Origin of the sequence: Streptomyces sp. NPDC094143, from assembly GCF_040303825.1 — a bacterium.
GTDB lineage: Bacteria > Actinomycetota > Actinomycetes > Streptomycetales > Streptomycetaceae > Streptomyces.
On sequence record NZ_JBEOTZ010000018.1, the window covers coordinates 1 to 53,902 of the forward strand.

The following is a 53,902-nucleotide window of genomic DNA, read 5'->3' on the forward strand; positions in this document are numbered from 1 at the left end:
GAACCGATGGACGGGGTATCAACATATCTGGCGTTGACTTTTGGCACGCTGTTGAGTTCTCAAGGAACGGTCGCTTCCTTTGTACTCACCCTCTCAGGCTTTCCTCCGGGCGCTTCCCTTCGGTCTTGCGTTTCCGACTCTATCAGATCCTTTTCTCGATCCGATTCCCTGTCGGCGGGATTGCCTTCCGGCCCGGACTTTCGCCCGTCGGCCTTTCGACATTCACTACGTTAGCCGATTCGCTGGCCAACTCATAATCGAGTCGTTCGGCGTCGAATTCAGACGTGCGGGCACGCCGAATTCGCCCCTGCTGAGGGGAGTCGCTAGGTAGTGGTTTGGCCGCTTCCGGCTGCTGGCGAACGCCATACCGGGTCAAGCGGCTCGGACTACCTTACGCATCCCGCTCGGGCGCGTCAACTTCGGCGCCGCCTGGGGACGTGGGCCCGATAGGGGCTCACCGTCGGGTCGTTGGCGACCCAGAAGCGCCAGGGGTGCTCGGCTCCTTCGCCGCCGACACCGGTGCGGGGGCCGCTGAGTACCTGGTCGGAGGGCACGGGTGTGCCGGTCAGCATGCGCAGGGGGGTCTGCCCGGGCGTGCACGCGTCCGTGCCGTCGAGGGAGCGGTCCACGCCCAGGGCCGTGGCCAGACGGGCCGGGCCTTTGGCCAGTTCCTTGTCATTGCGGGCCGAGAGCCGACGGGTGCGGGCCAGCTCGGCGCCCTCGATGATCTCGCCCGCGCGCAGCAGCACCGCGCTCGCCTTTCCCTCCGGGCCGCACACGAGGTTCATGCAGAACCACATCCCGTAGGTGAAGTAGACGTACACGTGTCCGGGCCGGCCGAACATCACCTCGTTGCGGGCCGTGCGGCCGCGGTAGGCGTGGGAGCCGGGGTCGTTCTCACCGTCGTAGGCCTCCACCTCGGTGAGGCGGAGGGCGATCGGACCGTCCGGGGTGGTGCGGACCAGGATGCGGCCGAGGAGGTCCGGGGCGACGTCGAGGACGGGCCGGTCGAAGAACTCCCTGGGCAGGGGCGTACGGTCGGGGGTCGCGATCATGCCGTCCGAGGGTACTGGAGACGCGTGGTGCGGCGGGGTGGCCTCCGGTCACCGGCCTTGCCAGGGTGAGGGAGTGGAACCGGCCACGGCCGGATCGCGTTTACAGGGATCAGGGATCCACCCGTAGTGGGCGAGAGGGAGAGACATGGCGTTCAAGAAGCTGCTCGCGAGCCTGGGGGCCGGCGGGGCTTCGGTCGAGACGGTGCTGCACGAGGTCAATGTCGTGCCGGGCGGTGTCGTCCAGGGTGAGGTGCGGATCCAGGGCGGGTCCGTGAACCAGCAGATCGAGGGGCTCTCGGTCGGGCTGCAGGCCAAGGTCGAGGTGGAGAGCGGCGACCAGGAGTACAAGCAGGACGTCGAGTTCACCAAGTCGCGGCTGGGCGGGGCGTTCGAGCTGCAGGCCAACGCGGTGCACGCGGTGCAGTTCGGGCTGGAGATCCCGTGGGAGACCCCGATCACGATGATCGACGGTCAGCCGCTGCGCGGTATGAACATCGGGGTGTCCACGGAGCTGGAGATCGCGCGCGCGGTGGACTCCGGTGACCTGGACCCGGTCAACGTGCATCCGCTGCCGGCGCAGAAGGCGATCCTCGACGCCTTCGTCCAGCTGGGCTTCCGCTTCAAGAACGCGGACATGGAGCGGGGCGTCATCCGGGGCACGCGGCAGAAGCTGCCGTTCTACCAGGAGATCGAGTTCTTCCCGCCGCAGCAGTACCGGGGGCTGCACCAGGTCGAGCTGAGCTTCGTGGCCGACGAGCACGCCATGGACGTCGTGCTGGAGATGGACAAGAAGCCGGGGCTCTTCAGCGAGGGCAGCGACACCTTCCGGTCGTTCCAGGTGGGGCTAAACGACTACCAGGGCACGGACTGGACGGCGTACCTCAACCAGTGGCTCTCCGAGGTCGGCAGCAGGCGCAACTGGTTCTAGCGAAGGGCCTAGGCTCGGAACCGAGTGCAAGAACCGATCAGGAGGTACCGAGGTGACCGAGCTCAAGCGGCGGCCGCTCCCCCACGACTTCCATCCGCCCGTGCCCTCGTTCACGGTGACGAGTGAGGACGTCGAGGAGGGGGCGACGCTCAAGGACGCTCAGGTCTACGCGGCCGGCAACACCTCTCCGCAGCTGCGGTGGGAGGGCTTCCCGCCCGAGACCAAGAGCTTCGCCGTGACCTGCTACGACCCCGACGCCCCCACGGGCAGCGGGTTCTGGCACTGGGTGCTGTTCGACATCCCGGCTTCGGTGACGGAGCTGCCGGCGGGTGCGGGCAGCGGCAAGTTCGAGGGGCTGCCTGAGGGCGCGGTCCACGCCCGTAACGACTACGGCAGCAGGGACTTCGGCGGGGCCGCGCCGCCGGCCGGGGACGGGCCGCACCGGTATGTGTTCACCGTGTACGCGGTGGACCAGGAGAAGCTCGGCCCGGACGCGGACGCCTCACCCGCGTTCGTGGGCTTCAACCTGCGGTTCCACACGATCGGGCGGGCCCAGCTGATCGGCGAGTACGAGGTGCCCGCCGAGGGCTGAGCCGGTCGCCCGCGCGATCCCGGAGTTCATGGAACGTTTGCCCGCTCCTGGTCTTGGAATTGATCAGGAGCGGGCATTTTTGTTGCCGGGGGTCGCGGGGGTCACCCCCCGTGGGAGCAGCAGATATTGCGTTGTCCATCTCGGCGTGCCCGGCCAGAGTTGATCCCAGCCCGCCAGGGGGTGGGCCGGTGCACACGGGAGGTGGGCTGGTATGCGGGACACGCTGGTACTCAACGCGAGCTTCGAGCCGCTGTCGACGGTGACGCTGAACCGAGCCGTCGTTCTGGTGCTTCAGGACAAGGCCGTCGTCGAGCAGGCCCACCCCGAACTGCGCATGCGGGGAGCCGCGGTGGACATACCCGCGCCCCGGGTGATCAGGCTCTGCCAGTACGTACGGGTGCCGTTCCGAAGACGAGCGCCGTGGTCGAGGCGGGGTGTGCTGGTCCGTGACCGGCACAGGTGCGCGTACTGCGGGAGGCGGGCGACGACCGTGGACCACGTGGTGCCGCGGTCGCAGGGCGGGCAGGACACATGGCTGAACACGGTGGCCTCGTGCGCGGAGGACAATCACCGCAAGGCGAACCGGACTCCGGAGGAGGCGGGCATGCCGCTGCTGCGGCAGCCGTTCGAGCCGACTCCGGCGGACGCGATGCTGCTGGCGCTGGGGCAGGACGACTTCGACGCGCTGCCGGAGTGGCTGGCCCAGCCGGCTGCCTAGCGGCCTCTCATGCGAAGGGGGCCCGCTTCCAGGGAAGCGGGCCCCCTTCGCATCGGCCGGTCAGTCGATGGACGGCTTCTCGCGGCGTTCCTGCGCGGGGACCTGGGCCCCGGAGGCGCCGCCGTTGCCGCCGGAACCTCCGCCGATGTTACCGAAGTTGCCCATGGCGCCGGACAGGCCCTTGAGGGCGTCGCCGATCTCGCTGGGGACGATCCAGAGCTTGTTGGCGTCGCCCTCGGCGATCTTCGGAAGCATCTGGAGGTACTGGTAGGAGAGGAGCTTCTGGTCCGGGTCGCCGGCGTGGATGGCCTCGAAGACCGTGCGGACGGCCTGGGCCTCGCCCTCGGCGCGCAGAGCGGCGGCCTTGGCCTCGCCTTCGGCGCGCAGGATCTGGGACTGCTTCTCGCCCTCGGCGCGCAGGATCTCGGACTGCCGGACACCTTCCGCCTGGAGGATCGCGGCGCGCTTGTCGCGGTCGGCGCGCATCTGCTTCTCCATCGAGTCCTGGATGGAGGTGGGCGGTTCGATCGCCTTGAGCTCGACGCGGTTGACGCGGATGCCCCACTTGCCGGTGGCCTCGTCGAGGACGCCGCGCAGGGCCGCGTTGATCTCCTCGCGGGAGGTCAGGGTCCGCTCCAGGTCCATGCCACCGATGATGTTGCGCAGCGTGGTGACGGTGAGCTGCTCGATCGCCTGGATGTAGCTGGCGACCTCGTAGGTGGCGGCCCGCGCGTCGGTCACCTGGTAGTAGATGACCGTGTCGATGTTGACGACCAGGTTGTCCTGGGTGATCACCGGCTGCGGCGGGAAGGGCACGACCTGTTCGCGCAGGTCGATGCGGTTGCGGATGGTGTCGATGAACGGGACGACGATGTTGAGGCCCGCGTTGAGCGTTCGTGTGTAGCGGCCGAACCGCTCGACGATGGCCGCGCTGGCCTGTGGGATGACTTGGATCGTCTTGATCAGGGCGATGAAGACCAACACCACCAGAATGATCAGGACGATGATGACCGGTTCCATCGTCGTTCCCCGTGTCCCTTCTCCGCTGCGGCGTCTTCGGCAGATCTTATGGTTGTCGAAGATCTTGCTGGTCGAGTCTGACAGACCGTCGCGTAGCTGGCGAGGAGTTCACTCCAGTTACGTCGTGCGAGGTCACATGACGATCGCGGTGGCTCCCTCGATGTCCACGACGTCCACTTCCTGGCCCACTTCGTAGGCGCGGTCGGTGTCGAGGGCGCGGGCCGACCAGACCTCCCCCGCCAGCTTGATCCGGCCGCCGGAGGCGTCGACGCGTTCCAGGACGACGGCTCGTCTGCCCTTCAACGCGTCCACGCCGCTGACGAGTTGGGGTCGCTGGGAGCGATGCCGGTTGGCGATGGGCCGTACGACGGCGATGCCCGCGGTCGAGATCACGGCGAAGACGGCGACCTGGGCGACGGCTCCGCCGCCGAAGACGCCGGTGACCACCGCCGCGGCGATGGCTCCCACCGCGAGCATGCCCAGTTCCGGCATCGCGGTGATCACGAGCGCGATGCCGAGCGCCGTCGCGCCGATCAGCCACCACAGCCATGCGTCGATGTCCACGTGGTCATGGTAGGTCCGACGCCCCTGTCGCCGACAGGGCGCCCGGCGTGTGAAATGCCGTTCGTACCCTGCGATTTGTGAGCTGCGGGCCGGGTCAGGACAGCGGGAGGCCCTGGGCGGTCCAGCGCTCGCCCATCTGTTCGACGACGAGCGGGAGGCCGAAGCAGAGGGAGAGGTTGCGGGAGGTCAGTTCGAGCTCCAGCGGGCCGGCGGCGAGGACCTTGCCCTGGCGGATCATGAGGACGTGGGTAAAGCCCGGCGGGATCTCCTCGACGTGGTGCGTGACCATCAGCATCGAGGGGGCGATGGGGTCGCGGGCGAGGCGGCCGAGGCGGCGGACGAGGTCCTCGCGGCCGCCCAGGTCGAGGCCGGCGGCGGGCTCGTCGAGCAGGAGCAGTTCGGGGTCGGTCATCAGGGCGCGGGCGATGAGGGTGCGCTTGCGCTCGCCCTCGGAGAGGGTGCCGAACCTGCGGTCCAGGTAGTCGCTCATGCCGAGGCGGTCGAGGAAGGCGCGGGCGCGCTGCTCGTCGATCTCCTCGTAGTCCTCGTGCCAGGTGGCGGTCATGCCGTACGCGGCGGTGAGGACCGTCTGCAGGACCGTCTGGCGCTTGGGGAGCTTCTCGGTCATGGCGATGCCGGCCATGCCGATGCGCGGGCGCAGTTCGAAGACGTCGGTGCCGGGGCGGCCGAGGGTCTCGCCGAGGATGGTGGTGGTGCCCGAGCTGGGGTGGAGGTAGGTGGAAGCGAGGTTGAGGAGGGTGGTCTTGCCGGCGCCGTTCGGGCCCAGGATGACCCAGCGCTCGCCCTCCTTGACCGACCAGGAGACCTGGTCCACCAGAGCCCGGCCCTCGCGGACCACGGATACGTCCTGAAGCTCCAGAACATCGCTCATGAGCGCGTTGTCTCCCCTTGCAGTGTGGCCGGTCTCGGCTGTCGCGTACGCCTGTGGCTCGGTCCGCCGCGCCGGTGGGCGCAGCCCTCCATGAAATCTACGCCACTGGTCGGCCGGGGCATTCCCTCGGTCCGGTCCTTGGAGGGTCCTAGGGTGGGAGCATGCTCACGGAACCGCGCGCTGGACGTCTCGCAGCTTGGGGAAATGCCCTTTTGGGCGGACTTGTCTCGCCGGATGACGCCGTGCTCGCCATCGTCGGCGAGGACGCGGTGCACCGGGTGGAGGGACTGCCGGGTGAGTCGGGCCAGGTCGGGCTGACGCTCGCGCTGGGGCGGCTGCGCACGCTCGGCGTGACCGGGCTGCGGGTGGCGCTGCCGGCGCCGGGGCATCCGCTGGGGCTGAGCGGGCCGCCGGAGTTCAACGCGCGGGCGCTGGAGGCCGAGGAGGCGGTGGTCTGTCACGGGGCCGCGCTCGGGCTGGTGCCGGACGTGTACGAGGCCGGGCCCGTGGGGGTGCAGGTAGAGGTGGTGTGGCATGTGCTGCCCGTGCGGGAGGCGCCGCCGGCGGACGTGCCGTCGCTGGGTGAGGCGGAGCGGGAACTCGCGGAGGCCCTCCGGGACGCGACCGAGGTGCTGACCCGGCTGGACGTGGCCGGGTCGGGGCCGGTGGCGGAGGCGGCGGTCGACGCCTACCGGGCCCGGGCCGAGCGGGGGCGGGAGGTGCTGGCGCCGGGGTATCCGCCGCGAGCGGTGCGGGTGCTGGAGCTGGCGCAGCGGGTGGGGGCGTTGATCGGGGTGGCCACGGAGAGCGGGCACGGGGGTGCGGTGAGTTCGGCGGAGATCGCCGCGCGGCGGGAGGCGTTGCGGCCGGTGGAGCGGACGGCTCGGCGGGCGCAGGTCGCGGCGTACAACTCCGTTGTGGAAAAGCGGGAGCGGGGGGTGCGGTGACCCGGCGTGGGGTTGTGCAGGTGCTCGGCGTCGAGGCTGGGGCCGGGGCATGGCGCAGCCCGGCGGAGCGGGGTGCGGCGGCGCCCACCCGTGCCGCCCCTGGCGGCACGCATGCCCGCAGCTGAGCGGGGCCGGTGCCCGCGGCTGACCGGACCGGGTGCCCGCGGTCGAGCAGGTCGGCCTCCCGGGTGGGTCCGGGAGGCCGGTGTCACCTTCGATTCGGAGACGGAGGTGGGGTGTCAGTGGTTGACGGCGAGGTTGCCGAAGGCCGGGTTCAGCACGCCCACGACGTTCACGCTGTTGCCGGAGACGTTGACCGGGACGTGCACCGGGGCCTGGACGACGTTGCCCGAACCGACGCCCGGGGAGCCCACGGCCTGGCCGTCGGCGTGCGCGCTGGTGGCGGAGGCCATGCCCGCGCCCGCGGCCAGCAGGCCACCGGTCACCATCGTCACGGCCGCGGCCTTCTTCAGGTTCTTCACTTTGGAGCCCTCCTTGCGATCACCGCGGCAGGCGCCGCGGCACGCACTGGAGAACGGCGGAGATCCACCGAGGATGCGCCATATGGGGGACGTTCCCACGACAGTATGAATCTCAGTCCGGAACGCAACCTTTCGCGTTGCCGTGGGGTGAGCGTGTCAGCCGGTCACGCCGTGGCGAACGGCCCACAGGGCGGCCTGGGTTCGGTCGGCCAGGTCGAGCTTCATCAGGATGTTCGAGACGTGGGTCTTCACGGTCTTCTCGGAGAGGACGAGCGCGCGGGCGATCTCGCGGTTGGAACGGCCGTCCGCTATCAGGCCGAGGACCTCGCGCTCCCGCTCGGTGAGTGAACCACCTCTGCCCGGGCCGGAGTTGGCCTCCTCCTGGGAGAGCAGGGCGCCGGCGACCTCCGGCTGGAGCAGGATGTGCCCGGCGTGCACCGAGCGGATGGCTCCGGCGAGGGCGTCGGGGTCGACGTCCTTGTAGACGTACCCGGCGGCGCCCGCGCGCAGGGCCGGGACCACCGTGCGCTGCTCGGTGAAGCTGGTGACGACCAGCACGCGCGCGGGGTTGTCCAGCTCGCGGAGTCTGCGCAGGGCGTCGACGCCGTCCATGCCCGGCATCTTGACGTCCATGAGGATGACGTCGGGCCGCAACTCCTCGGCCCGGTCGACTCCTTCGGCGCCGTCGGCCGCCTCGCCGACGACCTCGATGTCGTCCTGCACCTCCAGGAACGTGCGCAGACCCCGGCGGACGACCTGGTGGTCGTCGACGAGCAGGACCTTGATCGCGTCAGCCACCGGGGACCTCCATCTCGATCGTGGTGCCCTTCCCGGGCGCCGATTCCACCGTCAGCGAGCCGCCGACGCCGCTCGCCCGGTCCCGCATCGAGACCAGGCCGAGGTGGCGCCCCGCTCGGCGGACCGTCTGTGGGTCGAAGCCGCTGCCGTCGTCCGTGACCCGCAGGACGGCACCGCCGTCGCGGCGCTCCAGCGTCACGTCGACGTGCTCGGCGCCGGAGTGGCGCAGGGCATTGTGCAGGGCTTCCTGGGCGACGCGCAGGACGGCCTCCTCCTGGGAGGCGGGCAGGGCCTTGACGCCGTGGCCGGAGAAGGTCACCCGGGCGCTGTGGGCGCGGTCGAGGACCTGGATCTGCGTGCGCAGGGTGGCGACCAGGCCGTCCTCGTCGAGTGCGGCCGGGCGCAACTCGACCACCGCCGCGCGCAGTTCGTCGGCGGCTTCGGCGGCCAGGGCGGCCACCTGCTGCAGTTCGCCCTTGGCGCGGGAGGGGTCGCGGTCCACCAGCCGGGCCGCCGCCTGGGCCGTAAGGCGCAGCGAGAACAGCTTCTGGCTGACCGCGTCGTGCAGTTCGTGGGCCAGGCGCGAGCGCTCCTCGGCGATGGTCAGTTCGCGGCTGCGCTCGTACAGGCGGGCGTTGGTGAGGGCGATCGCGGCGTGCTGGGCGAGGATGCCGAGCAGTTCCTCGTCGTCCTGGGTGAAGCCGCAGCCGCCCTCGGACTTCCTGCAGTTCTTGTTCGCCAGGAACAGGGCCCCCAGCACCTCCTCGCCGTCCCGGATCGGCAGGCCCAGGAAGTCGATCAGGTCGGGATGGGCCTTGGGCCAGCCTTCGAAGCGGGGGTCCTTGCGGACGTCGGCGAGGCGCTCGGACCGGGCCTCGTGCAGCATCGCGGCGAGGATGCCGTGCTGGCGCGGGAGGGGGCCGATGGCCTTCCACTGCTCCTCGCTGACGCCGTCGACGACGAACTGGGCGAAGCCGCCGTGGTCGTCCGGGACGCCGAGCGCCGCGTACTGCGCGTCGAGCAGCTCGCGGGCCGAGGCCACGATCGTCTTGAGGACGTCGCGCACCTCGAGATGCCTGCTCATGGCCAGCAACGCGGAGCTCACCGCGGCGAGGCCGGACCGGGGACCGTGGCTCATGTCCTCACGGTACCGGCGAGCTGTGACAGCGCGGATCGGACCGGTGGCCGCGGGTGCCGGTCCGGTGGGCCTAGGTCGCGGGGCGGAGGCGCGGGCGGGGCGGCCTAGGTCCCGGGGCGGTGGGGCGGGGGCCGGGCCGGTGGCCGGCCTAGGCCCGGGGACGGTGGGCCGGTGGCGTAGGGCGAAGGGACCCGGCGGGTTGCGGCCCGCGGCGGAGGCGGTCGGGGCGGCCCTGTTCCTACGTTGAGGGCACTTCGATCACGAGGAGGGAGCTGATCATGCCGGTCGCGATCATCACCGGGGCCTCGAAGGGACTGGGCCGGGCGCTCGCCGGGGCGCTGGCCGGGCGGGGCTGGGATCTGGTGCTCGACGCGAGGGGGGCCAAGGCCCTGGCGGACACGGCCGAGGCCGTCTCCGCGCACGGCACGCGGGTGAGGGCCCTGCCGGGGGACGTCACGGACGCCGCCCACCGGTCGGCGCTGGTCGAGGCGGCGTGGCGGCTGGGCGGGCTCGATCTGCTGGTGCACAACGCGAGCGCGCTGGGTATCGAGCCGCTGGTCCGGCTGGAGGAGCTGCCCCTTCCGGGGCTGCGACGGGCGCTTGAGGTGAACCTGGTGGCCTGCCTGGGTCTGGTCCAGGAGGGACTGGCACTGCTGCGGGCCTCCGAGGCGGGCACGGTCGTCGTGGTCAGTTCGGACGCGGCGGCGGAGGCGTACGAGACGTGGGGTGGCTACGGGGCGTCGAAGGCGGCCCTGGACCAGCTGGTGGCGGTGCTCGCCGTGGAGGAGCCGGGGCTGCGGGTCTGGGCGGTGGATCCCGGGGACATGGCCACGGACCTCTATGCGGCGGCCGTACCGGAGGACCGGGAGCCGCGGCCCGCGCCGGAGACCGTGGTGCCGGGGTTCCTGCGGCTGCTGGACGAGCGTCCGGTGAGCGGGCGGTACGCGGCCGCGGCGCTGGTGGACGGCGTCGTATGACGCTCGCGGTGCGGGTGCCGGAGGAGCTGTCGGCCCGGGTGCCGGCCGAGCAGCGGGGGCCCGGGCTGGACCGGGACTCCGTACGGCTGCTGGTGTCGCGGGGTGCCGAGGTGGCCCACCACACGTTCGCGGAGCTGCCGCGGCTGCTGCGGGCCGGGGACCTGCTCGTGGTCAACACCTCGGCCACGCTGGCGGCGGCCGTCGACGGGTGGGTGGGGAACGCGCGCGTGGTGGTGCACTTCTCCACGCGCGGGGACGACGGCCGCTGGGCGGTGGAGCTGCGGGAGCCCGACGGGCGGGGCACCACGCGCGCGCGTGCGGGGGCGCCCGCGCGAACGGAGGTGTGCCTGCCCGGGGGTGTGCGGCTGGTGCTGGAGGAGCCGCTGAGCGGGCGGAGCGAGCGGCTGTGGTGGGCGCGGGTCCGCGGACCGGGGATACCGGGACTGCTGCGGGAGTACGGGCGGCCCATTCGCTACGCCTACACGGAGCGGGACCAGCCGCTGTCGGTCTACCAGACGGTGTTCGCGCTGCCGTCGGCCGACGGGGCGGGCAGTGCGGAGATGCCGAGCGCGGCCCGGCCCTTCACGGCGCGGCTCGTCACGGAGCTGGTGAGCCGGGGGGTGCAGTTCGCGCCGGTCACGCTGCACACGGGGGTGGCCTCGGCCGAGGCGCACGAGCCGCCGTATCCGGAGCGTTTCGCGGTGCCGCAGGGGTCGGCGCGGCTGATCGACGCCGCGCGGGCCGGCGGGGGCCGGGTGGTGGCGGTCGGGACGACGGCGGTGCGGGCGGTGGAGTCGGCGGTGGACGCCGAGGGGGCCGTACGCGCGCGTACGGGCTGGACGGATCTCGTCGTCACACCGGAGCGCGGGGTGCGGGTCGTGGACGGGCTGCTGACCGGGCTGCACGAGCCGGAGGCCTCGCATCTGCTGATGCTGGAGGCGGTCGCCGGGCGGGCGGCGATCGAGCGGGGCTACGAGGCGGCGCTGCGAGGCCGCTACCTGTGGCACGAGTTCGGGGACGTGCACCTCCTCCTGCCCTGAGAGGCCCTGAGAGCCCTTGTGGGACCCCTCACACAGAGCATCGCTCGTGCAACCTGTGGTGAGAACGCATGCTGCCCGATGTGAGCCCGGGCATAGGGCGCACGTCACGTACGAAAGTGCATAGGAGACAAAGTCGCCCCTATTGAGCGGCGCGGATAGCCCGGTCTGCCCCGATTCGCCCCTCCCTGATCCACTATCTTCCTTCGTACGTCACACCTTTGCCTCGCCATTTTGCGGCCGCTAAGAATGGCTCTCGTCGCTCAGCGCCGTGGGTTCTGCCCCCGCGGCGTTCGTGTCGGAAACACACCGAGTCCAACGCCGGACGCCGAGCGACTCCCGCGCTATTCGAAGAGGTCCACTCAGCATGCCCAAGAACATCTTCAGCCGTGTTCAGAGTCGTAGCCTGACCCGTCACCACAAGATCGCCATGGCGGGTGTCGCCACCCTCGGCGCCGCCGCCATCGGTTTCTCCGCGGTGCCGAGCGGGGCGTCGACCACGACCACGACCGAGGCCGCTCAGCCGGCTGCGGTGGCGTTCAGCACCGAGCAGATCAAGGACGTCAAGGCCAGCGTCACCGACCAGATGGCCGGTGCCAGCGTGAAGGCGGAGCAGATAGCGGCCAAGAAGAAGGCCGAGGCCGCTGCCGCCGCCAAGAAGAAGGCCGCCGCCGAGGCGGCGAAGAAGAAGGCCGAGGCCGAGCGCAACGCCAAGGAGGCCGCGAGCCGCGCCGCCAAGCGCGCCGCCGTCAAGAAGAGCTACCCGAACAACCTCGACGGCTGGATCCGCGAGTCCCTCGACGTCATGAAGAAGCACGGGATCCCCGGCTCCTACGAGGGCATCAAGCGCAACATCATCCGTGAGTCCTCGGGCAACCCGCGCGCCATCAACAACTGGGACATCAACGCGATCAACGGCATCCCGTCGAAGGGCCTGCTGCAGGTCATCCCGCCGACCTTCAAGCACTGGCACGTCCCCGGCACCTCCTGGGACATCTACGACCCGGTAGCCAACATCACCGCCGCCTGCAACTACGCGGCCGACAAGTACGGCTCGATGGACAACGTCGACAGCGCGTACTGAGGCCGGCGCGGGACCTCGCTGCTTCGCTGAACGAACGCCGAAGGGCGGCACCCTGGACGGGGTGCCGCCCTTCGGGCGCGGTGAGACGGTGACTACTTGCGCATGACCTCGGGCTCGTGGCGGCGCAGGAAGCGGGCCACGAAGAAGCCGCAGATCACACCGAGCGCCAGGAGCGCGCCCATGTCCATGACCCAGGCCCCGGCCGTGTGCTCCCACAGCGGGTCGGTGTCCCCGGCCGTCTCGGGCGGGCTGATCTTGTTGAAGTCGAGCGTGGCGCCGGAGGCGGCGACCGCCCAGCGCGACGGCATCAGGAACGAGAACTGGTTGACGCCGACCGAGCCGTGCAGCGTGAACAGGCAGCCGGTGAAGACGACCTGGATGATCGCGAACATCACCAGCAGCGGCATGGTCTTCTCGGCGGTCTTCACCAGCGAGGAGATGATCAGGCCGAACATCATCGACGTGAAGCCCAGCGCCATGATCGGCACGGACAGCTCCAGCAGCGTGGCGCTGCCGAAGATCAGGCCCTCCTCGGGGATCTCCCGGCTGGAGAAGCCGATGACGCCGACCAGCAGGCCCTGCAGCACGGTGATCATGCCGAGCACGAACACCTTCGACATCAGGTACGCCGAGCGGGACAGGCCGGTGGCGCGCTCCCGCTCGTAGATGACCCGTTCCTTGATCAGCTCGCGGACCGAGTTCGCCGCGCCGGCGAAGCAGGCGCCGACCGCGAGGATCAGCAGGACCGTGGTGGCCGTGCCGTTCGGGATGATCCGGCCGGTCTGCGGGTTGACCGGGTTCGGCAGCAGGCCCTTGTCCGCGTCGATGAGCAGGCTCACCGCGCCGAGCACGGCCGGCAGGATCACCATCAGGGCCAGGAAGCCCTTGTCGGACGCGATCACCGAGACATAACGCCGGACGAGCGTGACGAACTGGGACATCCAGCCCTGCGGTTTCGGCGGCTTCATCGCCTGCATGGGCGGAACCTGTACGGACTGCGGCGCCACGGCGTCCAGGTCCGCGGCGTACATCTGGTAGTGCTGTGAGCCCTTCCAGCGGCCCGCCCAGTCGTAGTCGCGGTAGTTCTCGAAGGCGGAGAAGACGTCGGCCCAGGTGTCGTAGCCGAAGAAGTTCAGCGCCTCCTCCGGCGGGCCGAAGTAGGCCACGGAGCCGCCGGGCGCCATCACCAGCAGCTTGTCGCACAGGGCCAGCTCGGCCACGGAGTGCGTGACGACGAGGACCGTGCGGCCGTCGTCCGCGAGACCGCGCAGCAGCTGCATGACGTCGCGGTCCATGCCCGGGTCGAGGCCGGAGGTCGGCTCGTCCAGGAAGATCAGCGACGGCTTGGTCAGCAGCTCCAGGGCGACCGAGACGCGCTTGCGCTGGCCGCCGGAGAGGGAGGTGACCTTCTTGTCCTTGTGGATGTCGAGCTTGAGCTCGCGCAGCACCTCGTCGATCCGGGCCTCGCGCTCGGCCGCCGTGGTGTCGGCGGGGAAGCGCAGCTTGGCCGCGTACTTGAGGGCCTTCTTGACGGTCAGCTCCTTGTGCAGGATGTCGTCCTGCGGGACCAGACCGATGCGCTGGCGCAGCTCGGCGAACTGCTTGTAGAGGTCCCGGTTGTCGTAGAGGACCTCGCCCTGGTTGGCGGGCCGGTAGCCGGTCAGCGCCTTGAGCAGGGTGGACTTGCCGGAGCCGGACGGGCCGATGACCGCGATCAGCGACTTCTCCGGGACGCCGAAGGAGACGTCCTTGAGGATCTGCTTGCCGCCGTCGACCGTGACGGTCAGGTGGCGGGCGGAGAAGGACACCTCGCCGGTGTCGACGAACTCCTCGAGACGGTCGCCGACGATCCGGAACGTCGAGTGGCCGACGCCGACGACGTCGGTCGGGCCGAGCAGCTGCGAGCCGCCCTTGGGGATCGGCTGGCCGTTGACGTACGTGCCGTTGTGCGAGCCGAGGTCGCGGATCTCCATGCGCCCGTCGGGCGTGGCGTGGAACTCGGCGTGGTTCCGCGAGACCTGCAGGTCGGAGACGACCAGTTCGTTCTCCAGGGCACGGCCGATGCGCATCACGCGGCCGAGGGAGAACTGGTGGAACGTGGTCGGGCTGCGGTCGCCGTAGACCGGCGGCGCCCCCGCGACACCGCCGGGGCCCTGCTGCTGCGGGATGTGCGCCGCGGGCTGCTGCGGCTGCTGCGGCTGCTGCCAGCCGGCCTGCGGGGCCTGCTGGTGCGGCTGCTGGTGCGGCGTCTGCGGGGCGGGGGCCTGCGGCGCCCAGCCCGGGTTCGCGCCCTGCGCCGCGTACGGCTGCCGCTGGGGCTGGGCCTGCGGCGTGGCGACGGAGGCCGCGGCGCCGGAGAGGTTCAGGCGCGGGCCGTCGGTCGCGTTGCCCAGGTTGACCGCCGAGCCGGGGCCGAGCTCCATCTGGTGGATGCGCTGCCCCTGCACGAACGTGCCGTTGGTGCTGCCGTGGTCCTCGATGACCCAACTGCGGCCGTTGAAGCTGACCGTGGCGTGACGCCAGGAGACCCTGGCGTCGTCGAAGACGACGTCCCCCTGCGGATCACGTCCGAGGGTGTAAGCCCTGGACGGATCGAGCGTCCAGGTACGTCCGTTTGATTCCAGTACGAGTTCCGGCACTCCATGCCCCACTGAGTTGTCCCCCGAGTTATCCCCCGACATGGGGAGTCTAGGGATGTCGAACATCGGGGGGAACTATTTCAGGAGCGGCCCCCTGACCGAAAGTCGGGCCTTGTGAAGAGCGCGCGCGGACGGGTCGGCCGTTTCCGTTGACGGGGTTGAAAACGGGCCGGAGAGTGGTATTTCGACGCGAGGGGGACATGCGCGGTGTTCCCGCCACGGAGCGGATCGGGGGGTCTGCCATGGGTGCTGCGACCGGTGTGGAGTCGGCGAGGGACGGTGCGCGCGTGCCGTGGGGGGACGTGCTGATGTCCGCCGTCGCCGCCGTGAGCTGGGCGTTGATCGGGATGGCGGGGACGGCGGCGCTGGGCCTGCGGCTGCTGGAGGCGGACGCGGCGGGCTCGCTGGGGCCGATGACCGCGGCGGTGGTGGCGCTCGCGGCGGGCGGGTCGGTCACGCCGTCCGGTGACGTGTCGGCGTTCGGCCTGTCGGGCGCGCAGGCGGACACGGCCATCGAGATCACGCCACTGGGGGTGAGCCTGGCCGGGGCGCTGCTGCTGTCGTGGTTCTTCCTGCGGTCCCTGCGCGCGGCGGGAGTTGTGATCCCACCGGCCGAACTCCTCGCGCGCGCGGGCGCGGTGGTGGCGCTGTTCGTGGCGATGCTGGGCGGGCTGGCATGGGCGGGACACGATGTGATCACGATCGACGGGGGATCGCTGGGCCTTGACGACGTGCCCGGCGGGGCCGGGGCTGTGGAAGTCCCGGGGCTAGGGGACGTCGGGGGGCTGCTGCCGGACCGGCTCGGCGAGCTGGTCGACGCGCAGGCGGCGGTCGGCTTCACGGTGGACACGGCGCCGACGCTGTTCGGCGGGCTCGGGTGGTCGGCCGGGATCCTCGTCATCGCTGCGCTGGCGTCCCGCCGTACGCCGCTGCCGCCGGGCTGGGAGGCCGTGCACCGTGTCGTGCGGCCGGCGGTGTCCGCGGTGGTGACGGTGCTGCTGGTGGCCGTGGCGGCGGGGCTCGCGGCGGCGGCGTACGCGGCGGTCGGCGACGACCATCCGCGCCGCATCGCCGGGGCGGCGCTGCTCGGGGCGCCGAACGGGGTGTGGCTGGGCGTGCCGCTGGGCCTGTTCGTGCCGTGGGACGGCCGGGCCACGGGCGAGCTGACCCGCTTCCTGCCGGACCCGCTGGACGACCTGCTCGGTACCGGTACGGACCAGCCGGTGACGCTGGGGCGGCTGGCGGAGCTGGACGGGCGGGTGTGGCTGCTTGCGGTGGCGGCGGCGCTGATGATGCTGCTGGCCGGGATGCTGACGGCGGTCCGGACGCCGGTCGTGCGTGACGCACCGGGGAGTCCGGGTGCGCTCGCCTTCGCGGGCCGGTGCGCGCTGCGGCTCGGGGCGGCGACCGCGCTCGCCCTGCCGTTGCTGGCCTGGCTCACGGACGTGTCCGTGACCGCGTCCCTGTCCGTCCTCGGCTTCGACGCGTTCGGCGCGGGCGTCGACCTGCACGGCCACCTCGCCATGGCCCTGCTGCTGGGCGCGGTGTGGGGCGCGGGGGCCGGGGGCGCGGGCGCGCTGACGGCGTGGGCGTGCGGGGCGGCGGGCCGGTCGGCCACGGCACGGGCGCTGGGCGCGGGTGGCTCCTACGGTGCGGGTGCCGGGCCGGAGACCGGCACGGGTGGCTTCGCCTGGGCGTACGACGGGGGCGGTGGAGGTGCCGGGCCGGGGGCGGGCCTCGGACCGAGGACGGGGGCGGGCGCCGGGCCAGGGGCGGGGGCGAGTACCGGGCCAGGGGCGGGGGCGAGTACCGGGCCGGAGACCGGGACGGGCGGCTCGTACGGAACGGGCGCCGAGCCGGAGGCCGGCACGGGTGGCTTCGCCGGGGCGTACGACGGGGGCGGTGGAGGTGCCGGGCAGGTGGGGAGAGGGGGTGGAGCGGCGTGGCCGGGACACGACGAGAACGCCGGGTGGCCCGGGCCAGGGGCGAGGCGGACGGCAGGTCCGGGGATGGGCGCCGGGCCCCCGGGATACGGCGGGGAGACCGGAGGGCCCGGGCCGGGAGCAGCTGGGGAGGGCGCGGGGTGGGCGGGGCCCGGGGCGGGCACGACGCCGCCGGGGTACGGCCATGGGCCGAGGGCCGCCGAGGAGGACGGCGGGTGGTCCGGGTGGCCGGAAACCGCAGCAGAGGGCGCCGGGCGGTCCCGGTCGCCGGGAACCACCGAAGAGGGCGCCGGGCGGTCCCGGTGGCCGAGAACCGCAGAGGGCGACACCAGGCGGTCCGAGTCGCCGGGAACCGCAAAGGGGGGCACCAGGCGCTGCCAGTCGCCGGGAACCACCGAAGAGGGCGCCGGGTGGTCCGGGCCAGGGGGCGCCGGTCACGGAGTCGGGCGGGCTGGGGCGGGGGCGGGCGCTGTACCTGCGGGGTATGACGCCGCCGGCGGGGGCGGCGGAGGCGCCGGCTCTTCCCGTGGCGAGGAGAAGGCGCGCGGCGAGGAAGCCGGGCCCTACGCGCCGGGTGTGCCGTACCGTCCGCCGAACCCGGCCACCAACCCGTACCTGCGGATCCCCGGCGAACTGCTGGAACCGCAGGACGCCCGGCCGGATGACGACTCCACCGCCCCGGGTGGCGGCGACATCCACGGCGCCCCGACGGTCGTCCGGCCCGTCGCGCCCCCTCCGCGCGGGCCCCGGCAGTCCCCCGGGCCCGGGAACGGGAACGGTCCGCCCGCCCGGCCGGACGACGGGCCACCGCCCCCGCCGCCTCCCCCACCGCCACGCAAACCGCGAGGCGGCCGGTGAAGCACCCCGACCTCCGACCGGCCCCTGCCCGGCCTCCGGCCACCCGGCGGGCCCCGTGCGCAAGATCCTCGCCACCCGCCCGACACCCACTGTTCCCTGTCCGCCAGGCGGACCTCGGGGGCGGTACGCGCCGCCTGCCGGATACGGTGGAACCACCATGAGCGCTTCGCAGACCTCGTCTTCCGATGTCCCTGCCGACGTCCCGGCCGACGTCCCCACCCTGCTGGTCAAGATCTTCGGCAAGGACAGGCCCGGCATCACGGCCGGCCTCTTCGACACCCTCGCCGCCTACTCCGTCGACGTCGTCGACATCGAGCAGGTCGTCACCCGTGGCCGAATGGTGCTGTGCGCGCTCGTGACCGAGCCGCCCCCGGGTCTGGAGGGAGACCTGCGGGCGACCGTCCACAGCTGGGCCGAGTCGATGAAGATGCAGGCGGAGATCATCTCCGGCCTCGGCGACAACCGGCCGCGCGGCCTGGGCCGCTCCCTGGTCACCGTCCTCGGGCACCCGCTCACCGCGGAGGCCACCGCGGCGATCGCCGCGCGGATCACCAAGGCCGGCGGCAACATCGACCGTATCTTCCGGCTCGCCAAGTACCCCGTGACCGCGGTCGAGTTCGCCGTCTCCGGCGTGGAGACCGAACCGCTGCGCACCGCCCTGGCCACCGACGCGGCGAAGCTCGGCATCGACGTGGCGGTGGTCGCCGCCGGCCTCTACCGGCGCGCTCAGCGCCTGGTCGTCATGGACGTCGACTCGACGCTCATCCAGGACGAGGTCATCGAGCTGTTCGCGGCGCACGCCGGCTGCGAGAACGAGGTCGCCGAGGTGACGGCGGCCGCGATGCGCGGGGAGCTGGACTTCGAGCAGTCCCTGCACGCGCGCGTGGCGCTGCTGGAGGGTCTGGACGCCTCCGTCGTGGACAAGGTGCGCAGTGAGGTCCGGCTGACGCCGGGCGCCCGCACCCTGATCCGCACGCTGAAGCGGCTGGGCTACCAAGTGGGCGTCGTCTCGGGCGGTTTCACGCAGGTCACGGATGATCTGAAGGAGCGGCTCGGGCTGGACTTCGCCCACGCCAACACGCTGGAGATCGTCGACGGCAGGCTGACCGGCAAGGTCACCGGCGAGATCGTCGACCGCGCGGGCAAAGCGCGGCTGCTGCGCCGGTTCGCCGCCGAGGCGGGGGTTCCGCTGTCGCAGACGGTGGCGATCGGTGACGGCGCGAACGACCTGGACATGCTGAACGCGGCCGGTCTGGGGGTGGCCTTCAACGCCAAGCCGGTGGTGCGCGAGGCCGCGCACGCCGCGGTGAACGTCCCGTTCCTGGACACGGTGCTGTACCTGCTGGGCATCACGCGCGAAGAGGTCGAGGCGGCGGACACCGTCGACACGGTCTGACCCGCCCGGAGGGGCCCGGCGCCGGTCAGGCGCCGGGCTTTCCTCACTTCAGCCGGGTCGGTCCGCTCACGGGGAGCGGGTCAGCGGGTCACTCGGCCGGTGCCCAGTAGTCCCGCAGCGTGGCCACGCCCGGCTCCAGGCTCTTCCACGAGCCCGTGAACGACAGCACGGCGAAGGCGGCGGCCGGGAACCCGCGGCGGGCCATCCGCTCCCGGGCGTCGCTCTCGGCCGAGCCCGCCAGAACGTCGGCGAGGCCCTGGATGCCCGGGTTGTGGCCGATCATGAGGAGGTTCTGCGCGTCGTCGGAGGTCTCGTTGAGCACGGCGATCAGCTCACCCGGCGACGCCTCGTAGATCCGCTCCTCGTAGACGGTTTTCGGCCGCTGCGGGAACTCCTGGACGGCGAGCTTCCAGGTCTCCCGGGTGCGGACCGCTGTGGAGCACAGGGCCAGGTCGAAGGGGACGCCGGTGTCGGCGAGCCTGCGCCCGGCCTCCGCCGCGTCCATTCGGCCCCGGTCGGCGAGCGGACGCTCGTGATCGGTCACCTGTGGCCAGTCGGCTTTCGCATGGCGGAAGAGGACAATCCTGCGCGGTTCTGCGACGCTCATGAGATCCAGCTTCGCATGAAACACGCCACAGGGCGCAGGGAGTTGACCACCGGCTCAAGCCGTGCTCAGCGGGTCGTCAGCTGCTCGATCCGCTCGAAGAGGTGGGTGATGGCGGGGTCGCCCCCGGCCGCGTGGGCGTCGGACGGGTGCAGGATCAGCAGGAGCAGGGCGGTGAAGGCGAGCGCGGGCAGGGCGAGGGCCCACCAGGGCAGGCGGCTGTCGGCACCGGCCCGGGTCGCCGGGTGGGGCGGGGTGTGCACAGGAGCCGACATGTCTGCCTCCGCTCTTCGAGTGGTCGGTGACCGCTCTGGCGTGGTCACACCTCGAAGCTACGGAATCCGCGGGCGCCAACCCATCCGGTGATCCACCCACTTGACCCTGACCCTCACCCCCTAGGGGACAGGGGGGCTAACCCCACCATGGGACGGGCGGGCGCCGGGTCAGGGCGAGGCGATGGTCGCGATGACGGCGATGACGATGAAGATCGCGAAGAAGGAGCCGAACACGAGCAGCATCTTCTTCTGACCGTGCTGGGGATCCGGGTCGAGCACTGGCATGGGACCAGTCTCGCACCCGCACGGCGCGCCGCGCTCCCCGGGGTCGGGCCCCGACGAGCCCGGCGCGCGAAGGCCGGCGGTGCTTGCCTGACGGCTCAGCGGCCCGCCTCGTCCTCCACCGTGCGGTCCCGGCCCGCCAGGACGCCGACCACCATCTGCGGGATCATCAGGGCGCTCATCAGCGCGATCGGCAGACCCCAGCCGCCGCTGTGCTGGTAGAGGACGCCGACCAGGAGCGGTCCGGGGATGGAGATGAGGTAGCCGGTGCTCTGGGCGAACGCGGACAGCTGGGCCACGCCGGGCCCCGTCTTCGCCCGCATGCCGACCAGGGTCAGGGCGAGCGGGAAGGCGCAGTTCGCGATGCCGAGCAGCACGGCCCACGCCCAGGCGCCGGCGGCGGGCGCGAGGTACAGCCCGGCGTACCCGGCGAGGCCGCAGACGCCGAGGGCGAGCACGATCGGGCCCTGGTGCGGCAGCCGCGTGGCCAGGCGGGGTATCACGAAGGCGAGGGGCACGCCCATGACCATGGTGACCGCCAGCAGCAGCCCGGCGGTGCCCGCGGGGACACCGGCGTCCCGGAAGATCTGCGCCATCCAGCCCATGGTGATGTAGGCGGCGGTGGCCTGGAGCCCGAAGAAGACGGCCAGGGCCCAGGCGGTGCGGCTGCGGGTGATCCGCAACGGCGGGGCCGCCTTGCGCGCGGGTTCCGGCGCGGCCGCGCCATGCGCCTCGCCGCCGTCGGCCCCGTCGGCCGTCCGAACCGACCCGGCACCATCCCGAACGGACCCGGCTCCACCCAGGACCGACCCGCCACCATCCCCAACCGACCCGGCACCGCCCCGGACCGACCCGGCGCCGCCCGCCCCCCGCTCCCCGGCCCTCTCCCCCGCCCCCGGTGCCGTCGCGCGGCCGCGGACGAACGGCAGCCACGGCAGGACCGCCGCCACGGCCGGCGCCGCCCACAGGGCCAGGCCCGACTGCCAGCTCCCGCCGAGCGCGTCGGTCAGGGGCACCGTGACCGCCGCCGCGAGGGCCGTGCCCAGGGCGAGGGCCATCGAGTACAGGCCGGTCATGGAACCGACCCGGGCGGGGAACCAGTGCTTGACGATGACCGGCATCAGCACGTTGCTGACCGCGATGCCCATGAGCGCGAGGGCGCTGCCGGCCAGGAAGCCGGCCGTGCTCCCGGTGTACGGCCGCACCAGCAGGCCGGTGGCGATGGCGGCCATGCCGGCGCACACCACCGCGCCGGCACCGAAGCGGCGGGCGAGCCGCGGGGCCATGACGCCGAAGACGGCGAAGCACAGCGGCGGCACGGAGGTGAGCAGTCCGGCCACGCTGCCGCTCATGCCGAGCCCGTTACGGACCTCCTCCAGGAGGGCGCCGAGGCTGGTGATGGCCGGGCGGAGGTTGAGCGCGGAGAGCACGATGCCCGCGACGAGCAGCCGCATCGTCCACGCGCGCGGGGACGCGCCGCCCGGGTCCCCGGCGCCCGGCGCGGCAGAGCCGCGCAGGGCCGGGGGTGCCGTGGTCCGGGGTGTCGTCCGCGTCTTCGTCCGGGTTTCCTCACGAGCCATGAGGCCCATCATAGAATCATGGGATGATTGACTGTCCACTCCGGTCCGGCCCCCGGACGCCCTCCGGGCCACCGTCCGTGCGAAGGTGAGTCATGCCCCTGAGCCATCCCCGACGTTCGGCCCTGTCCGAGCAGGTCATCGCCGCGCTGCGGGCCCAGATCACCGCGGGCGAGTGGCCGGTCGGCTCCCGCATCCCGACCGAGCCCGAGCTGGTCGAGCAGCTCGGTGTCGCCCGCAACACCGTCCGTGAGGCCGTCCGCGCCCTCGCGCACAACGGCCTGCTGGCCATCCGCCAGGGCTCCGGAACGTACGTCGTGGCGACGAGCGAGCTGGCGGGAGTGATGCAGCGGCGGTTCGCCGACGCCGACCCCCGGCACATCGCCGAGCTGCGCTCCACGCTGGAGTCCTCGGCCGCCCGGCTGGCCGCGGAGCGGCGCACGGAGAAGGACCTCAAGCAGCTCGACGCGCTGCTGCTGCGCCGCGAGGAGGCCTGGAAGTCGGGCGACGCGGAGGCGTTCGTGACCGCGGACGCCACCTTCCACCTGGCCGTGGTGTCCGCCTCGCACAACGACGTGATGACGGCCATGTACGCGGACCTGGGCGAGGTGCTGCGGGACTGGCTGCGCGAGGACGTCGGCGAGGAGCTGACGCCGGAGACGTACATGGATCACGGACGCCTGCTCGACGCGATCCGGGCGGGCGACGCGGAGCAGGCGGCGGCGGAGGCCGCCCGCTATCCGTTCCTGTGCCGCCTGGGCGGGATCAGTTCCCCCTCCGGTGGCTGATCCACACCTCGTCGACCTCCTTCCAGCAGCGCCCGGTCAGCCGCACGGTCTGTGCGGGCGCGGTCGCCACCGGCGCGCTGTCGGTGTCGAGGTCCCACCAGCGGGCGCACTCCACGTGCAGGCTCACGCGGTCGGTCTCCGGATAGGGGTTGTGGCAGTGCGCGGTCACGGTGGAGCCGGTGACCCGGATACGGCAGGCGGCGCCGAACGGGGCCGCCGGCTCCTGCTCTCCGGCCGGCACGCGCGCGCGGGGCACCGCCTCGTGGGCCAGGGTCAGCAGGAGAGCGACGGCGAGGGACAGTGAGGCCGTTCGGCGGGACAAGCGCACAAGGGGACCTCCTCGGCCGTGCTGGGGAGGGGCTCGCGTGGTGAACGCGTCTTCCAGACTGCCCAGGTGCGGCCCGCCGCGCCCGGCCGGCTGAGCCGAACGGGTGACGCCCCGTTCCCCGCACGCGGGCGGGGAACGGGGCGTCAAGGCGTCCGGGGCGTACGCGAGGTCAGGCGCCGATGGCGTGCAGACCGCCGTCCACGTGGATGATCTCGCCGGTGGTCTTCGGGAACCAGTCGCTCAGCAGCGCGACGACGCCGCGGCCGGCCGGCTCCGGATCCTTCAGGTCCCACTCCAGCGGGGAGCGGGAGTCCCACACGGACGCCAGCTCGCCGAAGCCCGGGATGGACTTGGCGGCCATGGAGCCGAGCGGGCCGGCCGAGACCAGGTTGCAGCGGATGTTCTGCTTGCCCAGGTCACGGGCCATGTAGCGGCTGGTGGCCTCCAGGGCGGCCTTGGCCGGGCCCATCCAGTCGTACTGCGGCCAGGCGAACTGCGCGTCGAAGGTGAGGCCGACGACCGAGCCGCCGTTCTGCATCAGCGGCAGGCAGGCCATGGTCAGCGACTTCAGGGAGTACGCCGAGACGTGCATGGCGGTGGCGACCGACTCGAACGGCGTGTTCAGGAAGTTGCCGCCGAGGGCGTCCTGGGGGGCGAAGCCGATGGAGTGCACGACACCGTCGAGGCCGCCGAGCTCCTCGCCGACGATGTCGGCCAGGCGCGCCAGGTGCTCGTCGTTGGTCACGTCGAGCTCGATGACCTTGACGGGCTTGGGCAGCTTCTTGGCGATGCGCTCGGTCAGCGTGGGCCGCGGGAACGCCGTGAGGATGACCTCGGCGCCCTGCTCCTGGGCCAGCTTGGCGGTGTGGAAGGCGATGGAGGCCTCCGTCAGCACACCGGTGATCAGGACGCGCTTGCCCTCGAGAATTCCGCTCATGGTGATCAGTGACCCATTCCCAGTCCGCCGTCAACGGGGATGACGGCTCCAGTGATGTACGAGGCGTCGTCCGAGGCGAGGAACCGCACGGCCGCGGCGATCTCCTCCGGCTGGGCGTACCGGCCGAGGGGCACCTGCGACACGATGCCGGAGCGCTGCTCGTCGGTGAGCACCTTGGTCATGTCGGTGTCGACGAAGCCGGGTGCGACGACGTTGAAGGTGATGTTGCGCGAGCCCAGCTCACGGGCGAGGGACCGCGCGAAGCCGACCAGGGCGGCCTTGGAGGCGGCGTAGTTCGCCTGCCCCGCGGAGCCGAGCAGCCCGACGACCGAGGAGATGAGGACGACGCGGCCCTTCTTGGCGCGCAGCATGGCGCGGTTGGCGCGCTTGACGACGCGGAAGGTGCCGGTGAGGTTCGTGTCGATGACCGAGGTGAAGTCCTCCTCGGACATGCGCATCAGGAGCTGGTCCTTGGTGATGCCGGCGTTGGCGACGAGGACCTCGACGGGGCCGTGGGCCTCCTCGATCTCCTTGTAGGCCTGCTCCACCTGCTCGGCGTCGGTGATGTCGCACTTGACAGCCAGGAAGCCGGCCGGCGGCTCACCCGAGCGGTACGTGATGGCGACCTTGTCGCCGGCATCGGCGAAAGCGCGGGCGATGGCGAGGCCGATGCCCCGGTTGCCTCCGGTGACGAGAACCGAGCGGCTCAACGGATCACCCTTTCGGTAGCGGTCTGATACCCCGCCCGGGCGCCTGGACGACAGGCGGCGATGACAGGCGGCTTCCTCGAAAACCTATCGGTCCCGGCACGCCCGCGGACAATCGGGCACCGACAGTGGCGTAGGGGACTCACTGTCGGGTCCCTACAGAAGCCCGCGCTCCTCGGCCCGGAAAGTCATGGCCCGCGCGCGGGATGGGCGACATGATCGGAGCAGTCACCAAGAACGGCAGCCACGGTCACCTCGACAGAAAGAGACGGCGGTGCCTCATACCATCGACGAGGCCTTCACGGCCCTCCCCCTACGCGCCCTCGCCGACGCGGCCCTCGCACGCGCGCGTGCCCTGGGCGCCGAGCATGCGGACTTCCGGTTCGAGCGGGTGCGCAGCGCCTCCTGGCGGTTCCGGGACGCCAAGCCCGCCGGGTCGTCGGACACCACCGACCTCGGCTACGCGGTGCGGGTCGTGCACGGCGGCACCTGGGGCTTCGCCTCCGGCGTCGACCTCACCATGGACGCCGCCGCCAGGGTCGCCGGGCAGGCGGTGGCCATGGCGAAGCTGTCCGCGCAAGTGATCAAGGCGGCCGGGTCGGACGAGCGGGTGGAGCTGGCCGACGAGCCGGTGCACGCCGACAAGACGTGGATCTCGTCGTACGAGGTCGACCCCTTCACCGTGCCGGACGAGGAGAAGGCCGGGCTGATCGCCGAGTGGAGCGCCCGGCTGCTGGCGGCGCGCGGGGTGGACCACGTCGACGCCTCGCTGCTCACCGTCCACGAGAACAAGTTCTACGCGGACACGGCCGGGACGGTCACCACGCAGCAGCGGGTCCGGCTGCACCCGGTGTTCAACGCCGTCGCGGTCGACGAGTCCAGCGGCGAGTTCGACTCGATGCGCACCCTCGCTCCGCCCGTCGGACGCGGCTGGGAGTACCTGCGGGGCACCGGCTGGGACTGGGAGGGCGAGCTGGAGCGGATCCCGGAGCTGCTCGCCGAGAAGATGCGCGCCCCGAGCGTGGAGCCGGGCCTGTACGACCTGGTCGTCGACCCGTCCAACCTGTGGCTGACCATCCACGAGTCCATCGGCCACGCCACCGAGCTCGACCGGGCGCTCGGCTACGAGGCCGCCTACGCCGGCACCTCCTTCGCCACCTTCGACCAGCTGGGCAGGTTGCGCTACGGCTCGGAGCTGATGAACGTCACCGGTGACCGCACCGCCGAGCACGGCCTGGCCACGATCGGCTACGACGACGAGGGCGTCGAGGCGCAGTCCTGGGACCTGGTGCGCGGCGGCACGCTCGTCGGCTACCAGCTGGACCGGCGCATCGCGCGGCTGACCGGCTTCGAGCGGTCCAACGGCTGCGCCTTCGCCGACTCCCCCGGCCATGTGCCGGTGCAGCGCATGGCCAACGTGTCGCTGCAGCCGGACCCGGCCGGGATGTCGACCGAGGACCTGATCGGGGGCGTGGAGCGCGGTATCTACGTGGTCGGGGACCGGTCCTGGTCGATCGACATGCAGCGCTACAACTTCCAGTTCACCGGGCAGCGCTTCTTCCGCATCGAGAACGGACGTCTGGCCGGGCAGCTGCGCGACGTGGCCTACCAGGCGACCACCACCGACTTCTGGGGCTCGATGGCCGCGGTGGGCGGGCCGCAGACCTACGTGCTGGGCGGCGCCTTCAACTGCGGCAAGGCCCAGCCGGGCCAGGTCGCCGCCGTGTCGCACGGCTGCCCCTCGGCGCTGTTCAAGGGCGTCAACATCCTCAACACCACCCAGGAGGCCGGTCGATGAGCGGGCGCACCAGCAAGCCGCACGAGGTCGTCGAGCGCGCCCTCGAACTGTCCCGGGCGGACGGTTGTGTCGTCATCGCCGACGAGCAGTCCTCCGCCAACCTGCGCTGGGCGGGCAACGCCCTGACCACCAACGGCGTCACGCGCGGGCGCACCCTGACCGTGATCGCCACGGTCGACGGCAAGGAGGGCACCGCCTCGGGGGTCGTGTCCCGGTCCGCCGTGACCGCCGGCGAGCTGGAGCCCCTGGTGCGGGCCGCGGAGACCGCCGCGCGTGGCGCCGGTCCCGCCGAGGACGCGCAGCCGCTGGTCACGGGCGTGGACCCGTCGCCGGAGTTCACCCAGCCGCCCGCCGAGACCTCCTCGGCCGTGTTCGCCGATTTCGCACCGGCGCTCGGCGAGGCCTTCGCACGCGCGCGTGCGGGCGGCCGCGAGCTGTACGGCTTCGCCCACCACCAGCTGGTGTCGTCGTACGTGGGCACGTCCACGGGGCTGCGGCTGCGGCACGACCAGCCGAACGGGACGCTGGAGCTGAACGCCAAGTCGCCCGACCGGACCCGGTCCGCGTGGGCCGGGCGCTCCACCCGCGACTTCAAGGACGTCGACCCGGCCGCCCTGGACGCCGAGCTGGCCGTGCGCCTCGGCTGGGCCGAGCGGCGCGTGGAGCTGCCGGCGGGGCGGTACGAGACGCTGCTGCCGCCGACGGCCGTGGCGGATCTGCTGATCTACCAGATGTGGTCGGCCTCGGGCCGGGACGCGGTGGAGGGCCGCACGGTCTTCTCCAAGCCGGGCGGGGGCACGCGGGTCGGCGAGAGGCTCACCGATCTGCCGCTGACCCTGCGCAGCGACCCGCACGCGCCCGGTCTGGAGACGGCGCCGTTCGTGATCGCGCACTCCTCGGGCGGCGACCAGTCGGTGTTCGACAACGGGCTGCCGCTCACGGCCACCGAGTGGATGCGCGAGGGCGAGCTGCGGCACCTGACCACCAGCCGGCACAGCGCCGGCCTGACGGGGCTGCCGGTGGCGCCGGGCATCGACAACCTGATCCTGGACGGGGGCGAGGACCGCTCCCTGGACGAGATGGTGGCGAACACCGAGCGGGGGCTGCTGCTGACCTGCCTGTGGTACATCCGCGAGGTCGATCCGGCGACGCTGCTGCTGACGGGCCTGACCCGGGACGGCGTGTACCTCGTGGAGAACGGCGAGGTGACGGGCGAGGTGAACAACTTCCGGTTCAACGAGTCGCCGGTGGGTCTGCTGGGGCGGGCCACCGAGGCGGGGCGGACGGAGAAGACGCTGCCGAGGGAATGGAGCGACTGGTTCACCAGGGCCGCGATGCCCGCGCTGCGCGTCCCCGATTTCAATATGAGCTCCGTCAGCCAGGGCGTATAACCTCGTACCCACCACGAGCCCAATCAAGGAGATACGAGAACCGTGACGGACATCGTCGACGAGCTGAAGTGGCGCGGGCTGTTCGCCCTGTCCACCGACGAGGACGCTTTGCGCAAGGCGCTCGCGGACGGTCCCGTCACGTTCTATTGCGGTTTCGACCCGACCGCGCCGTCGCTGCACGTGGGGCATCTGGTGCAGGTGCTCACCGTGCGCCGGCTCCAGCAGGCCGGTCACCGTCCGCTGGCGCTGGTCGGCGGCGCCACGGGCCTGATCGGCGACCCCCGCCCGACGGCGGAGCGCACGCTGAACGACCCGGAGACGGTGGGCGGCTGGGTCGACCGGCTGCGCGCCCAGATCGAGCCGTTCCTCGACTTCGAGGGCGACAACGCGGCCGTCATGGTGAACAACCTGGACTGGACGCGGGACCTGTCCGCGATCGAGTTCCTGAGGGACATCGGCAAGCACTTCCGCGTCAACAAGATGCTGACGAAGGACTCCGTGGCCCGCCGCCTGGAGTCCTCCGAGGGCATCAGCTACACCGAGTTCAGCTACCAGCTCCTGCAGGGCATGGACTTCCTCCAGCTCTACCGCCGCTACGGCTGCACGCTCCAGCAGGGCGGCAGCGACCAGTGGGGCAACCTCACGGCGGGCCTGGACCTGATCCACCGCCTGGAGCCGGACGCGACCGTGCACGCGTTGGCGACGCCGCTGATGACGAAGGCGGACGGCACCAAGTTCGGCAAGACCGAGGGCGGCGCCGTCTGGCTCGACCCGGAGATGACGACGCCGTACGCGTTCTACCAGTTCTGGCTGAACGTGGACGACCGGGACATCTCCCGGTACATGCGCATCCTGTCCTTCCGCTCCCGTGCGGAGCTGGAGGAGCTGGAGAGGCAGACGGAGGAGCGTCCGCAGGCCCGGGCCGCGCAGCGGGCGCTCGCCGAGGAGCTGACGACGCTGGTGCACGGCGCCGACCAGACGGCCGCCGTGATCGCCGCGTCCAAGGCCCTCTTCGGGCAGGGCGAGCTCGCGGAGCTGGACGAGCGCACGCTGGCCGCGGCGCTGTCCGAGGTGCCGCACATCCAGGTCGCCGAGCTGGGCCCGGCCGTCGACCTGTTCGCCGAGGTCGGCCTGGTCGCCAGCAAGTCGGCCGCGCGCCGCACGGTCAAGGAGGGCGGCGCGTACGTGAACAACGTCAAGGTCGCCGGCGAGGACGCCGTCCCCGCCAAGGAGGACCTGCTGCACGGCCGCTGGCTGGTGCTGCGCCGGGGCAAGAAGAACCTGGCCGCGGTCGAGGTCACGGGCGGCTGACCACCCGGCATGGGAAGGGGGCGGTCTCCGGCGCCGGAGGCCGCCCCCTTCACCCGCGCCCCGTCATGCCCTGCGTCTGCTCCCCCTGGCCGCCGTCCAGGCCCGGTCGCCGAGACCCACGAGGATGATCGCGGCCACCAGCTGGAAGATGTGCCGCCACCAGTCGATACCGGCCGTGGCCTCCACACCGGCCGCCCGGGCGATGGCGTTGCCGGCGATACCGCCGATGATGCCCAGGATGACGGTCAGCCACAGTGGAATGTGCTGTTTGCCCGGAATGATCGCCTTTGCGAGCAGACCGAGCACCAGTCCCACGATGATCGCCCACAACCAGCCCATCGTTGCCTCCTCGTCCGGCTCGACCTGAGCTCTACGGCCAGTGTCGGCCGAGTCGCGGTACGCCGCATGCCGACGCCGCCGTACGCGGTACGGCGCAGGCCGCTCGCACCGCCCGGACCCGCCCCGGTCTCGTAGCGGGCGCAGACGCGGCGTAACGTGGGATCTGTCCTGGTCGGTCTCCCCCACCGGCCCGGGCTGCGACGGGGCGGGGAAGGTCCGATACGGGCGGATGGTGGAATGCGATGCGGAAGCAGCATGGCGGCGGCAACGTCCAGGTTTTCCGGATCACCGGCGCCCGGGCGGGGCTGCAGGAGGACGTACGCGGGCGGCAGCGCAGGTACGTGATCTCGATGTCGGTCCGCACGGTCTCCGTGATCCTCGCGGCGACCCTGTGGAACGTCGAACGGCACGTGGCTGTCGTGGCGTTGGTGCTCGGGCTGGTCCTGCCGTACGTCGCGGTGGTGATCGCCAACGCCGGGCGCGAGAACGCGCCGTCTCTGCCGTCGACGTTCGTGGCGCCGCCGGCGCGGCCGATGATCGCGCCGCCGGGCCCGGAGGACGGCCGGGCGGAATCCGTCGCGGAAGACGCCGTGTCGGGGACGGTGCCGGGCGCGCGGAGCGAGACACCCGAGCGGTAGGGGCGCCGAGGGCCTTGCGGGTCGCGCTCACAAACGGAAGTAGGCTTCCCGCCAAGCTCAGGAAAAGCTCAGATCAATCATGTGGTTCCGGTGCCGGGCCCGGGGTTACCCGTGACATACTTCGTACGCGCTCCGCATCCCCCGTCGGAGCGACGGACCGACGCCGGGCAGCTCCCCCCGTGGCTGCTCGGCGTCGCCTTTTCTGCGTGCAGTGGTGAGATGAACCTGTGAGTGACGAGACGCCCATCTGTTCCGCGAAGGGCTGCCGCGTCGACGCGGTGTGGGTGCTCGCGTGGAACAACCCGAAGATCCATACGCCTCAGCGGCGCAAGACGTGGCTGGCCTGTGAGGAGCATCGCGAGCATCTGTCGCAGTTCCTCGGGGTGCGGGGCTTTCTGAAGGACGTCGTCCCGCTCAAGGAATGGGAAGAGCGCGACTGACCACCTCAGCCGCCGATCGCCGACATCGGGCGGTCCGGCTGCACGAACGCCGGGTCGTCCAGGCCCGCGCCGGCCTTCTTGCCCCACATCGCCAGGCGCCAGACACGGGCGATCTCCTCGTCCGGGGCGCCCGAGCGCAGGGCGGCCCGCAGGTCCGTCTCCTCCCGGGCGAACAGACAGGTGCGTATCTGGCCGTCGGCCGTGAGGCGGGTGCGGTCGCAGGCCGCGCAGAACGGGCGGGTGACGGAGGCGATCACGCCGACCACATGCGGGCCGCCGTCGACCAGCCAGCGCTCGGCCGGGGCCGAGCCGCGCTTCTCCTCGCCCTCGGGCGTGAGGTCGAAGCGCGTGCGCAGGGAGGCCAGGATGTCGCCTGCCGTGATCATGCCGTCGCGCTTCCAGCCGTGCTGGGCGTCAAGCGGCATCTGCTCGATGAACCGCAGCTCGTACTCGTGCTCCACGGCCCAGGCGAGGAGGTCGGGGGCCTCGTCCTCGTTGAGCCCGGGCATGAGGACCGAGTTGACCTTGACCGGGGTCAGGCCGGCGTCGCGGGCCGCGTCCAGGCCCTCCAGGACGTCCTTGTGGCGGTCGCGTCGGGTGAGGGTCTTGAAGACGTCCGGCCGGAGCGTGTCCAGCGAGACGTTGACCCGGTCCAGGCCGGCCGCCTTCAGGGCCGCCGCCGTGCGCTTGAGGCCGATGCCGTTGGTGGTCAGCGACATCTGGGGGCGGGGCTGAAGGGCAGCGACGCGCTCGACGATGCCGACCAGACCGGGGCGCAGCAGGGGCTCGCCGCCGGTGAAGCGGACCTCCTCGATCCCGAGGGAGGTGACCGCGATGTCGATCAGGCGGACGATCTCGTCGTCCGTCAGCAGGTCCGGCTTGGCCAGCCACTGCAGGCCCTCCTCGGGCATGCAGTACGTACAGCGCAGGTTGCAGCGGTCGGTCAGCGAGACCCTCAGGTCGGTGGCCACTCGGCCGTAGGTGTCGATGAGCACGTGGGCCCCCTCCCTCGACGCGGATCGTGCCCGGAGCACTGGTTCTCCGACACCTGTGAGCCTACGTGACCCCACCGACAACGCCACAGACCCGATCCCACGACGTGGGACGCGGCCGCGCCGCAGGCACCTGGAGGTTCCTACGACGCGGCCGCGGCCGGGCCGTGGTGCTCAGTGGGCGCCGGTGCCGGTCAGGGACCTGACCTCCAGCTCGGCGTACTTCTTGGCGTCGGGCTCCTCCTTGGACAGGACCGTGCCGAGCCAGCCCATGAGGAAGCCGAACGGGATGGAGATGATGCCCGGGTTCTTCAGCGGGAACCAGGCGAAGTCGACGTCGGGGAACATCGCCTTGGGGTCGCCGGAGACCACGGGTGAGAACAGCACCAGGCCGACGGCGACGATCAGGCCGCCGTAGATCGACCACAGGGCGCCCTGGGTGGTGAACCGCTTCCAGAACAGGCTGTAGAGGATCGTCGGCAGGTTGGCGGAGGCCGCGACCGCGAAGGCGAGGGCGACCAGGCCGGCCACGTTCAGGTCGCGGGCCAGGGCGCCGAGGCCGATGGAGATGACGCCGATGAAGACGGTCGCCCAGCGGGCCGCGCGGACCTCCTCGGCACCGGAGGCCTGCCCCTTGCGGATGACGTTGGCGTAGATGTCGTGCGCGAAGGACGACGACGAGGCGAGGGTGAGGCCGGCGACCACGGCGAGGATCGTCGCGAAGGCGACCGCCGAGATCGTGGCGAGCAGGATCGCGCCCCAGGTGGAGTCGACACCGCCGAGATGCAGGGCGAGCAGGGGTGCCGCCGTGTTCCCGGACGGGTTGGAGGCGAGGATCTCCTCCTGCGAGATGAGGGCGGCGGCGCCGAAGCCGAGCGCGATGGTCATCAGGTAGAAGCCGCCGATGATGCCGATCGCCCAGTTCACCGACTTACGGGCGGCCTTGGCGTCGGGCACCGTGTAGAAGCGGATCAGGATGTGCGGCAGGCCGGCGGTGCCGAGCACCAGGGCGATGCCCAGGGAGATGAAGTCCAGCTTGGAGGTGCCGGTGGCGCCGTACTGCAGGCCGGGCTCCAGGAAGGCGGCGCCCTTGCCGCTGTTCTCGGCGGCGGTGCCGAGCAGGTCGGAGATGTTGAAGTCGAACTTCAGCAGCACCAGGAAGGTGATCAGGAGGGTGCCGCCGATGAGCAGCACGGCCTTGACCATCTGGACCCAGGTGGTGCCCTTCATGCCGCCGATGGAGACGTAGACGATCATCAGGAGGCCGACCAGGGCGACGATGAGGATCTTGCCCGCGTCGGAGGTGATGCCGAGCAGCAGCGAGACCAGGACGCCGGCGCCGGCCATCTGGGCCAGCAGGTAGAAGATCGACACGACGATCGTGGAGGTGCCGGCGGCGGTGCGGACCGGGCGCTGGCGCATGCGGTAGGCGAGGACGTCGCCCATGGTGTAGCGGCCGGAGTTCCTCAGCGGCTCGGCCACCAGGAGCAGGGCGACCAGCCAGGCGACCAGGAAGCCGATGGAGTACAGGAAGCCGTCGTAGCCGAAGATGGCGATGGCGCCGGCGATGCCGAGGAAGGAAGCGGCGGACATGTAGTCGCCGGAGACGGCGAGGCCGTTCTGGAAGGCGCTGAACTGGCGGCCGCCGGCGTAGAAGTCGGCGGCGTCCTTGGTCTGGCGGCCGGCCCAGATGGTGATGCCGAGGGTGGCGAGGACGAACAGCGCGAACAGGGTGATGATCAGCGGGCGGTGCTCGCTGGCCTCGTTCGCGGCGAGCAGGGTCTGCTGTGCGGTGCTCATGCGCCGCCCTCCATCCGGGACTTGATGGCCTCGGCCTTGGGGTCGAGCTTCGCGGCGGCGTGCTTGGAGTACCACCAGGCGATGAGGAACGTGGTGACGAACTGGGCGACGCCGAGGACGAAGGCGACGTTGATGTTGCCGAACAGCTTGGTGCCCATGAGGCCGCCGGCGTAGTTCGACAGCAGCACGTACAGCAGGTACCAGGCGATGAAGGCGACGGTCAGCGGAAAGGCGAAGGAGCGGTAGGAGCGGCGCAGTTCACCGAACTCCGCGCTCTGCTGCACCTCGGTGAACTCCTCGGGTGAGGGGAGTTTGTGTTGCTCTTTCGAGGGGGGCGGTGCGTCGGTGGCCACGGAGTCTCCTCGCAATGACGAAAGCGGTGGGTACGGGGACGGAGGCGAGTGTCCTCGCGCTCCTTGTCCAACGTCACGGCGGCACGCGAGGAGCGGTTCAACCGCGTCGCGTTCTTTCCGAAGTCGTTCCGGGAAAACGTTGCTGGCCAGCGAGAGGCCGGGATAGCTTCACCCTGCACCACCTCGTCATGTACCTGCCCGAGCACCACCTGTGCCTCGGGCCGGTTTCGTTTCCGGAGGATGTGGAGACCCCATGTCTCACTTGCGTTCCAGACGCCGGCTCGCTCTCGCCGTGCCCGTCGTGCTGTCCCTGACCGCCTCGCTCGGCTTCCTGCCCGCCGCCGCCTCGGCGGCCCCGCAGGCGGAGCAGGCCACCCGGACGGCGGACGCGCCGCGGCTGGCGTACGTCGTCAACACCAAGGTGGACCGCCACACGATCGCGTCGGTGAAGAAGGCGATCGGCAAGGCCGGCGGTTCGGTCGTGGCGACGTACGAGCGGATCGGCGTGCTCGTCGTCCACTCCTCGAACCCCGGCTTCGCCCAGAGCATCCGCACGGTGCGCGGAGTCCACTCGGCCGGTGCGACGCGCACGGCGCCGCTGGCCGCCGCGGGCACGAAGGAGGAGGGCGCCGCCCGGTACCTGACGGCCGCCCAGGCCGAGCGGGTCGAGGCCGCCTCCGCGCAGACGCCCGAGAGCGAGCCCCTCGAAGCGGACCAGTGGGACCTGCGCGCGATCGGCGCCGACCAGGCCGCGAAGATCGACCCGGGCAGCCGCAAGGTGACGGTCGCGGTGATCGACACCGGCGTGGACGACACCCACCCCGACATCGCCCCGAACTTCTCCGCCTCCCAGTCCGCCAACTGCGCCGGCGGCAAGGCCGACACCAGCGAGGGCGCCTGGCGGCCGTACACGCCCGAGGACTACCACGGCACGCATGTCGCCGGCTCCATAGCCGCCGCCCGGAACGGAGTCGGCGTCGCCGGCGTCGCTCCCGGTGTGAAGGTGTCCAGCATCAACGTGACCGACCGGGCGAGCGGCCTCTTCTACCCGGAGAGCGTCGTCTGCGCGTTCGTGTTCGCCGCCGACCACGGCGTCGAGATCACGAACAACAGCTACTACGTCGACCCGTGGCTGTACAACTGCATGGACGACCCGGACCAGCGCGCCGTGGTCACCGCGGTCAACCGGGCCCAGCTGTACGCCCAGAAGAAGGGCACGCTCCACGTCGCCTCGGCGGGCAACTCCAACCACGACCTGGACGCCGACGCGATCGTCGACGGCTCCAGCCCGAACGACACGACGCCGGTCGAGCGCACCATCGACCCGCACGAGTGCTTCGACATCCCGACCCAGCTGCCGGGTGTCGTCACGGTGAGCGCGACCGGCGTGCAGAACGTCAAGTCGTACTACTCGACCTACGGCAAGGGCGTCGTCGACGTCGCCGCGCCGGGCGGTGACCGCCGCTATCAGATCCCGGACACGCCCTCCAAGGACGGCCGGATCCTGTCCACCATGCCGAACGGCGCGTGGGCCTTCCTGCAGGGCACCTCGATGGCCTCGCCGCACGCCTCGGGCGTCGCCGCGCTGCTGAAGTCCAAGCACCCGTGGGCCTCGCCGGCCCAGCTCCAGGCGCTGCTGAAGGCGCAGGCCGACGAGACCGCCTGCCCCGCCTCCTACGACCAGGACGGCGACGGCACGCAGGACGCGGTGTGCGAGGGCGGCGAGCGCGTCAACGGCTTCTACGGCCACGGCATCGTCAACGCGCTGCGCGCGGTCAGGTGACCCGCGCGCCCCACGGACCTTTCGCACCGTCGCCTCGTACCGCGAACGAACTGGAGACACCATGACCGCGCCGCACGCGCGTTACCGTCGCGCCGTCGCCATCCCGGCCGGAATGGCCATGGCCACGGCCCTGGCGTTCCTGCCGAACGTCACGGCCACGGCAGCCGAGGACACCCCCGCGGTGGTCTCGGCCGACGCGACCCCGCTCAGCTACGTCGTCAACGTCAAGCCGGGCCACGGCACTTCGGCGCACGTGAAGAAGGCCGTCGGCAAGGCCGGCGGGACGATCGTGACGTCGTACGACCAGATCGGCGTCATCGTCGTCCACTCCTCGAACCCCGACTTCGCCAAGAGCATCCGCACGGTGCGCGGTGTGCAGTCGGCCGGTGCCACGCGCACCGCGCCGCTGCCCTCGGCGTCGACGGGCGACCTGGGCGCGCCGAAGGTGCTGAGCGCGGCCGAGGTCGCGAAGGCCGAGGCGGCGGCCGGGCAGGACCCGCTGGAGTCCCTGCAGTGGGACCTGCCCGCCATCAAGGCGGACAAGGCGCACGAGAAGTCGCTGGGCAGCGACAAGGTCACGGTCGCCGTGATCGACACCGGTGTGGACGACACCCACCCCGACATCGCGCCCAACTTCGACCGCGGGGCGTCGGTCAACTGCGTGACGGGCAAGCCGGACACGTCCGACGGGGCCTGGCGGCCGAGCGCCGAGGAGAGCCCGCACGGCACGCACGTGGCCGGTGAGATCGCCGCCGCCAAGAACGGCGTCGGCATGACGGGTGTCGCGCCCGGTGTGAAGGTCTCCGGCATCAAGGTGTCCACCACGGCCGGCTTCTTCTACACGGAGGCCGTGGTGTGCGGCTTCGTGTGGGCGGCCGAGCACGGGGTCGACGTGACGAACAACAGCTATTACACCGACCCCTGGTACTTCAACTGCAAGGACGACCCGGACCAGAAGGCGCTCGTGGAGGCCGTCACGCGCGCCTCGCGGTACGCGGAGAAGAAGGGCGCGGTCAACGTCGCGGCGGCGGGCAACGAGAACTACGACCTCGCCTCCGACTCGATCACCGACCCGTCCTCCCCGAACGACACCACGCCGGGCGAGCGGGTCGTCGACCCCTCGGAGTGCCTCGACATACCGACCCAGCTGCCGGGTGTCGTCACGGTCGCGGCGACGGGGGCGAAGGGCATCAAGTCGTCCTTCTCCAACTACGGTCAGGGCGTGGCCGACATAGCCGCGCCGGGTGGCGACTCGACGGCCTACCAGAAGCCGGAGCCGCCGGCCACGAGCGGGCTGATCCTGGGCACGCTGCCGGGCGGCAAGTGGGGCTACATGGCCGGTACGTCGATGGCGTCCCCGCACGTCGCGGGCGTCGCCGCGCTCATCAAGTCGACGCACCCGTACGCCTCCCCGGCCCTGGTGAAGGCCCTGCTGTACGCGCAGGCCGACGCGAAGGCGTGCACGGACCCGTACGACATCGACGCCGACGGCAAGGTCGACGCCGTGTGCGAGGGCCCGAAGAACCGCAACGGCTTCTACGGCTGGGGCATCACGGACGCGCTGGACGCGGTGACCAAGTAGAGCGGATGTGAGCGATCCGGGCCGGGCGGGGACACCTGCCCGGCCCGTTTCGTGCCCGGGGTGTGCCGCTTCGGGCTTCCGGCTTGCCCGGCCCTGTGGAGGTTGGTGAAGATCCTGGGGTGACCTTGACAAGATCTGCACCCGGGGCGGCCGGGACAAGGGGGCGTGCGGGTGCCGGGCGGGCCGTCGCCGTCCTGGTGCTCGTGGCGCTGGCCGCGCTCATACCGCTGCTCGGCCCGTCCGCCGCGCTGCACGGCACCGGGGAGGCCGAGGCGCCCGGCGCCGGGGGCATAGCCCTGCTGCGCACGGTGCTGTTCGCGGCGCTGTGCGTACCGGTCGGCGAGGTGTTCGTGAACCGGCTGGCGCGGTCCGTGCCGGGGGCTTCCCCGGGCGTGCCCCCCAGTTGGTCGCCCTGGGCGGCCGTCGCCGGCTTCCTCGCCGCCCTCGGGCTCGCCTCGGTCGTCGCCACGGGCAATCTGGTGCCGGGCGGCCTGTCGGACATCGACGTCGGCGGCCTCTACGCCTCCCGGGACGGCAAGCTGGCCCTGCTGGAGGTCAACGCGTTCCTCGTGGCGGGCCTGTGCGCGGTGTCCCGGCGCCCGGCCACGCAGGTGCTGCCGCTGGCCGCCGTGGTCGTCGCGGAGGCCCTGCGCGCCCATCCCACGACCGAGCACACCCCGCTGACCGGCTCCGGCCTGACGCTCGTCCACCTGTCGTGTTCCGCCCTGTGGGTGGGCGGCCTGCTGCACGCCCTGCGCGTGCTGCGGCTGTGGCGCGACCCGGCGGGCGCGGCCCTGCTGGGCCTCTACGCGCGCGTGGCGGTCGTACTGCTGGCCGCCATCACCACGACGGGCGTGTGCAGTTCGCTGCGGCGGATGCCGCCGGAGACGATCCTGGAGCAGCTGACCGCGACGGCGTACGGACGCGCCCTGCTCGCCAAGGTGCTGCTCGTGGCCGCCGTCGCCGCGCTCGCCCTGTGGGCCCGGCGGCGGCTGCGCCGGGCGGCCGATCCGCTGACCGCCTGCGCGCCGGCCCGGGCGGAGGTCGTCGCGCTCGGCCTGGTGGTCGCGGTGTCCGGACTGCTGACGGCGCTGCCGGTCCCCATCCGCTGGTAGACCGGCCGCTGCAGGCGCCGCCGAAGCGGCCTCAGGCCACCCGCATCTCGCCGTACGTCGCGGCCGGTGCGCGGCGCGCGTTCAGCGCCCCGAGTGTGCCGCCGGCCAGCAGGGCCTGTGCGGCGATGTAGGTGAGCATGATCCAGAAGTCGGGCCGGGGCGGCTGCGGCCAGTCGGCGACGCCGGTCGCGATGAGCGTGTCGGAGAGCAGGAACAGCGCCCCGCCGAGGCCGGTGTAGAGGCCGAGCCGGATACCCGCCCCGTACGCCATGGCCGTGAGCAGCAGGCTGTACCCGGCGACGGGGACGCGCAGCTCCGCGGGCAGGTCCGGCCACAGCAGCGCGACGGTCGTGACGAGGGCGCCGGCGTACCCGAGGGCCAGGAGCCCCGCACGCGCGCGTGGGACGGCGTAGCGGCTGCCGTGCGTGCGGAACAGCAGGAGGTAGCAGAGGTGTCCCGCGGCGAAGGAGGCCATGCCGGCGAGGAAGGCCGGCTCGGCGTCGGACAGCAGCAGGACGTCCCCGCCCCAGCCGAACAGCAGGGCGGCCAGGAGCGGCCGGGGCGCCCGGCACAGAGCGGCCCAGAGCGCCAGCAGCGGCATCAGCAGGGGCTTGGCGACGGTGTGCCCGGCGTCGAAGCCGGCCGCGAGACAGGCGAGGTCGACGGCCGCGGTGAGGGCGAAGGCGGCCAGGACGAGGCGCGAGCGGTTCACGCCGGCGGGGTCTTCCCGGCGGGAGCGGCAGGGGCGGCGGCGACAGGTGCGGCGGGAGCAGCGGGGGCGGTGGGGGCGGTGGGCCGCGCCGGTCCCCATCCCGGCCCGCGGAACACCCGCCCCGCGCGCTCGCTCCAACTGCGTGCCGCGCGAAGGTCCTTGGCGATCGACACGTACTCGTGGGTCGCCACCTTCAGCAGGTTGTAGGTGTCGATGTTCTTGGTCAGCCCGTACCGGGGCCGCTCGGTCTCCGCGACGAACGAGCCGAACAACCGGTCCCAGACGATGAGGATGCCGCCGAAGTTGCGGTCCAGGTAGCCGCCCTGGGAGGCGTGGTGGACGCGGTGGTGCGAGGGCGTGTTGAAGACGAACTCGAACCAGCGGGGCATCCTGTCGATCCGCTCGGTGTGGATCCAGAACTGGTAGACGAGGTTGGCCGAGGAGCAGAACGCGAGCGCGGCCGGGTGCACGCCGGCGAGGATCAGCGGCACGTAGAACGGCCACACCGTCAGGGACGTCCAGGGCTGGCGCAGCGCGGTGGTGAGGTTGAACTTCCGGCTGGAGTGGTGGACGACGTGACAGGCCCACAGGATGCGGATGACGTGGTGGCCCCGGTGGGACCAGTAGTAGAAGAAGTCCTGCCCGAGCAGCATCAGCGGGACCGTCCACCACAGCACGGGGACGCGCAGGGGCGTGAGTTCGTACAGAGCCGTGTAGACGGCCAGGATGGGGATCTTCCACAGGAAGTCGAAGGCGAGGCTGCCGAGCCCCATGCCGACGCTCGTGGCGGCGTCCTTCGCCTCGTAGCCCGCGGCGTCCTCGTCGGGGTGGAGACGGTAGCTCACCATCTCGACCACGGTGAGCAGCACGAAGGCGGGAATCGACCACAGCACGACATCGGGCAGGTTCGGCATGCAAGCACCGTAGGACCGCCGTCCCGGGCCCACCAGACGTTGTTACCGACAAGTATGACCGACGGTACGCGCTTGCTTCTTGGCGATCTCCACCAAAGCGGCTCCGGTCGAGCAGACGTACGCCCCGTGAACGGACAGACCGGACAGGCCACCTGAGGGGGCGTCGGAAAGCACGCGGACGCGCACCTGGCGGACGGCGGTGTCAGTCCCGGCCCGTATCCTCGTTAACCATGCTCGAAGACCTGACGACCGCAGCGCTCTCCGCCACGGCGTGGCCGGCCGCGTATCCCCAGGGATACGCGGTCGTTGACGTGGAGACCACGGGCCTGGCCCGGGACGACCGCATCATCTCCGCGGCCGTCTACCGGCTGGACGCGCGCGGCGAGGTCGAGGACCACTGGTACACGACGGTCAACCCGGAACGCGACCCGGGCCCGGTGTGGATCCACGGGCTGACGAGCGAGGCGCTGGAGGGCGCTCCCCTCTTCCAAGACATCGCCGAGGAGTTCACGGCCCGGCTGACGGGACGGGTCCTCGTCGCGCACAACGCCGTCTTCGACTGGCAGATGATCGCCCGGGAGTACGCGCGCGCACAGCGCGAGGCACCGGTGCGGCAGCGGCTGTGCACCATCGCGCTCTCCAAGGAGCTGGCACTGCCGCTGCCCAACCACAAGCTGGAGTCCCTCGCGGCGCACTTCGGCGTCGTGCAGCGGCGGGCGCACCACGCGCTGGACGACGCGCGCGTGCTGGCGGAGGCGTTCCGCCCCAGCCTGCGGGCCGCGGCGGCGAACAACCTGCGGCTGCCGCTGCACGAGTGCCGGCCGCTGACGGAGTGGTCGGACCGTCCCGCCACGCCCCGCGTCGGGCAGCAGGCCGGCTACGGCGGCTACCGGCCGGGCGGCTGGCGCCCCTCCCGCAAGCGCCCCGCCTGCCCCTACCCCAACCCGGGGCGCTACGAGCCGGGCGGGCGGCTCAAGCAGGGCATGCGGGTCGCCTTCTCGGGTGACACCTCGACCGAGCGGGAGCTGCTGGAGGACCGCGCGACCGAGGCCGGGCTGCACGTGGCGACGAGCCTGTCCCGGCTGACGAGCCTGCTCGTCACGAACGACCCGGACTCGGGCACCTCCAAGGTGGTCAAGGCCCGCCAGTTCGGCACGCCGGTCGTGGACGAGGCGGCCTTCGGGCAGCTCCTCGCGGACGTGGAGCCGGCGTCCGGGGGGTGAGCCGGGCGCGGCGCGCGACGACCGTACGGACGGGTGATTGCCGGGCGACTCGCCCGGCGGCCGCTCGCCCGGGCCGGGACCACGGCCCACCCTGTGGCCCATGGCGACCTGTGAGGTTTGTGGCAATCAGTACGGAATGACCTTCGAGGTGCACGCGCAGGGCGCGGTGCACGTCTTCGACTGCTTCGCCTGCGCGATCCACCGCATGGCCCCCATCTGCGAGCACTGCCGCGTGCAGATCATCGGGCAGGGCGTGGAGGTCGAGGGCCACTGGTACTGCGGCGCCCACTGCGCCCGCGCGGAGGGAAAGGCGGGCATCGTCGACAAGGTCTGAACCCGTACCCACCTGAATGCACCCCACGACCGAGTTGTACGGTCGTGGGGTGTACCGCTTCCTGATGTCCCGGCAGTGGGTGATCCTCACGCTGATCGCCCTGCTCCTCATCCCCACGATGATCAGGCTGGGCATCTGGCAGATGCACCGATACGAGGAGCGCACCGCCCGGAACCAGCTGGTCGCCGACGCACTGGCCGCCGATCCGGTGCCCGTGGAGAGGCTGACCGCGCCCGGGCACACCGTGACCAGCGACGAGCGGTACCGGACCGTGACCGCCAAGGGCCGCTTCGACGCCGAGGACGAGGTCGTCGTCCGCCGCCGCACCAACTCCGACGACGAGGTCGGCTACCACGTGCTGACCCCGTTCGTCCTGGACGACGGCAAGGTGCTGCTGGTCAACCGGGGCTGGGTCCCCTCCGGCCCGACCCAGACCACGTTCCCGAAGGTCCCCGCACCGCCCGCCGGCGAGGTCACCGTCCAGGGCCGGCTGATGCCCAGCGAGACGACCGCGGCCAGCGGCATCAAGAACCTCAGCGACCTGCCGGACCGGCAGGTCATGCTGATCAACAGCGACCAGCAGGCGCGCCGCCTGGGCGCCGAGGTGCTCGGCGGGTACATCGCCCTGACCGCGCCCGAACCCAGGGGTGACACCCCCGAGCTGCTGGGCGACCCCGGCAAGGAGGACGCGGCGCTGAACTACGCGTACGCCGTCCAGTGGTGGCTGTTCTCCGCCGCCGTCCCGGTCGGCTGGGTGATCCTGGCCCGCCGTGAGGCCAGGGAGCGGGCGCAGGCGGCCGGGAAGCAGGACTCCAGTGAGGCGGAACCGGCGGCGGTGTGACGACCGCGGGCCGTCCCGGCGGCCCTTGCGTCACCAAGGCGCACGGCACGCGGCCGGCGGGTGCCCGGCCGGTCCGGCCGGGCCGGATGTCGTCTCCTGGGACGGCGGTGCCACGGCCGCCGACGGAATGTCACTCCCCCGGCCCTGCCCTGATTGCCACGCCGAGTTGCCGGGAACCCGCACTGCGTGCACTCCAGCATCGAGGACTACGCGATCATCGGCGACGAACAGACCGCGGCCCTGGTCGGCACGGACGGATCGGTGGACTGGCTGTGCCTGCCCCGTTTCGACTCGGCCGCCTGCTTCGCGAAACTGCTCGGTGACGAGGACAACGGCCACTGGCGCATCGCCCCCGTGGGGGCGGACCGGTGCACCCGGCGCGCCTACCGCCGCGACACCCTCGTCCTCGACACCGAGTGGGAGACCGGGCAGGGGGCGGTCCGGGTCACCGACCTGATGCCCCAGCGCGACGAGGCCCCCGATCTCGTGCGGATCGTCGAGGGCCTGGACGGCGAGGTGACGCTGCACAGCGTGCTGAAGCTGCGCTTCGACTACGGCTCGATCGTCCCGTGGATGCGCCGCTCGGACGGCCACCGGGTCGCCGTCGCCGGCCCGGACTCCACCTGGCTGCGCAGCGAGCCGGAAGTGACCAGCTGGGGCGAGGACTTCGGCGCGCACGCGGAGTTCACCGTGAAGCAGGGCGAGAAGGTCGCGTTCGTGCTGACCTGGCACCCCTCCCACGAGCCGCGCCCGCCGCTGGTCGACCCCTTCGAGTCGCTGCGCCACAGCGTGGAGGACTGGCGGGCCTGGGCGTCGCGCTGCCGCTACGAGGGGCCCTACCGGGACGCCGTCGTCCGCTCCCTGATCACGCTCAAGGCCCTGACCTACGCCCCGACCGGCGGCATCGTCGCCGCCGCCACGACCTCCCTGCCCGAGGAGCCGGGCGGCGTGCGCAACTGGGACTACCGCTTCTGCTGGCTGCGCGACTCCACCCTCACCCTGGGCGCGCTGCTGGCGGCGGGCTACCAGGAGGAGGCGGAGGCCTGGCGGAACTGGCTGCTGCGCGCGGTCGCGGGCGACCCGGCCGACCTGCAGATCATGTACGGGCTGGCGGGCGAGCGGCGGCTGCCCGAGTTCGAGCTGCCCTGGCTGTCCGGCTTCGACGAGTCCACGCCCGTCCGCATCGGCAACGACGCCGTGAACCAGCTCCAGCTGGACGTCTACGGCGAGGTCATGGACTCCCTGTCACTGGCCCGCGAGTCGGGCCTGTCGCCCCAGCCGGACGTGTGGGCGCTGCAGACGGCCCTGATGGACTTCCTGCGGACGAACTGGCGGCAGCCGGACGAGGGGCTGTGGGAGGTGCGCGGCGGCCGGCGCCAGTTCGTGCACTCCAAGGTGATGGTGTGGGTGGCCGCCGACCGCGCCGTGCGCACCCTGGAGAGCCATCCGGAGCTGCACGGCGACCTGGACGCCTGGCGCGCGCTGCGCGAGGAGGTGCACCGCGAGGTCTGCGAGAAGGGCTACGACCCCGAGCGCAACACCTTCACGCAGTCCTACGGCTCACGGGAGCTGGACGCCGCGCTGCTGCTCATCCCGCGCGTGGGCTTCCTGCCGCCGGACGATCCCCGGGTGATCGGCACGATCGACGCGGTCCGCGAGGAGCTGGACCACCGCGGCCTGCTGCGGCGCTACAGCACCACCGAAGCGGACTTCACGGACGTCGACGGGCTGCCCGGCAGCGAGGGCACCTTCCTGGTGTGCTCGTTCTGGCTCGCGGACGCCCTGCACATGACGGGCCGCACGAAGGAGGCCCGCGAGTTGTTCGAACGGCTGGTGGGGCTGGCCAACGACGTCGGCCTGCTGTCCGAGGAGTACGACCCGGTGGCCGGCCGGCAGCTGGGCAACTTCCCGCAGGCGTTCAGCCACATCGGCCTGGTGAACACCGCCCTCGCCCTGTTCGGGGAGGACGGGGCAGGATAGGGCCATGGATCTTGGACTGAAGGACCGGGTGTACGTCGTCACCGGGGCCACACGCGGCCTCGGCAACGCCTCCGCGCGTGAGCTCGTCGCGGACGGGGCGAAGGTGGTCGTCTCGGGGCGGGACGAGAAGAGTGCCGCCGAGGCGGCCGCCGCGCTGGGCCCGAACGCGGTCGGGGTGGCCGTCGACAACGCCGACCCCGACGCGGCGGCCGTGCTGCTCTCGGCCGCGCGGGAGCACTTCGGGCGCTTCGACGGTGTCCTCGTCAGCGTGGGCGGGCCGCCCGCCGGGTTCGTCGCCGACAACACCGACGAGCAGTGGCAGACGGCGTTCGAGTCGGTGTTCCTCGGCGCGGTGCGGCTGGCGCGCGCCGCGGCGGCCGAGCTGGAGGCCGGGGGGGTCATCGGGTTCGTGCTGTCCGGGTCGGTGTACGAGCCGATCCCGGGCCTGACCATCTCCAACGGGCTGCGGCCGGGACTGGCCGGATTCGCCAAGTCGCTCTCCGACGAGCTCGGGCCGCGCGGCATCCGGGTGGTCGGTGTGCTGCCCGGGCGGATCGACACCGACCGGGTGCGCGAGCTGGACTCGCTGTCGGCCGACCCCGGGGCGACCCGGGCGGCTTCGGAGTCGCGCATCCCGTTGCGGCGGTACGGGACGCCCGAGGAGTTCGGGCGGGTGGCCGCGTTCCTGCTGTCGCCGGCCGCGTCCTATCTGACCGGTGTCATGGTGCCGGTGGACGGCGGGGCACGGCACGGGTTCTGAGCGGCCGGGCTCAACTGACCCGTTCGGCGCCGTGCTTGACCGCGCGCAGTCTCACCTCCGCCGGGAGCGACGCGAGCCCCGCCGACGTCCTGGCGTGGTGCAGGGCACCGGTCGTGAAGTCGGTCAGGGCGGTTCCCGGGTCCACGTGCGGCTCCAGGGCGAGGCGTACGTGGGCCTCGGGGGCGGTACGACGGCCCGTCAGATGGGCCCGGGGCCGGTCGACGCCGTCGATCCGCTCCGCCTCCTGGGTGAGGACCTGCTCCAGGGCCCGGCCGCGCAGCAGGGCGCCCTCGCCGTCGCCGGTGTCGACCAGGACCTCGGCGAGGCGGCGCCTGCGCAGGACCGCGACCAGCCACCACAGGGCGAGCAGCAGCAGGACCGCCAGCGCGGCGATGACGACCGGCCACCACCAGCCGGCCTCCCGCCAGCGGGTGCGCTCGGCGTCGCTGAGCAGCACGTCGTGCTCGCTGTCGTGGATCCACCAGGAGGGCAGCGACACGCCGAGGCCGGCGGCCAGGACCGAGCCGCCCAGCACCAGCAGCACCAGGCCCACCAGCCCGAGGAAGACACGGTTGACGCCTCTGAGCATCGTCGTCACCCCTTCCGGCCCGGGCGCCGTACCCGCACCGACAGCGAGGGCGGCCGGGACAGTCCCAGGCCGTGCACGGCGTCGCCGAGCACGGCGTCCAGGTCGCTCCGTACCTCGTCCAGTTCCCGGAAGTGCGACAGGGCGCGGACCTTCGCACGGCGCCGGCGCACCCGGACCCGTGCCGACTGCACGCCGGCGACCTCCACGGCCCGGTCGCGCAGGGCGCTCGCGGCGGCGTCCCGGTCCAGGCCGGCCCGTACCCCGGCGTGTGTGCGGCGCATCGGCAGCACGTGCCGCAGGCCGGGGGTGACGGCCAGGGCGATCAGCCAGAGGCCGAGCGCGGCGGCGGCCCCGGCTCCGAGGAGCACCCAGGTGTCGTCCAGGGGCCGTTCGGCGAGCTGCCGGGTCAGGTCCCGGCGCCAGCTCATGCCGGGCCGGCCCGCGCGCACCGAGACGATGTCGTAGAGGAACAGCCCCGCCACGCCCAGGAGCAGCAGCGCGACGATGCCCGCGGGGACGCGGCGTGCCGACCAGAAGCGGCCCGCACGGCCACCCTCGCCCCCGGCCTCCGCCTGTGGCGCGGGCCGGCCGGGTCCGGTGCCGTCGTCCGTCTGCGGCTTCTCCAGGAGGGGCAGGCGCTGTGTCGTGCCCTCGGGCTCGCTGCCCTGCGGTTCGGTGCCTTGGGGTTCGGTGCCCCGGGGTTCGCTCATCGCGTCCTCCGCTGTCCGGCTCCGGGTGCCCCGGCCAGATGCAGCCCCTCCACCTGGACGACGACCTCCGGCACCTGCATGCCCACCAGAGCGCCCACGCGCTCGACCACCTGACGCCGCACGCTCCGGCAGCGGTCGCCGATGTCGCAGGGGTAGGCGAGCTCCACGTGCACCCGGACGTGGACGACGTCACGGTGGACGCTGACGCTGGCCGACGGCCGGTCGACGTCGGGCGGCAGCGTCCCGACGGCCTCGCGGGCCGCCTGCGAGGCGATCTTCGCGACGACCCGGTCGGCGATCCTGGTCGCCCCGCGCTCGCCCGGCGGGACGACGGTCAGTGGTCTGTCGAGCTCACCGGCACCCGTGCTCACGGGCGTCACCGCCACCGTTCGTCACGGTTGCGGAAGAAGTCGCCGAGGTCCATGTCCCCCTCGAGGAACCGGCCGACGCCGAAGCCGACGGCGCCCAGCGCCGCCACCAGCAAAAACGCCCCGAACCCACCGAAGTATCCGGCGAATGCCAGCGCCATGCCGGCGATCATCCCGGCCACGCCCATGCTCATGCGCTCCTCAGCTCCTCATCCGCTCTGCCGTGTCCTGGCCCGTGCCTCACTGGATCCGGCGCTCCGGTTCCTCTTCCTCCTCGTCCGGCAGCTTGACGTCGCTCACCGCGATGTTGACCTCGACGACCTCCAGGCCGGTCATCCGCTCGACGGCCGTGATGACGTTCTCCCGCACGTCCCGCGCCACGTCGGCGATCGACACGCCGTACTCGACGACGATCTCCAGGTCGAGGGCGGCCTGCACCTCGCCGACCTCGGCCTTCACACCGCGGGTCACCCCCGACTTCTGGCCGCCGGGCACCCGGTCGCGCACGGCTCCGAAGGTGCGGGACAGTCCGCTGCCCATGGCGTGCACGCCGTCCACGTCGCGCGCGGCGAGCCCGGCGATCTTCTCGACGACGCCGTCGGCGATGGTGGTCCGGCCCCGGGAGCCCGGGTCTCCCCCACCTCGCTTGGTCAGAGGGCTTCTGCGCGCCGCCGCCGTCTCGCTCTCCCCGCCCCGGTTCTCGGTCATGTCAGTCATCGCCGCACGTCCCTTTCGGTCGTCGTCCTTCGACCACCGTAAGCACGGTTACGTGGAAGCGCGCCTCTGATGCGGCAGGCTGGAGGAATGACGGCCGACCGATGGACGCGAGCAGTGAGACATCAACTGGGTCTGGGCAGGCTTCTGCCGCTGGGTGAGGCGCGGGACGGCGCCTGGATCGCCGAACGGGCGGTCGAGGCGGTGCTGGGGCGTGCGGCGCGCGACGCCCCGGGAGTACGCCTCGACGCGCTCCGGATCGCGCTCGCGGACCTTGAGGCGATTCACGAACCGACCGTGCCGGCGCCGCCGAGTGCCCTGCCGCCGGGGCCGCTGCGGGTGACCGCGCAGTTCACGGCCACGGCCTCGCGGCCGCTGCCCGAGACGGCGTCGCTGCTGCGGGCGGCACTGGCGAGCGCGGCGACACAGCGGCTCGGCCTGGCGGTCGCGGAGGTGGACCTGAAAGTGACGGGCCTGCTGGAGGAGGACCCGGACGGGGAGCCCGAGGCCGCGTTCCCCGAACCGCCGCGGGCCGAACGGGTGGAGGGCGGCGACGAGGGCCGCGTGGCCGGCGCCGCGCTGGAGGTGCCGGGCGTGCTCCGGCTGACCGGCACGCTGGGTCACCCGGTGCACATCGAGGAGGTGCCGGCCGCCGACGCCGCGCTGACGCGCCGCCACGTCCGGCTGGAGGTGGCGGTGGCCGCGGACCGGCGGGCCGGTGACGTGGCCCGCGCGGTCCGCACGGCGGTCGGGCAGGTCCTGCCGGACCACCCGACGGTGGCGGTCGTGGTGAGCGCCCTCGGCTGACCCCGCTCCGGCCGCGGCGTCGGTCTCAGTCGCCGACGCCCGCGAGGTCCCGCAGCCGGCGGGCCTGGGACTGGCGCTCGGCGCGGCGCTGCTCCTCGTAGGTGCGGTCCTGGGCGCCGCGCAGCAGGGCCTTGGTCTCGATGACGGCGTCGCGGGGCGCGGCGAGGACGGCCGCGGTGAGGTCGCGGACCGTGTCGTCGAGCTGCCCGGCGGGCACGGCCACGTTGGCGAGCCCGGTGCTGACGGCCTCCTCGGCCGCAACGAAGCGCCCGGTCACGCAGATCTCCAGCGCGCGGGCGTAGCCGACGAGCCCCACCAGCGGATGCGTACCCGTCAGGTCGGGCACGAGTCCGAGGCTGGTCTCGCGCATGGCGAACTGCACGTCGTCGGCGACGACGCGCAGGTCGCAGGCGAGGGCGAGCTGGAAGCCCGCCCCGATGGCATGCCCCTGGACAGCGGCGACGGAGACGATGTCGCTGCGCCGCCACCAGGTGAACGCCTCCTGGTACTCGGCGATGGTCGCGTCCAACTCGGCGTCGCCGCCGCGCGCGAGGTCGATGAATGACGGTTCCCCGTCGAAGCCCTCGGGCGTGAACGCCTGCCGGTCGAGCCCGGCCGAGAAGGACATGCCCTCGGCCCGCAGGACCACGACGCGGACGGAGCCCGGCAGCAGCCGCCCGGCCTCGGTCAGCGCCCGCCACAGAGCGGGGCTCTGCGCGTTGCGCTTGGCCGGGTTGGTCAGCGTCACCGTGGCGATCGCGTCGTCGACGGTGAGCCGTACGCCGTCCTTGTCGAGTACGGGAACGAGGTCCTGGTCGGGCGAAGCCATGGGACGCCTCCGAAGTGTGCGGTCGTCATCCGTGCCGTACGCCGGCTTGCGCCGGGCACGACACAGCTAAGTGACTGCACAGTAACCACCCGGTCGGTCAGGTGAACGACCGGGTGGCCACCATCGAAGCCGTGGGGCCACCCGGGGTCAGGCTGTGGCCTTCTTGCCCCGGGTCGCCCCGCCACGCCCTCGCAGCGTGACGCCCGACTCACTGAGCATGCGGTGCACAAAGCCATACGAGCGGCCGGTCTCCTCGGCCAACGCCCGGATGCTCGCACCGGCGTCGTACTTCTTCTTCAGGTCTGCCGCGAGCTTGTCGCGCGCGGCGCCGGTCACCCGGCTGCCCTTCTTCAGAGTCTCGGCCACCCGTGCCTCCTCATGGGAAGTGCGCTCTGGTCTCCTCATGATCACCCCTCCGGGCCCTGATGGCCACCCATTCGGCAAGGTCCGTGAGACACGGTTGTGACGACGGGAGCACATCCCCACATGCGGAATGCAGAATTCCGAAGAGCGTCGTCCCCGAGGCCGAACGCATCGTCCCGGGAAATGCCAGGTCAGAAAGACGTCGCGGCCGAGCCCCGAAGGATCAGGGGCTCGGCCGCGAAATCGATGTAGGACACACCTCGGTACGAGGAGATCTCACACAGATGATGGATCACCGATGGGCCGAATGATCCATACGCCGTTGATCACGCATTCGATCAAGCGGTACTGACGCTCAGGCCAGGGCGACGAGATCCGCGTAGTCGGCGCCCCACAGGTCCTCGATGCCGTCCGGCAGCAGGATGATGCGCTCCGGCTGGAGCGCCTCGACCGCGCCCTCGTCGTGCGTGACGAGGACGACCGCGCCCTTGTAGGTGCGCAGCGCGCCGAGGATCTCCTCGCGGCTGGCCGGGTCGAGGTTGTTGGTCGGCTCGTCGAGGAGCAGCACGTTCGCCGAGGACACCACGAGGGTGGCGAGGGCGAGGCGGGTCTTCTCGCCGCCGGAGAGGACCCCGGCCGGCTTGTCGACGTCGTCGCCGGAGAACAGGAACGAGCCGAGCACCTTGCGGACCTCGACGAGGTCCATGTCGGGCGCGGCGGAGCGCATGTTCTCCAGGACCGTGCGGTCCGGGTCGAGGGTCTCGTGCTCCTGGGCGTAGTACCCGAGTTTCAGGCCGTGGCCGGGGACGACCATGCCGGTGTCGGGCTGCTCGACGCCGCCCAGCAGCCGCAGCAGGGTGGTCTTGCCGGCGCCGTTGAGGCCGAGGATGACCACGCGGCTGCCCTTGTCGATGGCCAGGTCGACGTCGGTGAAGATCTCCAGCGAGCCGTAGGACTTCGACAGGCCCTCGGCCATCAGCGGGGTCTTGCCGCAGGGCGCGGGCTCGGGGAAGCGGAGCTTGGCGACCTTGTCGGACTGGCGGACCGCCTCCAGGCCGGACAGCAGCTTGTCCGCGCGGCGGGCCATGTTCTGCGCGGCGACGGTCTTGGTGGCCTTGGCGCGCATCTTGTCGGCCTGCGAGTGCAGCGCGGCGGCCTTCTTCTCGGCGTTGGCGCGCTCGCGCTTGCGGCGCTTCTCGTCGGCCTCGCGCTGCTGCTGGTAGAGCTTCCAGCCCATGTTGTAGATGTCGATCTGGGCGCGGTTGGCGTCCAGGTAGAACACCTTGTTCACGACCGTCTCGACCAGGTCGACGTCGTGGGAGATCACGATGAAGCCGCCGCGGTAGGTCTTGAGGTAGTCGCGCAGCCAGACGATCGAGTCGGCGTCGAGGTGGTTGGTCGGCTCGTCGAGCAGCAGGGTGTCCGCGTCGGAGAACAGGATCCGGGCCAGCTCGATCCGGCGCCGCTGACCGCCGGAGAGGGTGTGCAGGGGCTGGCCGAGCACGCGGTCGGGCAGGTTGAGCGCGGCGGCGATGGTGGCGGCCTCGGCCTCGGCGGCGTACCCGCCCTTGGTGAGGAACTCCGTCTCCTGGCGCTCGTACTGCTTGAGCGCCTTCTCGCGGGTGGCGCCCTGCCCGTTGGCGATGCGCTGCTCGTTCTCGCGCATCTTGCGGATCAGGACGTCCAGGCCGCGGGCGGAGAGGATGCGGTCGCGGGCGAGGATGTCGAGGTCGCCCGTGCGCGGGTCCTGCGGGAGGTAGCCGACCTCGCCGGAGCGGGTGATGGTGCCGCCGGCGGGCATGCCCTCGCCGGCCAGACACTTGGTGAGGGTGGTCTTCCCCGCGCCGTTGCGGCCGACCAGGCCGATGCGGTCGCCCTTGGCGACCCGGAAGGAGGCGTTTTCGATGAGGACGCGGGCACCGGCGCGCAGCTCGATACCGGAGGCGGAGATCACGGACAGACTCCAGGGCGATACGGGGGCGGGATGGGCGGCTGAGGACGTTCCCGCCGTCTAATGCGCGAGGAGAAAGGCCATGGGGACAGTCTAACGGGGCGGTGCAACCACTTTTTCTGCGTGCGGACGTCCGGTTCGTCCCGACGGGTCGTTGTCAGTGCCCGCTGCCAGACTGGACAACGGGTCCGGACCATCGAGGATCACGGCGACCGAGCACAAGGGAGTGATCGGCATGGCAGGCACCTCCGGCGGGCGCCCGAGCGTCTACCCGACGCTGCTGTACGGGGACGCGAAGGCGGCGATCCGCCAGCTGACGGAGGCCCTCGGCTTCACCGAGCTGTCGGTGTACGAGGGCGAGGACGGCTCGGTGCTGCACGCCGAGCTGGCGCAGGGCAACGGCGCGGTGATGATCGGCACCCGCGGCACCGGCAGCGTCTTCGACAGAGCCATGAAAGGCGCCGGCACCACAGGGGTGTACGTCGTGGTGGACGACGTCGACGCGCACCACCGCCACGCCGTGGAGCACGGCGTGGAGATCCTGATGCCCCCGACGGACCAGGACTACGGCTCCCGGGACTACATGGCCCGGGACGTCGAGGGCAACGTCTGGAGCTTCGGTACCTACGCGCCCGACACGGGCGCCTAGCTGCCGCCCGTGTGCACCTGGAAGGCGGCCCGGCGGACGGCCTTGGCGAGCGCCGGGTCGGGGTGGGCCGCGGCGAGCGCGACCAGGACCTGCACGGTGCGCGGGTGCCCCACGGCGCGGACCTCGTCCAGCAGCATCGGGACGGTCGGCTGCACGGCGGACTCCAGGTGCCGCACGAGCAGCGGGGCCTCCCCGTGGTCGGCGACGGCGGCGGCGGTGTCCACCCACAGCCAGGTCGCCTCCTGCCGGGTGAGGACCTCGTGGGCGTCCTCCGGGTCGGCGCCGTCGTGCTCGGCGAGCCACAGCAGCGCGTACGGCCGCAGCGTGGGCTCGTCCAGCACGGCGCGGACGTCCGGTTCGGCGGGGGCGCCGACCACGCGCAGCGCCTCGAAGGCCAGGCCGCGCAGCAGGGCGTCCTCGCCGCGGGCGGCGTCGAGGAGCTCGGTGACGGCGCTGCCGACGGTGCGGGCGGCGAGCCAGGCGCGGTACTCGGCGCGGGCCGCGTTCGGGCGCAGCTGGGCGCAGCCGCGGAGCATGTCCTCGGCGCCCTGCTCGATGTTCCCGGCGGGGCTCTGCGCGGCGACGCAGATCTGCTCCAGCTTGACCCAGACGGCCCAGTTGCCGAGCGGGGTGAGCGTGGCCTGCCCGTCCCCGTAGGTGAGGGCGCCGACGGAGGCGAGGGCGCGCAGGGCCCAGTCCAGCAGGGGAGCGAGCGGGGCGTCGGTGGGCTCCGGTTCGGCCGGCGGCTCGGGCTGGGGGCCGTAGGCAATCTCGCAGCGGGCGGTGCGCAGCTCGGTGACGCGCTGCTCCAGGAGGTCGAGGAGCTGCTCGACGGGGACGGGGCCGGCGGACAGCTGGAGGAAGGAGAGCACCTGGGGCATGGCCGAGACGACCTCGGCGACGGCGGCGGGCTCGTGTTCCTCGGGCTCCGGGCAGGCCAGCGACCAGGCGTCGAAGAGGGCGACCCAGCCGCGCAGGACGGCGCTGTCGTCGCGGTTCCAGGCGCGCAGCCGCCAGCCGGGGCGGGCGCTGTCGCCGTGCACCTCGACGAGACCGGCGAGCCGGGCGGTGTCCCAGGCGGCTCTGACCTGAGCGGGGGTCAGGCCGAGGTCGCGGGCGGCCCGTTCGGCGGTCGCCTCGGAGAGGGTGGCCTTGCCGTCGGCCGTGGCGCTGTCCCCGCCGGGGCCGAGCGCGGCGTCGGCCCAGCGGGCGACGCGGGCCGCGCCGGCCAGACCTGAGCGAGCCATTCTGGCCAGTTCCGCCGGTGCCGGGGTGCCCTCCGGGGGGCGCGGGGCGGGTCGGCGCGAGCGCCGCTGGTTCATCGCTGCGGGGGCGGCGGCCAGGGATCGCGGGCGGACGAGTCGGAGCCTGGAGTCGCGCGGGATACGGGACGTCACGGGGGCAGTCTTCCGGTTGACGGTCCGAAAACCCAAACGGAATGTCACCGCGGGCGACGGGGATGGCCAACGCACCGGCTCGCCGGAGTGGTCCCCGGCCGGGAACAGGCCAGTCGTACGACGCTAAACGGAATCATCACGACCGGTCGGTGAGGGCCGGGCCGGGACGTGGTTGCGAGGGGGCGAAGGGGGCGTGAACGGGGGGTGCGTGCGGCCGGGTCGCCGAGGGCCGGTCACATGAGCGGGGTCAGGAAGCGCCGCAGGGCTTCCTCGTAGGCCCGGGGGTCGGCGTTCCACATGGCTCCGTGCGGGGCGTCGCCGACGGTGTGGAGGGAGACCATGTCGGGGCGGGCGTCGGCGAGCCGGCGGGAGAGCCGCCACGGGGCGACCGTGTCGCCGGGGCCGTGGAAGACCAGGGCCGGGACGCGGATGCCGTCGTAGGGGGCGGTGACGCGGTCGCCGGACAGGCCGGTGCGGCCCCGGGCGGCGCGCACGGCGAGGGGCAGCAGCGCGCCCGGGGTGCGCCGGGCCGCGGCCAGGGCGCGCAAGGTGGTCTCCCAGCTGAGCACCGGCGAGTCCAGGACGAGCCCGGAGACCCGCTCGCGCAGCCCCGAGCGCTCGGCGGCGCGCAGGGCCATGGTGGCGCCGGTGGA

56 protein-coding genes (1 of these 56 cut by a window edge) are annotated in these 53,902 nt (G+C 72.1%); 25 read left to right on the forward strand and 31 right to left on the reverse strand.

The window, feature by feature from the left end; all coding sequences use genetic code 11:
- Positions 1-413: 413 nt before the first annotated feature.
- Entirely contained in the window at positions 414-1,055 is a 642-nt protein-coding gene (locus ABTZ58_RS22620) for a DNA-3-methyladenine glycosylase (protein ID WP_351359487.1), read from the reverse strand.
- Positions 1,056-1,200: 145 nt separating this feature from the next.
- Here ABTZ58_RS22620 and ABTZ58_RS22625 point away from each other — a divergent pair, with 145 nt between their 5' ends.
- The 3 genes from ABTZ58_RS22625 (at position 1,201) to ABTZ58_RS22635 (ending at position 3,293) form a co-directional block, all read left to right on the forward strand.
- The gene (locus tag ABTZ58_RS22625; protein WP_351359490.1) at positions 1,201-1,983 is read left to right on the forward strand and encodes a sporulation protein; all 783 of its coding nucleotides are present in this window, start codon (positions 1,201-1,203) and stop codon (positions 1,981-1,983) included.
- A gap of 52 nt (positions 1,984-2,035) precedes the next feature.
- Entirely contained in the window at positions 2,036-2,575 is a 540-nt protein-coding gene (locus tag ABTZ58_RS22630; protein ID WP_351359493.1) for a YbhB/YbcL family Raf kinase inhibitor-like protein, read from the forward strand.
- 211 nt (positions 2,576-2,786) lie between these two features.
- Positions 2,787-3,293, forward strand: coding sequence for an HNH endonuclease (locus tag ABTZ58_RS22635; protein WP_114251210.1), 507 nt, complete (start codon positions 2,787-2,789; stop codon positions 3,291-3,293).
- A 60-nt stretch (positions 3,294-3,353) separates the two neighbouring features.
- Here the strand turns inward: ABTZ58_RS22635 and ABTZ58_RS22640 are convergent, their stop codons facing one another.
- From ABTZ58_RS22640 to ABTZ58_RS22650, 3 genes are all read right to left on the reverse strand, one after another.
- The gene (locus ABTZ58_RS22640; protein ID WP_351359497.1) at positions 3,354-4,313 is read right to left on the reverse strand and encodes an SPFH domain-containing protein; all 960 of its coding nucleotides are present in this window, start codon (positions 4,311-4,313) and stop codon (positions 3,354-3,356) included.
- 132 nt (positions 4,314-4,445) lie between these two features.
- The gene (locus ABTZ58_RS22645; RefSeq protein ID WP_351359500.1) at positions 4,446-4,877 is read right to left on the reverse strand and encodes an NfeD family protein; all 432 of its coding nucleotides are present in this window, start codon (positions 4,875-4,877) and stop codon (positions 4,446-4,448) included.
- Between the two features lie 94 nt (positions 4,878-4,971).
- Positions 4,972-5,769, reverse strand: a complete 798-nt coding sequence (locus tag ABTZ58_RS22650; RefSeq protein ID WP_351359503.1) for an ABC transporter ATP-binding protein — start codon at positions 5,767-5,769, stop codon at positions 4,972-4,974.
- A 161-nt stretch (positions 5,770-5,930) separates the two neighbouring features.
- Here ABTZ58_RS22650 and ABTZ58_RS22655 point away from each other — a divergent pair, with 161 nt between their 5' ends.
- Positions 5,931-6,716, forward strand: coding sequence for an Rv1486c family protein (locus ABTZ58_RS22655; RefSeq protein ID WP_351359506.1), 786 nt, complete (start codon positions 5,931-5,933; stop codon positions 6,714-6,716).
- 239 nt (positions 6,717-6,955) lie between these two features.
- Here ABTZ58_RS22655 and ABTZ58_RS22660 read toward each other — a convergent pair whose 3' ends face one another.
- The 3 genes from ABTZ58_RS22660 to ABTZ58_RS22670 form a co-directional block, all read right to left on the reverse strand.
- The gene (locus ABTZ58_RS22660; RefSeq protein WP_190897712.1) at positions 6,956-7,198 is read right to left on the reverse strand and encodes a chaplin; all 243 of its coding nucleotides are present in this window, start codon (positions 7,196-7,198) and stop codon (positions 6,956-6,958) included.
- A 156-nt stretch (positions 7,199-7,354) separates the two neighbouring features.
- Entirely contained in the window at positions 7,355-7,996 is a 642-nt protein-coding gene (locus ABTZ58_RS22665) for a response regulator (RefSeq protein ID WP_031118965.1), read from the reverse strand.
- Positions 7,989-9,134, reverse strand: a complete 1,146-nt coding sequence (locus ABTZ58_RS22670; RefSeq protein ID WP_351359511.1) for a GAF domain-containing sensor histidine kinase — start codon at positions 9,132-9,134, stop codon at positions 7,989-7,991. Before ABTZ58_RS22670 ends, ABTZ58_RS22665 begins: the two co-directional genes overlap by 8 nt.
- A gap of 278 nt (positions 9,135-9,412) precedes the next feature.
- Here ABTZ58_RS22670 and ABTZ58_RS22675 point away from each other — a divergent pair, with 278 nt between their 5' ends.
- From ABTZ58_RS22675 to ABTZ58_RS22685, 3 genes are all read left to right on the forward strand, one after another.
- Positions 9,413-10,111, forward strand: coding sequence for an SDR family NAD(P)-dependent oxidoreductase (locus ABTZ58_RS22675; RefSeq protein WP_351359513.1), 699 nt, complete (start codon positions 9,413-9,415; stop codon positions 10,109-10,111).
- Complete coding sequence (locus tag ABTZ58_RS22680; RefSeq protein ID WP_351359517.1) at positions 10,108-11,151, forward strand: S-adenosylmethionine:tRNA ribosyltransferase-isomerase; 1,044 nt, start codon at positions 10,108-10,110, stop codon at positions 11,149-11,151. The genes ABTZ58_RS22675 and ABTZ58_RS22680 overlap by 4 nt, the downstream gene beginning before the upstream one ends.
- Positions 11,152-11,515: 364 nt before the next feature.
- Complete coding sequence (locus tag ABTZ58_RS22685) at positions 11,516-12,232, forward strand: transglycosylase SLT domain-containing protein (protein ID WP_351359520.1); 717 nt, start codon at positions 11,516-11,518, stop codon at positions 12,230-12,232.
- Between the two features lie 92 nt (positions 12,233-12,324).
- Here ABTZ58_RS22685 and ABTZ58_RS22690 read toward each other — a convergent pair whose 3' ends face one another.
- Positions 12,325-14,871: an ABC transporter ATP-binding protein/permease gene (locus ABTZ58_RS22690; RefSeq protein WP_351359523.1), complete on the reverse strand. Its 2,547-nt coding sequence runs from the start codon at positions 14,869-14,871 to the stop codon at positions 12,325-12,327.
- A 242-nt stretch (positions 14,872-15,113) separates the two neighbouring features.
- On the opposite strand from ABTZ58_RS22690, the gene ABTZ58_RS22695 reads away from it, so the two are divergent.
- Both ABTZ58_RS22695 and serB read left to right on the forward strand, forming a co-directional pair.
- Entirely contained in the window at positions 15,114-17,672 is a 2,559-nt protein-coding gene (locus ABTZ58_RS22695; protein WP_351359526.1) for a streptophobe family protein, read from the forward strand.
- 157 nt (positions 17,673-17,829) lie between these two features.
- Entirely contained in the window at positions 17,830-19,068 is a 1,239-nt protein-coding gene (gene serB, locus ABTZ58_RS22700; RefSeq protein WP_351359529.1) for a phosphoserine phosphatase SerB, read from the forward strand.
- 88 nt (positions 19,069-19,156) lie between these two features.
- On the opposite strand, the gene ABTZ58_RS22705 is transcribed toward serB, so the two are convergent.
- The 4 genes from ABTZ58_RS22705 to ABTZ58_RS22720 form a co-directional block, all read right to left on the reverse strand.
- A complete protein-coding gene (locus ABTZ58_RS22705) occupies positions 19,157-19,675 on the reverse strand; it encodes a SixA phosphatase family protein (protein ID WP_351359532.1) in 519 nt (172 codons plus the stop codon).
- Between the two features lie 65 nt (positions 19,676-19,740).
- A complete protein-coding gene (locus ABTZ58_RS22710; protein WP_351359534.1) occupies positions 19,741-19,947 on the reverse strand; it encodes a hypothetical protein in 207 nt (68 codons plus the stop codon).
- Positions 19,948-20,115: 168 nt separating this feature from the next.
- Entirely contained in the window at positions 20,116-20,232 is a 117-nt protein-coding gene (locus tag ABTZ58_RS22715) for an SGM_5486 family transporter-associated protein (RefSeq protein WP_351359537.1), read from the reverse strand.
- Between the two features lie 95 nt (positions 20,233-20,327).
- The gene (locus tag ABTZ58_RS22720; protein ID WP_351359540.1) at positions 20,328-21,809 is read right to left on the reverse strand and encodes a CynX/NimT family MFS transporter; all 1,482 of its coding nucleotides are present in this window, start codon (positions 21,807-21,809) and stop codon (positions 20,328-20,330) included.
- Positions 21,810-21,901: 92 nt separating this feature from the next.
- On the opposite strand from ABTZ58_RS22720, the gene ABTZ58_RS22725 reads away from it, so the two are divergent.
- Positions 21,902-22,594, forward strand: coding sequence for a FadR/GntR family transcriptional regulator (locus ABTZ58_RS22725; protein WP_351359543.1), 693 nt, complete (start codon positions 21,902-21,904; stop codon positions 22,592-22,594).
- Here the strand turns inward: ABTZ58_RS22725 and ABTZ58_RS22730 are convergent.
- The 3 genes from ABTZ58_RS22730 to fabG all read right to left on the reverse strand — a co-directional run bounded on the left by ABTZ58_RS22730 (position 22,572) and on the right by fabG (position 24,569).
- Positions 22,572-22,922, reverse strand: coding sequence for a hypothetical protein (locus tag ABTZ58_RS22730; RefSeq protein WP_351359546.1), 351 nt, complete (start codon positions 22,920-22,922; stop codon positions 22,572-22,574). The genes ABTZ58_RS22725 and ABTZ58_RS22730 overlap by 23 nt on opposite strands.
- A 169-nt stretch (positions 22,923-23,091) precedes the next feature.
- Positions 23,092-23,859, reverse strand: coding sequence for an enoyl-ACP reductase FabI (gene fabI, locus ABTZ58_RS22735; protein ID WP_351359549.1), 768 nt, complete (start codon positions 23,857-23,859; stop codon positions 23,092-23,094).
- Between the two features lie 5 nt (positions 23,860-23,864).
- Positions 23,865-24,569 carry a 3-oxoacyl-[acyl-carrier-protein] reductase gene (gene fabG / locus ABTZ58_RS22740; protein WP_309093614.1) on the reverse strand — a complete coding sequence of 235 codons (705 nt, stop codon included), beginning with the start codon at positions 24,567-24,569 and terminating at the stop codon, positions 23,865-23,867.
- Positions 24,570-24,840: 271 nt separating this feature from the next.
- Between fabG and ABTZ58_RS22745 the strand changes: the two genes are divergently transcribed.
- The 3 genes from ABTZ58_RS22745 to tyrS are packed head-to-tail and all read left to right on the forward strand — an operon-like array spanning position 24,841 to position 29,066.
- On the forward strand, positions 24,841-26,364 hold the full coding sequence (locus tag ABTZ58_RS22745; protein WP_351359552.1) for a TldD/PmbA family protein: 1,524 nt from the start codon (positions 24,841-24,843) through the stop codon (positions 26,362-26,364).
- On the forward strand, positions 26,361-27,755 hold the full coding sequence (locus ABTZ58_RS22750; RefSeq protein ID WP_351359555.1) for a metallopeptidase TldD-related protein: 1,395 nt from the start codon (positions 26,361-26,363) through the stop codon (positions 27,753-27,755). The genes ABTZ58_RS22745 and ABTZ58_RS22750 overlap by 4 nt, the downstream gene beginning before the upstream one ends.
- A gap of 42 nt (positions 27,756-27,797) precedes the next feature.
- The gene (tyrS, locus tag ABTZ58_RS22755) at positions 27,798-29,066 is read left to right on the forward strand and encodes a tyrosine--tRNA ligase (RefSeq protein ID WP_351359558.1); all 1,269 of its coding nucleotides are present in this window, start codon (positions 27,798-27,800) and stop codon (positions 29,064-29,066) included.
- A gap of 63 nt (positions 29,067-29,129) precedes the next feature.
- On the opposite strand, the gene ABTZ58_RS22760 is transcribed toward tyrS, so the two are convergent.
- The gene (locus ABTZ58_RS22760; protein WP_351359561.1) at positions 29,130-29,405 is read right to left on the reverse strand and encodes a GlsB/YeaQ/YmgE family stress response membrane protein; all 276 of its coding nucleotides are present in this window, start codon (positions 29,403-29,405) and stop codon (positions 29,130-29,132) included.
- 242 nt (positions 29,406-29,647) lie between these two features.
- On the opposite strand from ABTZ58_RS22760, the gene ABTZ58_RS22765 reads away from it, so the two are divergent.
- Both ABTZ58_RS22765 and ABTZ58_RS22770 read left to right on the forward strand, forming a co-directional pair.
- Complete coding sequence (locus ABTZ58_RS22765; RefSeq protein ID WP_351359564.1) at positions 29,648-30,043, forward strand: DUF3099 domain-containing protein; 396 nt, start codon at positions 29,648-29,650, stop codon at positions 30,041-30,043.
- A gap of 227 nt (positions 30,044-30,270) precedes the next feature.
- A complete protein-coding gene (locus tag ABTZ58_RS22770; protein WP_351359567.1) occupies positions 30,271-30,483 on the forward strand; it encodes a hypothetical protein in 213 nt (70 codons plus the stop codon).
- A gap of 5 nt (positions 30,484-30,488) precedes the next feature.
- Here ABTZ58_RS22770 and moaA read toward each other — a convergent pair whose 3' ends face one another.
- From moaA to ABTZ58_RS22785, 3 genes are all read right to left on the reverse strand, one after another.
- Entirely contained in the window at positions 30,489-31,478 is a 990-nt protein-coding gene (gene moaA / locus ABTZ58_RS22775) for a GTP 3',8-cyclase MoaA (protein WP_351359570.1), read from the reverse strand.
- Positions 31,479-31,649: 171 nt separating this feature from the next.
- Complete coding sequence (locus ABTZ58_RS22780) at positions 31,650-33,275, reverse strand: monocarboxylic acid transporter (protein ID WP_351359573.1); 1,626 nt, start codon at positions 33,273-33,275, stop codon at positions 31,650-31,652.
- Positions 33,272-33,628, reverse strand: a complete 357-nt coding sequence (locus ABTZ58_RS22785) for a DUF485 domain-containing protein (RefSeq protein ID WP_351359576.1) — start codon at positions 33,626-33,628, stop codon at positions 33,272-33,274. The genes ABTZ58_RS22780 and ABTZ58_RS22785 overlap by 4 nt, the downstream gene beginning before the upstream one ends.
- Positions 33,629-33,881: 253 nt before the next feature.
- On the opposite strand from ABTZ58_RS22785, the gene ABTZ58_RS22790 reads away from it, so the two are divergent.
- The 3 genes from ABTZ58_RS22790 to ABTZ58_RS22800 all read left to right on the forward strand — a co-directional run bounded on the left by ABTZ58_RS22790 (position 33,882) and on the right by ABTZ58_RS22800 (position 38,108).
- On the forward strand, positions 33,882-35,411 hold the full coding sequence (locus ABTZ58_RS22790) for a S8 family peptidase (RefSeq protein WP_351359579.1): 1,530 nt from the start codon (positions 33,882-33,884) through the stop codon (positions 35,409-35,411).
- A 61-nt stretch (positions 35,412-35,472) separates the two neighbouring features.
- Positions 35,473-36,993: a S8 family peptidase gene (locus ABTZ58_RS22795; protein WP_351359581.1), complete on the forward strand. Its 1,521-nt coding sequence runs from the start codon at positions 35,473-35,475 to the stop codon at positions 36,991-36,993.
- A gap of 119 nt (positions 36,994-37,112) precedes the next feature.
- Positions 37,113-38,108, forward strand: a complete 996-nt coding sequence (locus ABTZ58_RS22800) for a CopD family protein (RefSeq protein ID WP_351359584.1) — start codon at positions 37,113-37,115, stop codon at positions 38,106-38,108.
- A gap of 31 nt (positions 38,109-38,139) precedes the next feature.
- Here the strand turns inward: ABTZ58_RS22800 and ABTZ58_RS22805 are convergent, their stop codons facing one another.
- Together ABTZ58_RS22805 and ABTZ58_RS22810 are read right to left on the reverse strand one after the other, a co-directional pair.
- The gene (locus tag ABTZ58_RS22805; RefSeq protein WP_351359587.1) at positions 38,140-38,820 is read right to left on the reverse strand and encodes a lysoplasmalogenase; all 681 of its coding nucleotides are present in this window, start codon (positions 38,818-38,820) and stop codon (positions 38,140-38,142) included.
- The gene (locus ABTZ58_RS22810) at positions 38,817-39,734 is read right to left on the reverse strand and encodes a sterol desaturase family protein (protein WP_351359590.1); all 918 of its coding nucleotides are present in this window, start codon (positions 39,732-39,734) and stop codon (positions 38,817-38,819) included. The genes ABTZ58_RS22805 and ABTZ58_RS22810 overlap by 4 nt, the downstream gene beginning before the upstream one ends.
- A gap of 230 nt (positions 39,735-39,964) precedes the next feature.
- On the opposite strand from ABTZ58_RS22810, the gene ABTZ58_RS22815 reads away from it, so the two are divergent.
- From ABTZ58_RS22815 to ABTZ58_RS22835, 5 genes are all read left to right on the forward strand, one after another.
- Entirely contained in the window at positions 39,965-40,957 is a 993-nt protein-coding gene (locus ABTZ58_RS22815) for a DEDDh family exonuclease (protein WP_351359592.1), read from the forward strand.
- 100 nt (positions 40,958-41,057) lie between these two features.
- On the forward strand, positions 41,058-41,291 hold the full coding sequence (locus tag ABTZ58_RS22820; RefSeq protein WP_094056481.1) for a metallothionein: 234 nt from the start codon (positions 41,058-41,060) through the stop codon (positions 41,289-41,291).
- Positions 41,292-41,340: 49 nt separating this feature from the next.
- Complete coding sequence (locus ABTZ58_RS22825; RefSeq protein WP_351359595.1) at positions 41,341-42,132, forward strand: SURF1 family cytochrome oxidase biogenesis protein; 792 nt, start codon at positions 41,341-41,343, stop codon at positions 42,130-42,132.
- Between the two features lie 186 nt (positions 42,133-42,318).
- Complete coding sequence (locus ABTZ58_RS22830; protein ID WP_351359598.1) at positions 42,319-44,112, forward strand: glycoside hydrolase family 15 protein; 1,794 nt, start codon at positions 42,319-42,321, stop codon at positions 44,110-44,112.
- A gap of 4 nt (positions 44,113-44,116) precedes the next feature.
- Entirely contained in the window at positions 44,117-44,872 is a 756-nt protein-coding gene (locus ABTZ58_RS22835) for an SDR family oxidoreductase (protein WP_351359601.1), read from the forward strand.
- A gap of 10 nt (positions 44,873-44,882) precedes the next feature.
- Here ABTZ58_RS22835 and amaP read toward each other — a convergent pair whose 3' ends face one another.
- From amaP to ABTZ58_RS22860, 5 genes are read right to left on the reverse strand one after another with little or no spacing between them, the layout of a single operon-like run.
- The gene (gene amaP, locus ABTZ58_RS22840) at positions 44,883-45,461 is read right to left on the reverse strand and encodes an alkaline shock response membrane anchor protein AmaP (RefSeq protein ID WP_375141579.1); all 579 of its coding nucleotides are present in this window, start codon (positions 45,459-45,461) and stop codon (positions 44,883-44,885) included.
- Between the two features lie 5 nt (positions 45,462-45,466).
- Positions 45,467-46,171 carry a DUF6286 domain-containing protein gene (locus ABTZ58_RS22845; RefSeq protein ID WP_351359605.1) on the reverse strand — a complete coding sequence of 235 codons (705 nt, stop codon included), beginning with the start codon at positions 46,169-46,171 and terminating at the stop codon, positions 45,467-45,469.
- The gene (locus ABTZ58_RS22850) at positions 46,168-46,551 is read right to left on the reverse strand and encodes a hypothetical protein (protein ID WP_351359941.1); all 384 of its coding nucleotides are present in this window, start codon (positions 46,549-46,551) and stop codon (positions 46,168-46,170) included. The genes ABTZ58_RS22845 and ABTZ58_RS22850 overlap by 4 nt, the downstream gene beginning before the upstream one ends.
- Positions 46,548-46,733, reverse strand: coding sequence for a hypothetical protein (locus ABTZ58_RS22855; protein ID WP_309093593.1), 186 nt, complete (start codon positions 46,731-46,733; stop codon positions 46,548-46,550). The genes ABTZ58_RS22850 and ABTZ58_RS22855 overlap by 4 nt, the downstream gene beginning before the upstream one ends.
- Positions 46,734-46,779: 46 nt before the next feature.
- A complete protein-coding gene (locus ABTZ58_RS22860; RefSeq protein WP_351359608.1) occupies positions 46,780-47,256 on the reverse strand; it encodes an Asp23/Gls24 family envelope stress response protein in 477 nt (158 codons plus the stop codon).
- 87 nt (positions 47,257-47,343) lie between these two features.
- Here ABTZ58_RS22860 and ABTZ58_RS22865 point away from each other — a divergent pair, with 87 nt between their 5' ends.
- Positions 47,344-48,060, forward strand: a complete 717-nt coding sequence (locus ABTZ58_RS22865) for a nucleopolyhedrovirus P10 family protein (RefSeq protein ID WP_351359611.1) — start codon at positions 47,344-47,346, stop codon at positions 48,058-48,060.
- A gap of 25 nt (positions 48,061-48,085) precedes the next feature.
- Here ABTZ58_RS22865 and ABTZ58_RS22870 read toward each other — a convergent pair whose 3' ends face one another.
- The 3 genes from ABTZ58_RS22870 to ABTZ58_RS22880 all read right to left on the reverse strand — a co-directional run bounded on the left by ABTZ58_RS22870 (position 48,086) and on the right by ABTZ58_RS22880 (position 51,206).
- A complete protein-coding gene (locus ABTZ58_RS22870; RefSeq protein WP_351359614.1) occupies positions 48,086-48,889 on the reverse strand; it encodes an enoyl-CoA hydratase/isomerase family protein in 804 nt (267 codons plus the stop codon).
- A gap of 147 nt (positions 48,890-49,036) precedes the next feature.
- Positions 49,037-49,255: a helix-turn-helix domain-containing protein gene (locus tag ABTZ58_RS22875; protein ID WP_010037790.1), complete on the reverse strand. Its 219-nt coding sequence runs from the start codon at positions 49,253-49,255 to the stop codon at positions 49,037-49,039.
- A gap of 352 nt (positions 49,256-49,607) precedes the next feature.
- Complete coding sequence (locus tag ABTZ58_RS22880) at positions 49,608-51,206, reverse strand: ABC-F family ATP-binding cassette domain-containing protein (protein WP_309093589.1); 1,599 nt, start codon at positions 51,204-51,206, stop codon at positions 49,608-49,610.
- A 232-nt stretch (positions 51,207-51,438) separates the two neighbouring features.
- On the opposite strand from ABTZ58_RS22880, the gene ABTZ58_RS22885 reads away from it, so the two are divergent.
- On the forward strand, positions 51,439-51,852 hold the full coding sequence (locus ABTZ58_RS22885) for a VOC family protein (RefSeq protein ID WP_351359618.1): 414 nt from the start codon (positions 51,439-51,441) through the stop codon (positions 51,850-51,852).
- Here the strand turns inward: ABTZ58_RS22885 and ABTZ58_RS22890 are convergent.
- Together ABTZ58_RS22890 and ABTZ58_RS22895 are read right to left on the reverse strand one after the other, a co-directional pair.
- Complete coding sequence (locus tag ABTZ58_RS22890; protein ID WP_351359621.1) at positions 51,849-53,249, reverse strand: hypothetical protein; 1,401 nt, start codon at positions 53,247-53,249, stop codon at positions 51,849-51,851. The genes ABTZ58_RS22885 and ABTZ58_RS22890 overlap by 4 nt on opposite strands.
- A 233-nt stretch (positions 53,250-53,482) precedes the next feature.
- Positions 53,483-53,902, reverse strand: the final stretch of a protein-coding gene (locus ABTZ58_RS22895) for an alpha/beta hydrolase (RefSeq protein WP_351359624.1). It continues 702 nt past the right edge of the window; 420 of the gene's 1,122 nt are visible here — the last part of the coding sequence; its start codon lies beyond the right edge, outside the window — the gene reads right to left on this strand; its stop codon occupies positions 53,483-53,485.

What these genes read in the sequence shown, in the direction of transcription:
- ABTZ58_RS22815 (WP_351359592.1), top strand. Translation starts at nt 39,965, where the DNA reads ATGCTCGAAGACCTGACGACCGCAGCGCTCTCCGCCACGGCGTGGCCG.
- ABTZ58_RS22810 (WP_351359590.1), bottom strand. Translation starts at nt 39,734, where the DNA reads ATGCCGAACCTGCCCGATGTCGTGCTGTGGTCGATTCCCGCCTTCGTG.
- ABTZ58_RS22870 (WP_351359614.1), bottom strand. Translation starts at nt 48,889, where the DNA reads ATGGCTTCGCCCGACCAGGACCTCGTTCCCGTACTCGACAAGGACGGC.
- ABTZ58_RS22855 (WP_309093593.1), bottom strand. Translation starts at nt 46,733, where the DNA reads ATGAGCATGGGCGTGGCCGGGATGATCGCCGGCATGGCGCTGGCATTC.
- ABTZ58_RS22865 (WP_351359611.1), top strand. Translation starts at nt 47,344, where the DNA reads ATGACGGCCGACCGATGGACGCGAGCAGTGAGACATCAACTGGGTCTG.
- ABTZ58_RS22885 (WP_351359618.1), top strand. Translation starts at nt 51,439, where the DNA reads ATGGCAGGCACCTCCGGCGGGCGCCCGAGCGTCTACCCGACGCTGCTG.
- ABTZ58_RS22635 (WP_114251210.1), top strand. Translation starts at nt 2,787, where the DNA reads ATGCGGGACACGCTGGTACTCAACGCGAGCTTCGAGCCGCTGTCGACG.
- ABTZ58_RS22725 (WP_351359543.1), top strand. Translation starts at nt 21,902, where the DNA reads ATGCCCCTGAGCCATCCCCGACGTTCGGCCCTGTCCGAGCAGGTCATC.
- fabI (WP_351359549.1), bottom strand. Translation starts at nt 23,859, where the DNA reads ATGAGCGGAATTCTCGAGGGCAAGCGCGTCCTGATCACCGGTGTGCTG.
- ABTZ58_RS22835 (WP_351359601.1), top strand. Translation starts at nt 44,117, where the DNA reads ATGGATCTTGGACTGAAGGACCGGGTGTACGTCGTCACCGGGGCCACA.
- ABTZ58_RS22685 (WP_351359520.1), top strand. Translation starts at nt 11,516, where the DNA reads ATGCCCAAGAACATCTTCAGCCGTGTTCAGAGTCGTAGCCTGACCCGT.
- ABTZ58_RS22795 (WP_351359581.1), top strand. Translation starts at nt 35,473, where the DNA reads ATGACCGCGCCGCACGCGCGTTACCGTCGCGCCGTCGCCATCCCGGCC.
- ABTZ58_RS22715 (WP_351359537.1), bottom strand. Translation starts at nt 20,232, where the DNA reads ATGCCAGTGCTCGACCCGGATCCCCAGCACGGTCAGAAGAAGATGCTG.
- ABTZ58_RS22820 (WP_094056481.1), top strand. Translation starts at nt 41,058, where the DNA reads ATGGCGACCTGTGAGGTTTGTGGCAATCAGTACGGAATGACCTTCGAG.
- ABTZ58_RS22765 (WP_351359564.1), top strand. Translation starts at nt 29,648, where the DNA reads ATGCGGAAGCAGCATGGCGGCGGCAACGTCCAGGTTTTCCGGATCACC.
- ABTZ58_RS22760 (WP_351359561.1), bottom strand. Translation starts at nt 29,405, where the DNA reads ATGGGCTGGTTGTGGGCGATCATCGTGGGACTGGTGCTCGGTCTGCTC.
- serB (WP_351359529.1), top strand. Translation starts at nt 17,830, where the DNA reads ATGAGCGCTTCGCAGACCTCGTCTTCCGATGTCCCTGCCGACGTCCCG.
- ABTZ58_RS22780 (WP_351359573.1), bottom strand. Translation starts at nt 33,275, where the DNA reads ATGAGCACCGCACAGCAGACCCTGCTCGCCGCGAACGAGGCCAGCGAG.
- ABTZ58_RS22750 (WP_351359555.1), top strand. Translation starts at nt 26,361, where the DNA reads ATGAGCGGGCGCACCAGCAAGCCGCACGAGGTCGTCGAGCGCGCCCTC.
- ABTZ58_RS22845 (WP_351359605.1), bottom strand. Translation starts at nt 46,171, where the DNA reads ATGAGCGAACCCCGGGGCACCGAACCCCAAGGCACCGAACCGCAGGGC.
- amaP (WP_375141579.1), bottom strand. Translation starts at nt 45,461, where the DNA reads ATGCTCAGAGGCGTCAACCGTGTCTTCCTCGGGCTGGTGGGCCTGGTG.
- ABTZ58_RS22860 (WP_351359608.1), bottom strand. Translation starts at nt 47,256, where the DNA reads ATGACTGACATGACCGAGAACCGGGGCGGGGAGAGCGAGACGGCGGCG.
- ABTZ58_RS22695 (WP_351359526.1), top strand. Translation starts at nt 15,114, where the DNA reads ATGGGTGCTGCGACCGGTGTGGAGTCGGCGAGGGACGGTGCGCGCGTG.
- ABTZ58_RS22675 (WP_351359513.1), top strand. Translation starts at nt 9,413, where the DNA reads ATGCCGGTCGCGATCATCACCGGGGCCTCGAAGGGACTGGGCCGGGCG.
- ABTZ58_RS22655 (WP_351359506.1), top strand. Translation starts at nt 5,931, where the DNA reads ATGCTCACGGAACCGCGCGCTGGACGTCTCGCAGCTTGGGGAAATGCC.
- ABTZ58_RS22620 (WP_351359487.1), bottom strand. Translation starts at nt 1,055, where the DNA reads ATGATCGCGACCCCCGACCGTACGCCCCTGCCCAGGGAGTTCTTCGAC.
- ABTZ58_RS22705 (WP_351359532.1), bottom strand. Translation starts at nt 19,675, where the DNA reads ATGAGCGTCGCAGAACCGCGCAGGATTGTCCTCTTCCGCCATGCGAAA.
- ABTZ58_RS22710 (WP_351359534.1), bottom strand. Translation starts at nt 19,947, where the DNA reads ATGTCGGCTCCTGTGCACACCCCGCCCCACCCGGCGACCCGGGCCGGT.
- ABTZ58_RS22680 (WP_351359517.1), top strand. Translation starts at nt 10,108, where the DNA reads ATGACGCTCGCGGTGCGGGTGCCGGAGGAGCTGTCGGCCCGGGTGCCG.
- ABTZ58_RS22720 (WP_351359540.1), bottom strand. Translation starts at nt 21,809, where the DNA reads ATGGCTCGTGAGGAAACCCGGACGAAGACGCGGACGACACCCCGGACC.
- ABTZ58_RS22790 (WP_351359579.1), top strand. Translation starts at nt 33,882, where the DNA reads ATGTCTCACTTGCGTTCCAGACGCCGGCTCGCTCTCGCCGTGCCCGTC.
- ABTZ58_RS22640 (WP_351359497.1), bottom strand. Translation starts at nt 4,313, where the DNA reads ATGGAACCGGTCATCATCGTCCTGATCATTCTGGTGGTGTTGGTCTTC.
- ABTZ58_RS22650 (WP_351359503.1), bottom strand. Translation starts at nt 5,769, where the DNA reads ATGAGCGATGTTCTGGAGCTTCAGGACGTATCCGTGGTCCGCGAGGGC.
- ABTZ58_RS22670 (WP_351359511.1), bottom strand. Translation starts at nt 9,134, where the DNA reads ATGAGCCACGGTCCCCGGTCCGGCCTCGCCGCGGTGAGCTCCGCGTTG.
- ABTZ58_RS22625 (WP_351359490.1), top strand. Translation starts at nt 1,201, where the DNA reads ATGGCGTTCAAGAAGCTGCTCGCGAGCCTGGGGGCCGGCGGGGCTTCG.